The sequence below is a fragment of the Bradyrhizobium acaciae genome, from assembly GCF_020889785.1.
GTDB lineage: Bacteria > Pseudomonadota > Alphaproteobacteria > Rhizobiales > Xanthobacteraceae > Bradyrhizobium > Bradyrhizobium acaciae.
Map to the genome: position 1 here is coordinate 1 of NZ_JACMYK010000053.1, position 46,011 is coordinate 46,011.

At 64.6% G+C, this 46,011-nt stretch carries 36 protein-coding genes and 3 pseudogenes; 16 read left to right on the forward strand and 23 right to left on the reverse strand.

The window, feature by feature from the left end:
* Positions 1–320: 320 nt before the first annotated feature.
* Complete coding sequence (locus H8A92_RS20530) at positions 321–608, reverse strand: hypothetical protein (protein ID WP_050626238.1); 288 nt, start codon at positions 606–608, stop codon at positions 321–323.
* 159 nt (positions 609–767) lie between these two features.
* Between H8A92_RS20530 and H8A92_RS20535 the strand changes: the two genes are divergently transcribed.
* From H8A92_RS20535 to H8A92_RS20545, 3 genes are all read left to right on the forward strand, one after another.
* Positions 768–2,189 carry a CoA transferase gene (locus H8A92_RS20535; RefSeq protein WP_229197442.1) on the forward strand — a complete coding sequence of 474 codons (1,422 nt, stop codon included), beginning with the start codon at positions 768–770 and terminating at the stop codon, positions 2,187–2,189.
* Between the two features lie 151 nt (positions 2,190–2,340).
* Positions 2,341–3,588: an efflux RND transporter periplasmic adaptor subunit gene (locus tag H8A92_RS20540; RefSeq protein WP_229197443.1), complete on the forward strand. Its 1,248-nt coding sequence runs from the start codon at positions 2,341–2,343 to the stop codon at positions 3,586–3,588.
* Between the two features lie 88 nt (positions 3,589–3,676).
* Complete coding sequence (locus tag H8A92_RS20545) at positions 3,677–6,811, forward strand: efflux RND transporter permease subunit (protein WP_229197444.1); 3,135 nt, start codon at positions 3,677–3,679, stop codon at positions 6,809–6,811.
* Here the strand turns inward: H8A92_RS20545 and H8A92_RS20550 are convergent.
* Positions 6,804–7,772, reverse strand: a complete 969-nt coding sequence (locus tag H8A92_RS20550) for an amidohydrolase family protein (protein ID WP_229197445.1) — start codon at positions 7,770–7,772, stop codon at positions 6,804–6,806. The genes H8A92_RS20545 and H8A92_RS20550 overlap by 8 nt on opposite strands.
* Before the next feature lie 138 nt (positions 7,773–7,910).
* Positions 7,911–9,328: pseudogene (locus H8A92_RS20555) on the reverse strand (TolC family outer membrane protein).
* Positions 9,329–9,566: 238 nt separating this feature from the next.
* Here H8A92_RS20555 and H8A92_RS20560 point away from each other — a divergent pair.
* On the forward strand, positions 9,567–11,429 hold the full coding sequence (locus H8A92_RS20560; RefSeq protein ID WP_229197446.1) for an acetyl-CoA hydrolase/transferase C-terminal domain-containing protein: 1,863 nt from the start codon (positions 9,567–9,569) through the stop codon (positions 11,427–11,429).
* On the opposite strand, the gene H8A92_RS20565 is transcribed toward H8A92_RS20560, so the two are convergent.
* Positions 11,426–12,205 carry an enoyl-CoA hydratase gene (locus H8A92_RS20565; protein ID WP_212018820.1) on the reverse strand — a complete coding sequence of 260 codons (780 nt, stop codon included), beginning with the start codon at positions 12,203–12,205 and terminating at the stop codon, positions 11,426–11,428. The genes H8A92_RS20560 and H8A92_RS20565 overlap by 4 nt on opposite strands.
* A 127-nt stretch (positions 12,206–12,332) precedes the next feature.
* A complete protein-coding gene (locus H8A92_RS20570; RefSeq protein WP_229197447.1) occupies positions 12,333–12,737 on the reverse strand; it encodes a hypothetical protein in 405 nt (134 codons plus the stop codon).
* On the opposite strand from H8A92_RS20570, the gene H8A92_RS20575 reads away from it, so the two are divergent.
* The 3 genes from H8A92_RS20575 to H8A92_RS20585 are packed head-to-tail and all read left to right on the forward strand — an operon-like array spanning position 12,712 to position 14,532.
* Entirely contained in the window at positions 12,712–13,305 is a 594-nt protein-coding gene (locus H8A92_RS20575; protein WP_229197448.1) for a hypothetical protein, read from the forward strand. The two genes, H8A92_RS20570 and H8A92_RS20575, sit on opposite strands and share 26 nt — an antisense overlap.
* Positions 13,306–13,345: 40 nt before the next feature.
* The gene (locus H8A92_RS20580) at positions 13,346–13,891 is read left to right on the forward strand and encodes a sigma-70 family RNA polymerase sigma factor (RefSeq protein WP_163160496.1); all 546 of its coding nucleotides are present in this window, start codon (positions 13,346–13,348) and stop codon (positions 13,889–13,891) included.
* A 2-nt stretch (positions 13,892–13,893) separates the two neighbouring features.
* Positions 13,894–14,532: an NrsF family protein gene (locus H8A92_RS20585; protein ID WP_229197449.1), complete on the forward strand. Its 639-nt coding sequence runs from the start codon at positions 13,894–13,896 to the stop codon at positions 14,530–14,532.
* Here the strand turns inward: H8A92_RS20585 and H8A92_RS20590 are convergent.
* Positions 14,529–15,635, reverse strand: a complete 1,107-nt coding sequence (locus tag H8A92_RS20590; RefSeq protein ID WP_229197450.1) for a DUF2336 domain-containing protein — start codon at positions 15,633–15,635, stop codon at positions 14,529–14,531. The genes H8A92_RS20585 and H8A92_RS20590 overlap by 4 nt on opposite strands.
* A 60-nt stretch (positions 15,636–15,695) precedes the next feature.
* A complete protein-coding gene (locus H8A92_RS20595) occupies positions 15,696–16,844 on the reverse strand; it encodes a GGDEF domain-containing protein (RefSeq protein WP_229197451.1) in 1,149 nt (382 codons plus the stop codon).
* A 417-nt stretch (positions 16,845–17,261) separates the two neighbouring features.
* Here H8A92_RS20595 and H8A92_RS20600 point away from each other — a divergent pair, with 417 nt between their 5' ends.
* The 4 genes from H8A92_RS20600 (at position 17,262) to H8A92_RS20615 (ending at position 21,347) form a co-directional block, all read left to right on the forward strand.
* Positions 17,262–17,831: a sigma-70 family RNA polymerase sigma factor gene (locus H8A92_RS20600; RefSeq protein WP_163160500.1), complete on the forward strand. Its 570-nt coding sequence runs from the start codon at positions 17,262–17,264 to the stop codon at positions 17,829–17,831.
* Positions 17,831–18,583, forward strand: a complete 753-nt coding sequence (locus tag H8A92_RS20605) for a hypothetical protein (protein ID WP_229197452.1) — start codon at positions 17,831–17,833, stop codon at positions 18,581–18,583. The genes H8A92_RS20600 and H8A92_RS20605 overlap by 1 nt, the downstream gene beginning before the upstream one ends.
* Before the next feature lie 37 nt (positions 18,584–18,620).
* A complete protein-coding gene (locus tag H8A92_RS20610) occupies positions 18,621–20,309 on the forward strand; it encodes a S8 family serine peptidase (RefSeq protein ID WP_229197453.1) in 1,689 nt (562 codons plus the stop codon).
* A gap of 540 nt (positions 20,310–20,849) precedes the next feature.
* Positions 20,850–21,347, forward strand: a complete 498-nt coding sequence (locus tag H8A92_RS20615; RefSeq protein WP_229197454.1) for a TIGR03809 family protein — start codon at positions 20,850–20,852, stop codon at positions 21,345–21,347.
* A 60-nt stretch (positions 21,348–21,407) separates the two neighbouring features.
* Here the strand turns inward: H8A92_RS20615 and H8A92_RS20620 are convergent, their stop codons facing one another.
* The 5 genes and pseudogenes from H8A92_RS20620 to meaB all read right to left on the reverse strand — a co-directional run bounded on the left by H8A92_RS20620 (position 21,408) and on the right by meaB (position 29,566).
* A complete protein-coding gene (locus H8A92_RS20620; protein WP_229197455.1) occupies positions 21,408–22,778 on the reverse strand; it encodes a TIGR03808 family TAT-translocated repetitive protein in 1,371 nt (456 codons plus the stop codon).
* A 366-nt stretch (positions 22,779–23,144) separates the two neighbouring features.
* Complete coding sequence (mgtA, locus tag H8A92_RS20625) at positions 23,145–25,781, reverse strand: magnesium-translocating P-type ATPase (protein WP_229197456.1); 2,637 nt, start codon at positions 25,779–25,781, stop codon at positions 23,145–23,147.
* A gap of 465 nt (positions 25,782–26,246) precedes the next feature.
* The gene (locus tag H8A92_RS20630; RefSeq protein WP_229197457.1) at positions 26,247–27,686 is read right to left on the reverse strand and encodes an FAD-binding oxidoreductase; all 1,440 of its coding nucleotides are present in this window, start codon (positions 27,684–27,686) and stop codon (positions 26,247–26,249) included.
* 249 nt (positions 27,687–27,935) lie between these two features.
* Positions 27,936–28,577: pseudogene (locus H8A92_RS20635) on the reverse strand (pyroglutamyl-peptidase I); the annotation flags it as partial.
* Positions 28,574–29,566 (reverse strand): methylmalonyl Co-A mutase-associated GTPase MeaB, encoded by a 993-nt coding sequence (gene meaB / locus H8A92_RS20640; RefSeq protein ID WP_229197458.1) that lies wholly within the window; start codon positions 29,564–29,566, stop codon positions 28,574–28,576. The pseudogene H8A92_RS20635 and the gene meaB, both read right to left, overlap by 4 nt.
* Before the next feature lie 157 nt (positions 29,567–29,723).
* Between meaB and H8A92_RS20645 the strand changes: the two genes are divergently transcribed.
* Positions 29,724–30,194, forward strand: coding sequence for an SRPBCC family protein (locus H8A92_RS20645; protein WP_229197459.1), 471 nt, complete (start codon positions 29,724–29,726; stop codon positions 30,192–30,194).
* A 15-nt stretch (positions 30,195–30,209) separates the two neighbouring features.
* On the opposite strand, the gene H8A92_RS20650 is transcribed toward H8A92_RS20645, so the two are convergent.
* The 9 genes from H8A92_RS20650 to H8A92_RS20690 all read right to left on the reverse strand — a co-directional run bounded on the left by H8A92_RS20650 (position 30,210) and on the right by H8A92_RS20690 (position 38,312).
* The gene (locus H8A92_RS20650; RefSeq protein WP_229197460.1) at positions 30,210–30,977 is read right to left on the reverse strand and encodes an RsiV family protein; all 768 of its coding nucleotides are present in this window, start codon (positions 30,975–30,977) and stop codon (positions 30,210–30,212) included.
* Positions 30,978–31,050: 73 nt separating this feature from the next.
* The gene (gene scpA / locus H8A92_RS20655) at positions 31,051–33,207 is read right to left on the reverse strand and encodes a methylmalonyl-CoA mutase (protein ID WP_229197461.1); all 2,157 of its coding nucleotides are present in this window, start codon (positions 33,205–33,207) and stop codon (positions 31,051–31,053) included.
* Between the two features lie 12 nt (positions 33,208–33,219).
* The gene (locus H8A92_RS20660; RefSeq protein WP_229197462.1) at positions 33,220–33,690 is read right to left on the reverse strand and encodes a GFA family protein; all 471 of its coding nucleotides are present in this window, start codon (positions 33,688–33,690) and stop codon (positions 33,220–33,222) included.
* On the reverse strand, positions 33,687–35,561 hold the full coding sequence (locus tag H8A92_RS20665) for a methylmalonyl-CoA mutase family protein (RefSeq protein WP_229197463.1): 1,875 nt from the start codon (positions 35,559–35,561) through the stop codon (positions 33,687–33,689). Before H8A92_RS20665 ends, H8A92_RS20660 begins: the two co-directional genes overlap by 4 nt.
* Positions 35,562–35,666: 105 nt before the next feature.
* Complete coding sequence (folK, locus tag H8A92_RS20670) at positions 35,667–36,158, reverse strand: 2-amino-4-hydroxy-6-hydroxymethyldihydropteridine diphosphokinase (protein WP_229197464.1); 492 nt, start codon at positions 36,156–36,158, stop codon at positions 35,667–35,669.
* The gene (gene folB / locus H8A92_RS20675; protein WP_050403309.1) at positions 36,151–36,531 is read right to left on the reverse strand and encodes a dihydroneopterin aldolase; all 381 of its coding nucleotides are present in this window, start codon (positions 36,529–36,531) and stop codon (positions 36,151–36,153) included. Before folB ends, folK begins: the two co-directional genes overlap by 8 nt.
* On the reverse strand, positions 36,528–37,382 hold the full coding sequence (gene folP, locus H8A92_RS20680) for a dihydropteroate synthase (RefSeq protein WP_420831345.1): 855 nt from the start codon (positions 37,380–37,382) through the stop codon (positions 36,528–36,530). Before folP ends, folB begins: the two co-directional genes overlap by 4 nt.
* A 101-nt stretch (positions 37,383–37,483) precedes the next feature.
* A complete protein-coding gene (locus tag H8A92_RS20685) occupies positions 37,484–37,891 on the reverse strand; it encodes a DUF4332 domain-containing protein (protein WP_229197466.1) in 408 nt (135 codons plus the stop codon).
* Between the two features lie 55 nt (positions 37,892–37,946).
* Complete coding sequence (locus tag H8A92_RS20690) at positions 37,947–38,312, reverse strand: hypothetical protein (protein ID WP_016841849.1); 366 nt, start codon at positions 38,310–38,312, stop codon at positions 37,947–37,949.
* A gap of 374 nt (positions 38,313–38,686) precedes the next feature.
* Between H8A92_RS20690 and H8A92_RS20695 the strand changes: the two genes are divergently transcribed.
* The 3 genes from H8A92_RS20695 (at position 38,687) to H8A92_RS20705 (ending at position 42,549) form a co-directional block, all read left to right on the forward strand.
* Positions 38,687–40,306 carry a helicase HerA-like domain-containing protein gene (locus H8A92_RS20695; RefSeq protein ID WP_229197467.1) on the forward strand — a complete coding sequence of 540 codons (1,620 nt, stop codon included), beginning with the start codon at positions 38,687–38,689 and terminating at the stop codon, positions 40,304–40,306.
* A gap of 94 nt (positions 40,307–40,400) precedes the next feature.
* A complete protein-coding gene (locus tag H8A92_RS20700) occupies positions 40,401–41,801 on the forward strand; it encodes a M20/M25/M40 family metallo-hydrolase (protein ID WP_229197468.1) in 1,401 nt (466 codons plus the stop codon).
* A 220-nt stretch (positions 41,802–42,021) separates the two neighbouring features.
* The gene (locus tag H8A92_RS20705) at positions 42,022–42,549 is read left to right on the forward strand and encodes an REP-associated tyrosine transposase (protein ID WP_229197469.1); all 528 of its coding nucleotides are present in this window, start codon (positions 42,022–42,024) and stop codon (positions 42,547–42,549) included.
* A gap of 152 nt (positions 42,550–42,701) precedes the next feature.
* Here the strand turns inward: H8A92_RS20705 and H8A92_RS20710 are convergent, their stop codons facing one another.
* Positions 42,702–43,481 (reverse strand): class II aldolase/adducin family protein, encoded by a 780-nt coding sequence (locus tag H8A92_RS20710; RefSeq protein WP_163157393.1) that lies wholly within the window; start codon positions 43,479–43,481, stop codon positions 42,702–42,704.
* Between the two features lie 169 nt (positions 43,482–43,650).
* A complete protein-coding gene (locus H8A92_RS20715) occupies positions 43,651–45,300 on the reverse strand; it encodes a glycosyltransferase family 39 protein (protein WP_229197470.1) in 1,650 nt (549 codons plus the stop codon).
* A 341-nt stretch (positions 45,301–45,641) separates the two neighbouring features.
* Between H8A92_RS20715 and H8A92_RS20720 the strand changes: the two are divergent.
* Positions 45,642–46,011: pseudogene (locus H8A92_RS20720) on the forward strand (hypothetical protein); the annotation flags it as partial.

Genomic DNA, 46,011 nt, shown 5'->3' on the forward strand with positions numbered 1-46,011 from the left:
TGCGCCCTCTGCAAGAGAGGGCGGAACGAAATCCAAAAGCTCGGACAATCATGTCGCGAGAATGCGCGTGTATGATTCAACGGCCGCGCAACGGTTCTCGGTGTCGTCCTGGCGAAAGCCAGGACCCATTACCCCAAATGCGCATTGTTGCGCGACGCTGGGGCCACGATCTCATTCACAGTCAATTGCGGTGGTTATGGGTCCTGGCTTTCGCCAGGACGACGTGTGGAGAGAGCCGTGAACTCGCCGTGCTCCCGACAGCAATGGAAACAGTCGCGCCATTGCCAGAAACGGCAGATGAATCCTTGCGCAGCTGCGCGCTATTCCACCGCCGCACCCACCGGCGGTCCGCCCGGTGGGCGGTGCAGGAAGGTGATCGATGCATAGGCGCCGACCCAGGAGCCTGCCGCAGCGAAGGCGACATAGAGCCAGTTCTCGGTGTAGCTGATCACCGCATAGGACGAGAGCACGTACCAGACGCTGCTCCAGGTGGCTGCCGGCACGCGTTTGCGCGCGACGACCGCCGACGTGAACATCACATAGACCGCGTCGGTCGCCGCGGTCGCGAGGAAGACGCCGCCGGCGGTGAGGGGATCGATGGCAGCCATTGCAGCTCCTGTTCGGGTCGGGAGAAGGCATGATGATCCGGAAAGTGTGCAGCGATTTTCCGAAAAGATCATGCCCAAACGAGGTATGAAGGTTGAGGTCGGGGCATTGCCTTTCTGTCATCATGCTCGGGCATAGAACAATCGCAAACAGGAATGTGCATGCAAGCCGTCCGTGACATCCTTGCCGACATCTGGACCGGCGCCGGCGGCACACCGTCCGCGCTCGATGGCGTCACGCTGAGCGGCAGCGAGCCGCAGCTGCCGTCGTCGTTTCGGGTCGCAGCCGCAGCGCAGGCTCCGATCGCCGCAGCCGGCCTTGCGGCGGCCGAGATCTGGAAAGCCCGCAGCGGCGAGCAGCAGGATGTCGCGGTCGATATCCGCCATGCGGTGGTCGAATGCCGCAGCGAGCGCTATTTGCGCGTCGACGACAGGCCGCCGCCACCGGCCTGGGACAAGATCGCCGGCGTCTACCGTACGCGCGACGACCGCTTCGTCCGCCTCCACACCAATTTCCCGCATCACCGCGACGCCGTCTGCAAAGTGCTCGGCTGCAACGCCGAGCGAGACGACGTCCAGGCGGCGCTGCTGCAATGGGACGGCGAGGCGTTCGAGACGGCGGCCTATGCCGCCGGCGGCGTCGTCGCCCTGATGCGCTCATATGACGAGTGGTCAGCGACGCCGCACGCCAAGGAACTGGCAAAACTGCCGCTGATCTCGATCGAGAAGATCAGCGAGGCCGCGCCAAAGCCGTGGCCCGCGGGGAAGCGGCCGCTGGCCGGCATCCGTGTGCTCGACCTGTCGCGCGTGATTGCCGGTCCCGTTGCCGGCCGCACGCTCGCGGCCCATGGCGCCGATGTGCTGCTGATCTCCGGTCCCGATCTGCCGGCGATCCCATGGCTCACCATCGACACCGGCCGCGGCAAGCTGACGAGTTTCCTCGAATTACGCAGCGAGGAGGGGCGAGGCGTGATGCGTGGCCTCGTGGCGCAGGCCGATGTTCTCTCGCAGGGCTATCGCCCGCAGGCGATTGCGCGGCTCGGCTTCTCGCCTGAGGAAGCGGCCCGCATCAATCCCGGGATCGTCTATGTAACACTCTCGGCCTATGGCCATGCCGGACCCTGGGCGGAGCGCCGCGGCTTCGACTCGCTGGTGCAGACCACGACCGGCTTCAATCATGCCGAAGCGCAGGCAGCCGGCGTCGAAGGGCCGAAGGAGTTGCCGGCCCAGATGCTCGATCACGCCACCGGATATTTCATGGCGTTCGGCGCCATGATGGCCAAGGCCCGCCAGGCGCGCGAGGGCGGCAGTTGGCACGTCCGGGTGTCGCTGGCGCAGACCGGGCGCTGGCTGTGGAATCTCGGCCGCCTCGAAGGGGGCCTTGCCACCGAGGACCTGAAGGCGGATGCGGCGCTGCCCTTCATCGAGCGGCTTCCATCCGGCTTCGGCACGCTGAGCTCGGTCCGGCACGCCGCCGTCCTGTCGCGCACCCCGGCTCATTGGTCCCGCCCGGCAATGCCGCTCGGCAGCCACGCTCCGGAGTTTCCTGCTCCAGCGTTTCCTGCCCCGGAGTTTCCCGGATGAGACATTCAGCCGCCGTTCAGGCTATCCGAACTTTAACGACGCGCACCGCCGAAGTGCGATTTTTAGGTTGTCTGAAACGCCAATTCGGCACTATTAGCGCACCGCTGGGGTTGTCCCGCCGGAAGCTGCAACGATCGACCCCGCGGACCGCATGCTGAAAGAGTTTATCAAGCGATTGCAGAGCTTTAGCCGTCCACGCCTGCTCGTGGCCACGGCGGTGCTGGTGGTCGCCGGCGCAGGCGCCTATGGCTACACGCGGTTCGGGTCGGACAAGCAGGCACCGTCGGAAGTCTCCAGCCAATCCCGCAAGGGCGGCACGCGCTATGCGCCGTCGCCGGCCGAATGGGCCAGCCTGACCTTCCAGACCGTGGCCGAGCACACCTTCCGCTCCGAGCTGGTGACCGAGGGCAAGATCGGGATCGACGAGGACCGCTCCACCCCGGTCTACTCGCCCTATACCGGGCGCGTGACCCGCCTCCTGGTGCGGCCGGGCGATGTCGTGGTGAAGGGGCAGCCGCTGTTCGTGATCGAGGCGGCCGACACGGTGCAGGCGCAGAACGATTACGTCGCCGCGACGGCCGGCCTCAACAAGGCGCAGTCGGCGCTCGACCTGGCGCAGATCCAGGAGACCCGCGCCAAGGACCTGTCCGAAGGCAAGGCGATCCCGCTGAAGGATTATCAGACTGCGCAGGCCGCGCTGGTGCAGGCGCAGAACGATGCACGCTCGGCGCAGACGCTGCTGGAAGCCGCGCAGAACAAGCTGCACATCCTCGGCTTCGGCGATGATGCGATCACGACGCTGCAGCAGAAGGGCCGCCTCAATCCGGAGACGACGGTGTTCGCGCCGATCGGCGGCACCGTGGTCCAGCGCAAGGCCGGTCCCGGCCAGTATGTCTCGACCGGCGCCAGCGACCCGGTCTACGTGATCGGCGATCTCTCGACGGTCTGGCTGATCGCCTTCGTCCGCGAATCGGACGCCGACAATGTCGCGGTCGGGCAGGACCTCAACTTCAGCGTGATGGCGCTTCCAGGCAAGGTGCTGAACGCCCGGGTCAACTACGTCGCCGCCGCGATCGACGCGACCTCGCGCCGGCTGCTGGTCCGCGCCACCATCGACAACGCCGACATGCGGCTGAAGCCGGAGATGTTCGCCAACGTGACGCTGTATTCCAAGGGCGATCATCCCGCGGTCGGCGTGCCGAAGCAGGCCCTGATCTACGAGGGCGACCAGGTACGCGTCTGGGTCGCGAAGGCCGACGACAAGACGATCGAACTGCGCCAGATCAAGCCCGGCCTGATCAACGGCGATCTCGTCGAGGTCGCCGGCAATCTCAAGCCGGGCGAGCAGATCGTGACGAAGGGCAGCCTTTTCATCGACCGCGCCGCATCCGGGACCTGAGACGCATGATCCGGAGATGGGGAAACCGGCTTTCCGGATCGATCATGCTCAACAAGAAAAATCCTCACCGCTGAAAGTGCCGGTCTGAATGGATCGCCTCGTCGCCTTTGCCGTCAATCGCCGCTACTTGATGGTGGCCATGTTCGTCGCCGTCTTCATCGGCGGCATGCTTGCGTTCAGGCAGCTCAACATCGAAGCCTATCCCGATCCGACCCCGCCGATGGTCGACATCGTGACGCAGAGCCCGGGCCTCTCGGCCGAGGAGATCGAGCGCTACATCACGATCCCGATCGAGACCCAGGTCGCCGGCATCAAGAACCTGAAGACCATCCGTACCATCTCGCTGTACGGCCTCTCCGACGTCAAATTGCAGTTCTCGTTCGACTACACCTATGACGAGGCGCTCCAGCAGGTGCTCAATCGTCTGTCGCAACTCGCGCCGCTGCCCGGCAACGTGCAGCCCGGCATCTCCCCGACGAGTCCGATCGGCGAAATCTTCCGCTACCGGCTGAAGGGGCCACCGAACTACAGCGTGCTCGACCTCAAGACGTTGCAGGATTGGGTGCTGCAACGCCGCTTCCGCGCGGTGCCCGGCGTGATCGACGTCACCGGCTGGGGCGGCAAGACCAAGACCTACGAGATCCAGGTCGACTTCAACAAGCTGGTCGCCAACGGCCTGACGCTGCCGCAGGTGCTGCAGGCGGTGTCCAACGCCAACATCAATGTCGGCGGCAACACCGTGAACATCGGCTCGCAATCGGCCGTAGTGCGCGGCGTCGGCCTGATCCGCTCGATCGACGATCTCGCCAACACCATGATCTCGCAATCCGGCGGCAATCCGGTGCTGGTCAGGGACGTCGGCGCGGTCACGATCGGCGAGAAGCCGCGGCTCGGCATCGCCGGCATCGACAGTGACGACGACATCGTACAGGGCATCGTGCTGATGCGGCGCGGCGAGCAGAGTTCACCGACGATCTCGCGCGTCGAGCAGCTGGTCAACCAGATCAACAGTTCCTCGATCCTGCCGCCGGGCGTCAAGATCGAGCGCATCTACGACCGCAAGGACCTGATCGAGCTCACCACCCACACCGTGCTGCACAACATGGTGGTCGGCATCCTGCTGATCGTGCTGTTGCAGTGGATCTTCCTCGGCGATCTCCGCAGCGCGCTAATCGTCGGCGCGACGATCCCGTTCGCGCTGTTCTTCGCCGTGATCATCCTGGTGCTGCGCGGCGAGTCCGCCAACCTCCTGTCGGTCGGCGCGATCGATTTCGGCCTGATCGTCGATGCCACCGTGATCATGGTGGAGGCGATCTTCCGCCGGCTGTCGCAGACCACGGCGCTGTCGGATGACGAGCGAAGCCACATCTCCGAGGACACGGTGATGGGGATGAAGAGCCACGCGATCCTGTCGGCGGCCGCCGACGTGTCGCGCTCGATCTTCTTCGCCGCGACCATCATCGTCGCCGCGTTCCTGCCGCTGTTCACGCTGGGTGGCGTCGAGGGCAACATCTTCGGGCCGATGGCGCGGACCTATGCCTATGCGTTGGCGGGCGGATTGCTGGCGACCTTCACGATCACGCCGGCGCTGAGCGCGATCATCCTGCCGGCGCATATTCACGAGACCGAGACCTGGATCGTCAAGAAGCTCGACGCAATCTACCTGCCGGCGCTGAACTGGGCGATCGGCAACCGCAAGGTCGTGATGGCCGGCGCGGCCGGCCTCGTGGTCATGACCATCATCTTCGTGCGCTTCCTCGGCCTCGAATTCCTGCCCAAGCTGGAAGAGGGCAATCTGTGGATCCGCGCCACGCTGCCGCCGACGATCTCGCTGCAGGAGGGCAACGCCTATGTCAACGAGATGCGGAGGCTGATCCGCAGCCGTCCCGAGGTGGTGTCGGTGGTGTCGCAGCACGGCCGCCCCGACGACGGCACGGACGCTGCCGGATTCTTCAATGCCGAATTCTTCGCGCCGCTGAAGCCGGCCGGCGAATGGCCCGACACCCACGACAAGGATGTGCTGACCGCGCAATTGCTGGCGCAGTTGCAGGACAAATTCCCCGGCGTCGAATTCAACTTCTCGCAATATCTCCAGGACAACGTCTCGGAAGCTGTGTCTGGCGTGAAGGGCGAGAACTCGATCAAGCTCTATGGCAACGATTTGCAGGCGCTGACTGATACCGCCAACAAGATCAAATCGGTGCTGGCCACCGTGCAGGGCGTCACCGACCTTGCGGTGTTCACCTCGCTCGGCCAGCCGACGATCCAGATCGACGTCGATCGCGTACGTGCTGCGCGCTACGGCCTGTCGCCGGGCGACATCAACGCCACGATCAAGGTTGCGGTGGGTGGCGACACCGCGGGCGATCTCTATGAACCCGGCAGCGACCGGCACTTCCCGATCATCGTCCGCCTTGCGCCGGAATATCGCAAGAGCGCGGAGGCGATCCAGAACCTGCGGATCGGAGCAACCAATCCCAATGGCGGGGTCACGCAGATACCGCTCTCCGAAGTGGCCTCGATCAAGCTGATCTCGGGCGCGGCCTACATCTACCGCGAGCAGCAGGAGCGCTATCTGCCGATCAAGTTCTCGGTGCGTGACCGCGATCTCGGCAGCGCGATCCTGGAGGCGCAGCAGAAGGTCAACGAGCAGGTCCAGTTGCCGCCCGGCTCGCGTCTCGAATGGGTCGGCGAATTCGGCAATCTGCAGGACGCGATCAAGCGGCTGTCGATCGTGGTGCCGATCAGCCTCGTGCTGATCGCGGTGCTGCTGTTCTTAAATTTCGGCTCGATGGTCGACACCATGCTCGCGATGAGTGTGATCCCGATGGCGATCTTCGGCGGCGTGCTCGGGCTTCTGATCTCCGGGATTCCGTTCAGCGTATCGGCGGCCATCGGCTTCATCGCGCTGTTCGGCATCGCTGTGATGGACGGCATCATCATCCTGTCGCAGTTCAACCAGCTGATCGACGAAGGCTACGACCGGATGCGTGCGGTGATCCGCACCGGCGAGTTGCAGCTTCGCCCGGTGCTGATGACCTGCGTCGTCGCCGGCATCGGCCTGCTGCCGGCGGCGGTGTCGGAGGGCATTGGCTCACAGGTGCAGAAGCCGCTCGCCATCGTCGTCGTCACCGGCATGATGCTGGCGCCGCTGGTGATCCTGATCACGCTGCCGGTGCTGATCTCCTATTTCTCGCGCCGGCCGAAGGACAGCGTTAGGTAAAGCCGTACAGCCGCGCCGGATTGTCGACCAGGATGGCCTTGCGAATTGCGGCGTCCGGCGCCCAGACCGGAAGCTGGTTGAGGAGGCGGCCGTCGTCGATCTGATACAGCGGCGTCACGTCGGTGACCTTCTTGCCTTGGGGCGTCACCGAATCCGGGTGCGGCCAGTCGGTGCCCCAGACGATGCGCTCGGCATTGGCCGCGATCAGCGCCTGCGCCAGCGACGTTGCGTCGGCATAGTCGGGCGCGAGCCTGGAGGCGCGGTAGGCGCCGGAAATCTTGACGTAGGCCTTGCCGGATTTGACCAGCGCGAGCAGGTCGTCGAACCCCGGCTGACCTGTCCCGAGCGCGGCCTCGGCGCCGCCGAAATGGTCGAACACGACAGGCACCGGCGCGGTGGCGACCAGGTCCTTGATCGCGGAGATCATGGCGAGGCTGGTGAACAGCTGCACATGCCAGCCGCGTGCCTTCATCCGTTCGATCGCGGCCGAGAAGCGCTGCCGTCCGACATTGGGATCGTTGACGCCGCCGGTCGCAAGGTTGAGGCGGATGCCGCGGAAGCCGGCCTTCTGCATGGCATCGAGATCGCTCTCGCTGGTCTTGTCGTCGATCACGGCGACGCCGCGCGCCGTCGGCCCGCGGGCCATCATGCCGAACAGGGTCGACGAATTGTCGGGGCCGTAGACGCTCGGCGTCACGATCACCACGCGCTCGACATGCAGCGCCTGGTGCAGCGCGCTCATTTCCTCCGGCGAGGCCGGCTCCGGCGTGTAGACGCGGCCGGCAAAGAACGGGAACTTGGCAGGGTCGCCATGGATGTGGGTGTGGCAGTCACACGCACCGGCAGGCACGTCGAAATTGACCGCGGTCGATGGTTGCGCTGCCTTGGAAAATGCGTTGCTGCTGGTCATGGTCGCTCCGGCTGCGATGGAAGCCAGCATCATATCGCGTCGCGTCAGCATTGGACGTCTCCCTGCGTGCTCGGCTGTTATGCGCGCACTCCGCGCTCCGGCATTATCGGTCGCCGGCGGGCCGGGAGGTTATCGGCGGCGAGAGCGGGCGGGAAGGGTCGGTTCGCGGTGCGAACGGTTCCACAAGACCTATTGTCCCGACGGCGTGCGCAGGCCGTGCCAGGCGTCGCGGACCTGATGGTAGTGCACCTCGGGCAGGTAGTCCGGCGTCTTGAGATTGAGCGTCTTGACGTCGAGGCGCCCGACCGCACTGAGCAGCGTGTAGGAGGCGACGACGCGGTCGCGCTGCGCCCCGATCAGCCGCGCCCGCGCCGTGATCAAATCCTGCTGGGCGTTGAGCACGTCGACCGTGGTGCGCTGGCCGCCGGCGGCTTCCTTCTGGACGCCGGCCAGCGCAACCTCCGCGGCCTTCACCTCCGACTCGGAGGCCGACACCGCGATCTTGGCGCCCTCATTGGCGACCCAGGCGCTGACCACGGCGGTCTTGGCCTGATTGCGCACCTGATCCAGCACGAGCCGGCTCTGCGCCGCCACTTCCTTGGCCTGCCGGGTCTGCGATGCCGCGGTGCCGCCGTCGTAGATCGGCTGGGTGACTTGGCCGATCACCGAAGCCTGATCGGTGCCGAAGGTGCCGAGCGTCGGGTCGCTGTCGCGGCTGCGGCTGACGCTGCCCTGCACGCTGACGTTCGGCATCAGGCTGCTCTCGGCGACCCGGATCGAGGTCGAGGCGACGTCGACGTCGAATCCTGCCGCGGTCACGGCGGGATGCTCGCGCAGCGCAAGCGCGATCGAATCCTCACGGCTGCGCGGCAGCAGCCGGTCAGTGGTCTCGCCGGCCGCAATTGGGAGGGTGCGTTGCCGACCACCTGTGCATAGGTGGCCTGGCTGATCGCGAAGTTGACCTCGGCGGCATTGAGGTCGGCGAGGCCGCGGTTGAGCCGGGCCTCGGCCTGGGCGGTATCGGTCGGCGTGACGTCGCCGGCATTGAGGCGGCGCTGGGTGATCGCCCGGGTCTCCTTCAGGAAGGCGACGTTGGAGCGCTGCGCCTCGACCAGGGTCTGGTTGGCCAGCACGTTGGTATAGGCGGTGACGGCGTCGAGCAGCACGCCTTGGCCGACATTGCGCAGGGCTTCGCGGCCGGACTGCACCTGCAACTCGGCGACGCGGACGCTGTTGGCGGTCTTGAAGCCGTTGAACAGGGTCTGGGTCACCGTGACGCCGATCTGCCACGGCTTCAGCGTCGCGGTCTGGATGACGTTGCCCGGCAGCAGGTCGCGCACCGCCTGAAGGCCGACCGAAAGACCGGCGCTGACCTGGGGGCGGTAGCCGGCCAGCGCCTGCGGCACGTTCTCGTCGGTGGCGCGCTGGCGCGCCCGTTCGGCGTTGAGCTGCGGATTGGTCTGATAAGCCTTGACGAGGGCTTCGGGCAGGCTTTCGGCGCGGGCGGCGGGACAGCTCAGCAGCGCGCATGCCAAGGCGCCAAGGCCGATGCCCGACAAAAGCACGCGCCTCGCTACCTCGCCAATATCAGCGGCACGCTCAACCATGTGATCCCGCAAACCGAAACCCCGGCAGTCCGCCTCCGACGCCGTCGACACATCTACCTGTTTACGGGGCGTCGCGGCCACAGGCAAACCGCCGCCCGACATCTGCACATCATTTCGGTTCTTGTCTGTTGCCGGTACGTCACAGGCGAACGCAACTGTCATATGAAGTATAAGTTCGCACCGCCGGCCGCCGATTCAGTGAGGCCGGTTATCCACTGTCTCCTCCGGTCCATTGCTGATGCCCATATTCTTCTCCGACCCCGAGGCGATCGCGGAGCACATCGTTCGTGACGTTGGAACCGAACTCGTGGTCGGGCTGCCGCTTGGCCTCGGCAAGGCCAACCACATCGTCAACGCGCTCTATGCGCGGGCGGTTGCCGACCGCTCCATCAATCTGACGCTGTTCTCGGCGCTGACGCTGGAAAAGCCGCGGCCGAAGAACCTGATCGAGCAGCGCTTCATCGGCCCGGTGATCGATCGCCTGTTCGGCCGCTATCCGGATCTGGCCTATGCGGATGCGCTGCATCACGGCGCGCTTCCGCCCAACATCAAGGTGATCGAATTCTTCTTCCTCGCGGGGCAGTGGCTGTATCAGCCGTTCGCTCAGCAGAATTACATATCCGCCAACTACACCCATGCGGCCTCATATCTGTTGTCGCGCGGATTGAATGTGGTTCCTCAGCTGGTCGCCAAGCGTGTCGTCGACGGCGTGCCGCGCTACAGCCTGAGCTGCAACACCGACACGACGCTCGACGTGCTGCGCGCCCGTGTGCAGGGGCGGGCGTCGTTCAAGCTGATCGGCCAGGTCAATTCCGAGCTGCCGTTCATGCCCGGCGCCGGCGATCTGCCGGCGGATGAATTCGCCGCGGTGCTCGACAGTCCCGATACCGACTTCCCGCTGTTCGCACCGCCCTCCGAGCCGATCAGTGACAACAAATATGCGATCGGATTGCATGCCGCGGGTCTGGTCCGCGACGGCGGCACGTTGCAGATCGGGATCGGGCAGGTCGGCGATGCGCTGGCACGAGGGCTGGTGGTCCGGCATCGCGACAATGTGCAGTTCCACGGCATCATGAAGCGCCTTGCGCCGGGGACCGAACAACTCGCAGCGGCCGAGACCGGGCCGTTCGAGAAGGGGCTCTACGGCGTCAGCGAGATGCTGTTCGAGGCGTTCCTTGGGCTGATCGATGCCGGCATCCTGAAGCGCGACATCGACGGCGTGATCCTGCACGGCGCATTCTTCCTGGGGCCGCAATCCTTCTACCGCGCACTGCGCGAGATGGTGCCCGAGCAGCTGGCGCGAATCCAGATGATGCCGGTGTCCTTCACCAACGAGATCTTCGGCGACGAGGACGGCAAGCGCCGGGCCCGCGTCGATGCGCGCTTCGTCAACAACGCGATGATGGCGACGCTGCTGGGGGCTGCGATCTCCGACGGGCTCGAGAACGGCCAGGTCGTGAGCGGCGTCGGCGGCCAGTACAATTTCGTGGCACAGGCCTTCGCGCTCGAGGGCGCGCGTTCGGTGCTGGCGCTGGAGGCGACCCACCAGTCCGGCAGGCAGCCGCAATCAAACATCCGCTGGTCCTACGGTCACGAGACCATTCCGCGGCACCTGCGCGATATCTTCGTCACCGAATATGGAGTGGCCGATACGCGCGGGAAATCCGATGCGGACGTCGTCGCCGCGATGTTGCAGGTGTCGGACTCCCGCTTTCAAGGCGAGCTGATGCGGCAGGCCAAGGACGCCGGCAAGCTGCCGCGCGGCCATGAGATTCCCGCGGCTCATCGCGAAAACTTTCCGGAACGCATCAGCGATGCACTGAAGCCCGCGCGCGACGCAGGGCTGCTGCCGTCATTTCCGTTCGGCAGCGACTTCACCGACGTCGAGCAGCGGCTGATTCCGGCCTTGCAGATCTTGCAGCAGGCACAGCGTACGCCGCTGCAACTCGCCGGCCTGCTGTGGCAGGGGATGCGGCATCCGCCTGATGCCGCCGACCGCGAATGCCTGGCGCGGCTCGGCCTCGACAAGCCGACGCATGTCGCCGAGCGCGCCTATCGCGCGTTCGTCACCGCGGCATTGCAACGGAGCCGAACGGGTTAGCGGTTCTTGTTGACCGGCTTGCGCTTCTCGATGAAGGCCGCCATGCCCTCGGAGCGATCCTCGAGCGCGAAGGTCGAGTGGAACAGGTTGCGCTCGACATTCATGCCTTCCGCAAGCGGCGTCTCGAACGCGCGGTTGACGGCTTCCTTGGCCATCGCGGCGGCCGGACGCGACATTGAGGCGATCTTCTCGGCCGCGGCGAGTGCCTCTTCCATCAGCTTGTCGGCCGGAACGATCCGCGACACCAGACCCGCGCGCTCGGCCTCCGCCACATCCATCATCCGTCCGGTGAGGCAAAGGTCCATGGCTTTCGACTTGCCGATCGCGCGGGTCAGGCGCTGAGTGCCGCCGATGCCCGGGATGGTGCCGAGGGTGATTTCCGGCTGGCCGAACTTGGCGGTATCGGCGGCGATGATGATGTCGCACATCATCGCAAGCTCGCAGCCGCCGCCGAGCGCGTAGCCCGCAACGGCCGCAATGGTCGGCTTGCGGCAACGGGCGACGCGGTCGCCGCCGATGGCGGTAAAATCGCTGTTGAACATGTCGATGAAGCCCTTCGGCTGCATCTCCTTGATGTCGGCGCCGGCGGCAAAGGCCTTCTCGCTGCCGGTGATCAGGATACAGCCGATCTTGTCGTCGGCCTCGAGATCGTCGACCGCCGCGGCGATCTCGCGGAACACGCCGAACGACAGTGCATTCAGCATTTTCGGCCGGTTCAGCGTGATGACGCCGACCGGTCCTTTGCTTTCGACGATGATGAATTCGAACGTAGCCATGACGCAAACCCCGTGCCTGATTTGCCGGGCAATGTGCCCGCTGACGGGATGCGCTTCAAGTGGCTGAAGCGAGGCTCTGGGCCGCGGTGCGGCGCACTCCGCGCCGCACGCCGTGAGCGCGCCCCGGCTAGGCCATGAACATGCGCGCGGCGGAAGCCACCGTGAGCAAGGCGCCGAAGCCGATGAAGATCTTTCCGATCAGCGAGGTCTGGTCCAGGCTCGCGCTGTCGCTGCTCGCCAGAACCGGGGCCGGCTTGGGTGCAGCCACGGCGACGGTCGACGGCTGCGCCGGGGGCGTCTCCTGCTGGGCGGTTTGCGCCTGAACCGGTTGCGGCGGTTCCGCCGGCTGCTCCTGCTGCAGGGCCCGGTCGACGTCGTTGAGCTGGTCGGACGCGACCACGCTGCCGTCGGACTGCTGGTCAGCGGGCTTGTCGGCCGCGGCGATCAGCGCATTGGCCTTGACCGGCGTCGCCGTCGCATTGTCGTCGCCGGAGGTCAGTTCTGCGTTGGCATTTGCGACCGTGGCGGGCATGCCCGCCGCCGTCACGCTGCCTGCATCGCTACCGGCGGCCTTCTTGCTCTCGGATTTTTCGGCGGTCTTGTCCGCCGTCTTGGACGAATGTTGGCGCGCATGGCGCCGGCCATGCCGCGAACTCTGCCGCGCGGACTTGTCGGTCGTCGCGCTGTCGGATTTCGCCGCTGATGAGTCCGTACCGGCCGCATGCGCCGGCAATGGAGCTGTGAGACCCACGAGAAGCCCGGTCAGCCCTGTCGCAACCATCAAGGCCAAGCGCCCGCTGGCTTTGATCTTCATTCTGATGATCTCCCCATTTCGCCCGTCCCAAACGCGAAATGAGACCCCCGTGCGTGTCCACACCGGGGCAAAAAAAGGGAATCTTCGGGCATCAGGGGGCGAAAGCTGGGCAATTTCGTCCCAGTCGGTCGTCGACGGCAGCAGTCCCGATGCTTGTCGGACCGATCGGTGTTATGAGCCGTGGCGTCTGGAAACCCGCCGGAGCGATTCTTTGTGGCTGATGCTCGGCGCGGTCTTGCCGGAGGATGGTTATCACGAATTCGTGATGTCTTGGCTTGCCGCGTAACGAACTGAAAGATCGGCCGAATTGCAATTCAGGAGCCTGCGTGCGCGAACGTGAGGATGAATGGACCGACCTGATGCGGTCGGCCATTTCAGGCGATGACGCGGCGTACCATCGCCTGCTCAAGGCCGTCACGCCGGTACTCCGTGCTGCGGCGCGACGCGGCTTGGCGCGCGCGGGACAGCCGGTCGATCAGTCCGAGGACATCGTGCAGGACATCTTGTTGGCAGTGCATTTGAAACGACAGACCTGGGACGCGAACGCCCCGTTCGCGCCGTGGCTGTTCGCGATCGCGCGCAACAAGCTGATCGACGCGCTGCGCCGTCGCGGCAAGCGCATCTTCGTCAACATCGACGACTTCGCCGAGACATTGCCCGGCGAAACGCCGGAGCCGACGGCGTCTCCCGGCGAGGTCACCGCCCAGTTGCAGGCGTTGCCGGCGCGGCAGCGCGACGTACTGCAATCGATTGCGGTCGACAGCGCCTCGATCAAGGATACCGCGGCGAAATTCTCGATGACCGAGGGCGCGGTGCGGGTCGCCCTGCATCGCGGGCTTGCGAGCCTCACCGCGAAATTACGGGACCGATGAGCATGGATACCGATCAACTCATTCGGACCCTTACAGCCGACAACGCTTATCGTGCGCGTCCGATCGGTCTTGCGCTGATGCTGGCACTGCTGGCCGCGGCGCCGATCTCTCTGCTGATCTTCTTCGCCGAGCTCGGTGTGCGGCCCGACGTGATGACCGCGATGCACAATCCGTTCTTCGACCTGAAGTTCGCGGTGACGCTGGCACTCGCCGCCTCGGCGATCGCGGTCAGTCTGCATTTGTCGCGGCCGGAGGCCTCGCTGCGCGGCTTCGGCTGGTGGCTGCTGATTCCCGCCGGCATCCTCGTTGCCGCGATCAGCGGCGAGATGATGATGCCGCAGCGGACGCCGATGATGACGCGCCTGATCGGCAAGAACTCGATGGCGTGCATATCCGCAATCCCAGCGATGTCGCTGCCGTTGCTGATTGGTGCGCTCTACGGGCTGCGACAGGGCGCGCCGGCGCGGCCGGCGGTTGCGGGCGCGGTGGCCGGCCTGCTCTCGGCAGGGCTCGCTGCAACCGTCTACGCCTCGCATTGCACCGATGACTCGCCGCTGTTCGTCGCCACCTGGTACACGCTGGCGACCGCGATCGTCGCGAGCGTCGGCGCCCTGATGGGGAAGCGGGCGCTACGTTATTAGGCCGCCGGCGCCGACTGCTGCATGCGATGGAAGCGCAGCACCTGCTGCGCGGTCGAAGGCCGCAGCCGCTCATAGGTGTCCTTGCAGGCCTGCAGATCGGTTGGCTCGGCGCCCGAGATGTCGTCGCGCAGGTTGATGATCGATCGCACCGTGGACCATGACAGGCCTGAAACCTTGGCCAGGATCATCACGCCCTCGGCGCGGGTTTCGATCATCATGTTCTCGGCCACGCTGACCGAGACGTTGGCGAGCGCGGCAAGCGAGGCGTTGGTTTCGTCGAACTTGCCGGCCTCGGCGAAGGCTGCGAGCTGGAATTCGTCGAGCCGGCCGTCCTGGTAGAGCGATTTGACCAGCGCATGCGCAATCGTGGTATCCGACGTCACGGCGGCGGGCGCCGAGCGCGCGCGTCGCGTGGCTTCCTTCACCGCAATCGGAATCTCCTTGGCCTGCTGCGGATTGGCGGCCTCGAGCCGCTGCCTGACCGTGTCCGAGGCCTTGGCGACGAGCTTGAGATAGAGATGCCGCGGGATGTTCGGGCGCAGGCCGACGCAGGTCGACAGATTGTCGTCGCCCTCGGCGCGGCTGACCAGTCGGGTGAAGCCGCGCTCGGTGAATTCCGCGCCGGGATTGTTGACCGCGCTCTGGATCACCTCGTCATTGCCCCGCAACACCAGCACGTCGGTGACGGCGCCGCTCAGCGTCTTCCGGTTGGAAATCGCGAGCAGGTGCGCCTGGCTCTTGCTGCGCGCCGTCTCGATCAGGGTGTCGTCGTCGAGCCGCGGCGACAGCGTCAGCACGGGGCCTGCGACCTCGATCAGGTCGTCGAATGCCAGGGTGCGGATGGTCTGCGGCGGCGCGGTATCGATCGGGGCGAGGCGGTCGGCGAGCAGGGCCTTGGCCGAGTTTTCGATGTGCTCGAGCAGGCACTGGAACACGTCGTCGAACAGCACGATCTGCTGGTCCGAATAATTCACCGAGCCGTTGATGAACAGGTCCGTCACGCGCCGCAGCGTCTCGACACGGCGTGCGACGGTGCCGTGGGCGAGGGTCGTCTGCAACTCGTCGAGCAGACTTTCGGGGGCGGTCGCGGGCTTCGAACTCATGACTCTGTCCTGGAGCGATGGCGACGGATTCTCCGCCGCCGAATAGGGAAATGAAAAGGTTCAGGCGCTGGCGATGCGGTTGCGTCCCCTCGCCTTGGCTGCGTAAAGCGCGCTATCGGCGCGGGCGAGTAATGTGTCGGAGTTTTCGTGCGGCTTCAGCGTCGTGACGCCCGCGGAGATCGTCACCCGCATACCCGGCGAGAACGCGCTCCAGTCGAGATCGGCGATGATGGCGCGCAGCCGCTCGAGCGCGCGCATGGCCTGATCCTGCGACAGATTAGGCAGCACCAGCAGGAATTCCTCGCCGCCGTATCGGCCGAAGCGGTCGATGCTGCGGAGATTGGCGAACATGCCGATGGCGAACGTGCGCAGCGCCTCGTCGCCGGTCGGATGGCCGTAGACGTCGTTGATGCGCTTGAAATGGTCGAGGTCGATCAGCGCGACTGCGCAGGAGCTGCCATTGCGGGCGCAGCGCGCGATCTCGTCCTCGAGCGTGCGCATGATGCTGCGGCGATTGGAGGTGCCGGTCAGCTCGTCGAGCTCGGCGAGCTCCTCGATGCGCCGATAAGCTTCCTTCAGCTTCACGCCGCTCTGATACAGCGATTGCTGCATCGAGCTCGAGAAGATGCCGAGATACATGCAGCGCCCGATCGTCAGCGCGAACACCAGCATGGTGGCGAGGCGGTCGATCTTCGTGCCGGTCGGCATCCCGATCGCCTTGTCGGTTCCGAGGAACAGCGCGGTCAGGCCCAGCACCATAATGGTCCAGACGATTGCGGTCTGGCGGGCCGAGGTGCGCAACGCACCGAAGCCGAACACCACGAACAGATTGCAGAGGAACAGCACGCCGACTTCCGGCGCGATGTAGGTGAACACCAGCAGGTTCACCATGTTGACGGCCGATTGCGGCGCGACCAGATAATGGTCGCGGAAGCGCTCGTGAAAGCCGCGCTCCGAGAGCAGCACATAGACGGCGACCAAAGCGAGCCCGGTCAGGGCATAGCCCGCCGCCACCGAAACGGAGGTCGTGCCGGCATGCGCGTAGATCAGCAGCACGACGGCATCGAGCACGAAACAGGCGGCGATCATCGATTGGATCTGGCGGCGCTGCCGGGCCCGGCGCGCCAGGCGCTCGGCCGTCAGCCTGGGACGGCCGCTTTCCGATGCGCCCGCGATCGGACTGGGAAGTGACGACGCAGCGCTGCCCATGGTCCCGCCATTGGTGAAATCCGGCGAAAATCTAAGTGGGAAAGCCTTTAGGTTTGGTATCTTTCGGAACCGAATCTGCTCCGGTGTAATCCGGTCATCACCCTTGTTTCGTAAAGGGAATCCGTTCGCCGAAGCTGGTCGGGAGCGATCGTGCCGGGGCCTGCGCCGGCATCGACTTCGCGACGGTGCTGGCTTGCCGGCAAAGCCTTGGTATGGTCGCGCCGGATGGTGCCTGTCCGCGAGAGTATTCACTATTATGATACCGTTTTCCGATTCGCCGACGATTTTTCCTCATGGAAATCGTCGACTGTGTCATAGATCACACATGCGGTCTGGACATTGCCGTAATGTGAAGAATCTTGGCTCTCGCGTCGAACCACGCACCACCCCCCTCAGACCAACTTTGCGAGACGGCCATTGAGCGCGACACAGGCGGCTTCAGACGACGTTCTGATCGCTCGGATCGCTCAAGGCGACCGGCTCGCCATGCAGGTGCTGTACGGACGGCATCATGTCAGGGTGTACCGCTTCGGGCTTCGGCTTGTGCGGGACGAACAGGTGGCGGAGGATCTCATCAGCGAGGTCTTCCTGGACGTGTGGCGTCAGGCGGGCAAGTTCGAGGGACGATCCGCCGTTTCAACCTGGCTTCTGGCGATTACCCGGTTCAAGGCGTTGTCTTCGCTGCGGCGAAGGAAAGACGCCGAACTGGACGATGAGGCCGCGAACGCGATCGAGGACACGTCCGACGATCCGGAAACGGTGGTGCAGAAGAAGGACACCGGTGACACGCTGCGCAAGTGCCTGACGGGACTATCGGCGGAACACCGGGAAATTGTCGATCTTGTCTACTATCACGAGAAATCCGTGGAAGACGTCGCAGAGATCGTCGGGATTCCGGAGAACACCGTGAAGACGCGCCTGTTCTACGCGCGCAAGAAACTTGCCGAGTTGCTGAAGGCAGCCGGTGTCGAGCGAGGTTGGCCATGATGGCTGCGAGCAACAAGAAGGTGCAGGGTCAAGAACCTGACGATATCGAGATGCTGCTGCCCTGGCATGCGGCCGGCACGCTGAACGCGCGTGACGTGCGCCGTGTCGAGGACGCGCTCGCGAGCGATCCGGAGCTGGCCCGGCAGTATGCCGTCATCCGCGAGGAATATGCCGAGACCATCGGCCTCAACGAGAGCCTCGGTGCGCCGTCGGCGCGCGCCATGCAGAAGCTGTTTGCCGCGATCGATGCCGAGCCGGAGCGCAAGCCGTCGGCGGGTGCGCGGATGTCGGGCAGGATCTCGGAGTTCTTTTCGAAATTGTCGCCGCGGACGCTGGCCTGGTCGTCCAGCCTCGGTGCGCTCGTGGTGCTGTTGCAGGCCGGCGTGATCGGCGCGGTACTGATGCGCAGCCAGCCGGCATCGTTCCAGACCGCTTCGCTCGATGTTGCCGAACAACGCAGCGCGCCAAGCGCGGCCGTCGCACCATCCCACCCGGCACCCAGCGCGCCGATCACCCGTGACCTCGGCGCCAGCGTCGCGGCAGCGCCGACGCGGCTGTTGGTTCGCTTCACACCGGATGCCAGGATCGCCGACATCACGTCGCTGCTGGACAATTACCAGGGCGCGATCGTCGACGGTAAGGGCGGAATGTTCCGGTTGCAGTTCCGCGCGATGGACAAGGACAGTGTCGCGACGCTGATTGCCCGTTTGCAGAAAGAGAAGATCGTCAGCCTGGCGGTCGAAACGCCTTAAGCGGCGGCTGACGGTTCTGCGCCGAATTGAGGTCACGATGACCGCTGACGGCCGGACAAGATCGACGAACGGAGCGGCCGTCGCGGCCGCGTTCTTCTTGCTGCTCAGTGTTGCCGGCTCCGCCCACGCCCAGAATTTCATGCGAACGCCGATCGGCGGCGGGCCACAGCTCTCGTTCGGGCCGCGGGCCAATCCCGGTATGGACAGGGGTGGTGGAAATGCCGCCGGCGGGTTCGGTGGCGCCGTTGGACGCATGCCGGTGTCGGCAGACCACGGTCCGGCGACCTCGTGGACCGACGATGGGCCGCGATCGAGACTGCCGCCATCAGGTGCACGCTATGCGCCTCGCGTCTCGGCCGACTGCGACGACGGCTATCGCGGCCAGTGCTCCGAGCGGCCGGTCGCGGTCAACGGCGGCGGCAAGGGCGCCGCGAAGAAGGGCAGGGCCGGCAGTGGCGGCAGCACTCGTGCGCAGGATGCGTCGGGCGCGCGAACCGTCCCGAACGAGCTCGTCGCCGAGATCGATGGCGCGTTGACGGAGGCCCAGACCGACGCGCTCGCGCGCCGCCATGGCCTGACCCGGATCGCCTCGCAGAACATCCCTCTGCTGGGGGCGACGATCGGCCTGTTCCGCATCGTCGGCAATCGTTCCACCGACGCGGTGAGCCGAGAGTTTGCAAGCGACGGCAGCGTCCGCTCCGTGCAGCCGAACTACCGTTACGCGCTGCAGGACCAGAGGGCGGCATCGGGCGGGAGCGATCCGGCGCAATATCCGGCGGCGCAGCTTCACCTGGCGGCGGCGCACAGACTGGCGCGCGGGATGAATGTCACCATTGCCGTCATCGATTCCGGTGTCGACAGCGCCCATCCTGAACTGGCGAACACGGTCGCGGATACGTTCGACGCGCTCGGCAGCAAGGAAGGCCCGCATGCGCACGGCACCGCCGTTGCCGGTGCGATCGCGGCGCGCGTCCGGCTGACGGGGAGCGCGCCGGAAGTGCGCATCCTGGCGATCCGCGCCTTCGGTGCGGCCGCTGCTGGCGCCGAGAGCACCTGCTATGTGCTGCTCAGGAGCCTCGACTACGCGGTGGCGCACGGCGCGCAGATCGTGAACATGAGCTTTGCCGGACCGAAGGACGCCTTGATCGCGCGTGCCGTAGCCGCCGCAGCGGCGAGGGACGTCGTGCTGGTCGCTGCGGCCGGCAATGGCGGCCCGACATCGCCGCCGCTGTATCCGGCCGCCCTTCCCGACGTGATCGCGGTGAGCGGCATCGATGCCGGCGACCGGCTGATGGCGGCCTCGAACCGCGGCAGCTATGTCGCGCTGGCGACGCCCGGCGCCGACATCCTGGTGCCGGTGCCTGACGGCAGATACCAGGTGATGTCGGGCACCTCGTTTTCGGCCGCGTTCGTCAGCGGCATCGCGGCCCTGGTGCTGGAGCGCAATCCGGCATTGAAGCCCGCCGAGGTGCGCAGGATCCTGACCGGCACGGCCCGCGATCTCGGGACACCAGGTCGTGATGATCTGTTCGGGGCGGGCGAGGCGGATGCGCTCGGCGCAGTGATGGCCGCGACCAGTGCTCCCGTCGCTTCCGCCGTGGACAAACCGTCGCAGCCTGCACAGGACGCGGACAGCAATAACACTTCCGTGAGCCGCGCGGCGGATGAACCCGTACCGTCGATCGCATCGGACGATTCCACCGCTAATCGCCGTGCCGCGCAGTGATTTTCGCTGCCGAACGCCCACGATGGTGCGATGGAACCGCGCGGCGCAAAGGTTAAAAAAATCGCCGACGATTTGAACGTCCGCCTTCCTCTCACGACTTATGTGTGTGGGAGCGGTTTATCCCTCCCCGGCTATATCAGGCGCGAGCGCCCATCCACCCCAAGCGCCCATATGGCTTTGACCCGTCCGGTTGTCCCCCCGGACGGGTCTTTGCTTTCTGGGGCACCCTTGCATTGGCCGAACGCCGCCGACGCGGCGTGGCGCGGTCGCGATGTCGGGCGCGGGGCAACGGGACTGTTTGCTGTGGATCATACGGCTGTGCGGCGCACGAACGCGATGCGCATCGCCACCATGCAAGTCGATGACTTGATGATGGTTCAGGCAAGAAACTCCGTAGTAGAGCGGACTTCTTTCATCGCCCGTTCGCGATTAAGAATTTAGTTAGACTTTATTTACCTTTTCCACAGAATATCGGTGTCACGTCCAGTTGATTCGGTTCGGTTGCGTCTGCGTCCGTTTCTTTCCCTGCGGGCAAATTGAATGACACATCGGACCGACGTGGCCAGAGGCCAGGAGATCGTTGCACGCTGGTGCAACCTCGCCGAGCAAAGGCTGGAACACCTTACCGAACTGTTCGAGACCGGACGCTGGCGCCGCTATCACAGCGAGCAGGCCTTTCTCGAGAACATCCGGGAAGCCCGGGCCGCGGTCGAGATCTGGCAGGAATTGCTGACGCGCGAGGCTGCGCTCGACAATTCGCCGATCGATCTGGCCTGGCTCGGCCGCGGCAAATCGATCCTGCCGCCGCGCCGCTTCTCGCCGACGCCGGAGCGCCGGCCGGAGGCCGCGACGCTGGCGGAAGCCGCGATGACCGCGGTCGCCGCTGCGCTGGAGACGGCGGCCGAGGTGCTGGAGGAGCCCCCCACCGTGGCCGACGCGCCTCCGCTGGAGATGCCGCCGCCGCCAGTCATGCGGCCGCCGGTGCTCGATCTCGATACCATCCAGCGGCGCTATCCGCTGCTGCGCAACGCGCTGTAGAGTATGATCCGGAAAAGTGTGAAGCGGTTTTCCGGAAAGATCATGCTGAAACAATCCGCGCTAACGCCGAACCGCATTAGCGCCGACAACGAGCTGGGCATATTGCTGGGCGCCGCCCGCTGACAGATCCGACGTGATCGGGCGGGCGTGGTCGAGCCCGACCACCGCGCCGCGCGGGGTTTCCGAGATCATGTTGTTGTTGATCAGCGCGGAGCCTGCGCCCGGCACCACCGAGACGCCGATGCCGACGAGAGCCTTGCGGACCACATTGCCCGTGATTGCAACGTCGCGCAGGTACTGGCCCCAACCGGCGACGATGCCGAAGGTCGGCGCATTCTCGATCACATTGCCGGTGACGGCGCTGTCGGCCTCGACATAGATGCCGATGCCGGCGCCGTCGTTCGGGTCGGTGCCGACAGGGCGCTTCGGCAGCAGATTGCGGATGATGTTGCCCTGGACCACCGCGATGCGGCCGCCCTCGTTGAAATTACACACGGAGACGCCGATCGCCGCGCCGTCGACGGTATTGTTGGCGATCAAAGCGGCCTCGAACGAGAACTCCGAGTAGAGCGCGACCTCGCGGACATTGCTGACGCTGTTGTCCGTGACGTGGATGTTGGAGGCCGAGTTGCCGCGCACCGCCGAGAAGTCGCAATTGCTGATGCGGTTGCCGCGCACGATCACGTTGCCGGCGCGAAAGGCGTTGATGGCGTTGCCGTACTGCCCGGAGCCGCCTGGGCCGGCCTTGATGTCCTCGATGCGGTTGTCGGCGACGATCGAGCCGTCGTCGCCGATCGCGGTGCGCAGGATCTCGATGCCGTTGTCGTTGGTGCCCTTGATGGTGTTGCGTGCCACCATCAGGCCGAGCGCGTCGAACGACACCAGCGCCGTGCTCGCGATGTCGGTGAAGATGTTGTTGCTGACATCGCCCGACATCTGCTCGAACCAGATGCCGCTGCCGCCGCTGCCGATGATCTGGCAATCGGTGATGCGGATGTCGCGGCCGGACAGGCAATGCACGAGGCCGCGCCGCGCCGGCAGCGGAACCTTGCCGCCGTCGAAGCTGAGACCCATCAGCACGACGCCGCCGGCGCCTTCGCCTTCCAGCATCGAGGCGCCGCCGTTGAACACCAGCCGGCTGGCGCCGCGCACCCCGATCAGCTGGCTGCCCGGCGCAAGCCGCAACAGGCCGGTGCGATAGACGCCGGGCGGGAACGCCAGCGGCACCTGCGCACGCGCGGCATCATCGATCGCGCGCTGCAAATTGCGGGTCTGATCGTCAGGGCTGCCGGGGCGAACGCCATATTGCGTGACGTCGCGGCCGAGCGAGCCGGTCGATGCCGCGGCGCGCGCGGCATCCGGCGACATCGCAAGCGCGCCGGCTGCGCCGGCGGCGGTTACTCCGATCAAGTGGCGGCGATTGACGTCCATGGGCATGGCCCTCGCCAAAGCGCTTTCAAGCGAAGCGGGTACCGGTTCGCGTGAAGAAAACGCGTCAAAACAGGTGCGAGCGGTGACGTTCGCGGGTCGAGTGGTAGCGCGAAATGCGGCGCCGCATGGTGAATGCGCCGACGCAGCGGGGCGATTGTTGGCGGTAGGGTTAATCCCGGGTGCAGCCGACTGGAAGCCTCATGCGCAGGGCATGACAATAGAGAGGATATGCAACCGCGTTCTCGCGGCGTGAATCGCCCGAGCTTTGCGTTCATTTGACCCTCTCGAGAACGGAGGGCGCAGGGAAAGCCGGGGGCCGATCGGGCCTCGACGCATCAGCGAAAGTGTCTCGCGGCGAAGAACCGGCTAGAGTCCCCATCTCCTCGTGAACCAAACCTTCACGAAGTGTGTGATCGTAGCGTAAGTTACGAGCATCGTTGCAACCAGCGGCCAGTAGCCCCACGGCAGAGGCACGAAGCCCAGCGCCGATCCGGCCCAGGTGAAGGGCAGCGTCATCCCGATTGTGCAGATAATCACCGTCGTCGCAATGAGCGCCGGACTTGCATGGCTCTCGATAAAGGGAATTCTCGCCGTCCTGATGATGTGTATGATCAGCGTCTGCGTCAGCAGCGACTCCACAAACCAGCCGGTCTGGAACAGGGACGGATTGTTCCAGGCATCAAAGACAAAGAGCATCATTCCGTAAGTTGCGTAGTCGAATATCGAGCTGATAGGGCCGATGAAGATCATGAACTTGAAGATGTTGCCGATGTCCCACGTCCGCGGTGATGCCAAATACTCCTCGTCGACATTGTCCGTCGGAATGGTCGTCTGCGAAAAATCGTATAGCAGGTTGTTGGTGAGCACCTGGATCGGGATCATCGGCAGGAAAGGCAGGAAAATGCTTGCCCCGAGCACGCTGAACATGTTCCCAAAGTTCGAGCTCGCGCCCATCTTGATGTACTTGGTGATGTTGGCGAAGACTTTTCGACCCTCGGTGACACCCTCCTGAAGGACGAGCAGGCTCTTTTCGAGCAGGATAATGTCCGCGGATTCCTTTGCGATATCGACCGCTGTGTCCACGGAAATCCCGACATCCGCGGCTTTGAGAGCCGGACTGTCGTTAATCCCGTCGCCCAGAAATCCGACCACATGTCCCTTGGCGTGGAGGGCCCGCACCACTCTTTCCTTCTGCTCAGGGTTCAGCTTGGCAAAGACCGTGGTATGGCCAGCGACTTCCGCGAGTTCGGCATCGCTCATCTGCGCGATCCTGCTACCCAGCAGAATTTCGCCGGTTTCCAATTGAACCTCACGGCAGATCTTGCGCGTGATGATTTCGTTGTCGCCCGTCAGAACCTTCACCTGAACGCCTTTCCGGGCCAACGTCGCGATCGCTTCCCTGGCGCTCTCCTTCGGCGGATCGAGGAAGGCGATGTAGCCGAGTAACGTCAAATCCGCCTCGTCCCGTACCGAATAGGCTGTCTTCGAAGGCTCCATCTCCCTATAAGCCACGGCGACGACGCGAAACCCGTCGGAGTTGAGCGCGACAGTCTGCTCCTTGGCGCCCTCGAAATGGGTCGGGTCGAGGCGGCCGACCTCGCCCTTAAGGCAATAGCTCGAACACGCGGCGAAGATCTCCTCGACCGCGCCCTTGCAGATCAGGAGATGCTTTCCGTCGTTGCGCGCGACCACCACCGACAGCCGGCGGCGTGTGAAGTCGAACGGGATCTCGTCAACCTTCGAATATCCTTCCTCGACGCGGAACGCCTGATCGAGTTCGGCGTGCGCGAGCACCGCCTTGTCCAGAAGGTTTCGCAGTCCCGACTGGAAGTGGCTGTTCAGGATGGCGTACATGAGCACATCATCGGAATCGTTTCCGTCGATATCAATGTGCCGCTTAAGGATGATCCGGTCCTGGGTTAATGTGCCGGTCTTGTCGGTGCACAGCACGTCCATCGCGCCGAAATTCTGGATGGCGTTGAGGCGCTTGACGATCACCTTCTTGCGCGACATGGCAATTGCGCCTTTGGCGAGATTGACCGTCACAATCATCGGCAACATTTCCGGCGTGAGCCCGACCGCCACGGCCACCGCGAACAGCAGCGCCTCTAGCCAATCATGCTTCGTGAAGCCGTTGATCAAGAAAACGGTAGGCACCATCACAAGGATGAAGCGGATCATCAGCCAGGTGAACCTGTTGATGCCCTGGTCAAAGGCTGTTGGAACGCGCCGGCCTGCGATCTCGTGAGCCAGCTGCCCGAAAAAGGTGCGCCGACCGGTTCGCAAGATAATCCCGGTACCATAGCCGGACACGACATTCGCTCCCATGAAGCAGATATTCGGCAGGTCAAATGAGTCTTCGCACTCCGCAGTTCCTGGCTGGGCGTGCTTCTCGGCCGGCATGGATTCACCGGTCAGGACGGATTGATTGACGAACAGGTCCTTGGCTTCGAGCAGACGCAGATCGGCCGGGATCATGTCTCCGGCGGAAAGTCGCACCACATCGCCGGGTACGAGATGATCAACGGGAAGCTCGGAGAACGGATCATCCGACTGTCCTGGCCTGCGCCTGACACTCGCGGTGGTATGAACCATGGCACGCAGCTGAGCTGCGGCCTCGTTGGACCGGTGCTCCTGGATAAATGCCGTTGTAATCGCCAGGACCACCATCGTCGCGATCACGATGGCAGCACGTGCATCTCCCAAAAAATAGGAGACCGCCGCCAGTGTCAGCAGCAATCCGTTTAAGGGATTGCGCGCACGATTCCAGATCTCTTCGGGAATTGTCGGCTTGCACTCCCGCGCAACGAGGTTGGGCCCAAATTTCTTGATCCGTGCTGCCGCCTCTGCGTCGATGAGCCCTTCCGGCGTCGATCCCATTCTGGCGCAGGCTTCATGAGGCTGAAGCCGGCTGATCGCGGCGAGCATGCCGTCGCATGCGCCTTCGACTTCTTCATCGACGAGGCTGTAGGTCTGCTTGGTCGGCTTCGAGAAGAAGTTCATGGGAGATCAAGTCAGAATTCAACGGGAACCGTTGCTATTAAAGCGATATTTGGCAGCGCAACCTTGCGCCAAATCAAAGATTGCGGTCACGAGCGGCTCGACGCAGACTCGAACATTCCGTTTCTGAACGGCACAGCGCGTTTGCGTTCTGCACGCCGACTGGGTGGAGGCAAATGGCTTACGTTCGGCCAATTCGATGCTGACGACCCGTGTCGGACGTAGGGGACGGCGGCTCTATCGAGACGACCCCTGTAAAGCCAATGACATCAACCATCCGCATCGTATAACGCAGGGCAGGAACTATCGGTTACGCGCCGGTGTTGAGCATTGGCAGACCTCAAACGATGCCCTGATGCGCCGTCGTAGGGTAGAGCGAAGCGAAACCAATCACCCAAAGATCGAAATGGTCGGGCAACAGCGAGGGGTTCGCCAGAGCTCAGCGGCGGTTTGCTACCTTGTCTGTCGTCAGGCCGCCGGTCGCTGCGCGGATGGCTGGACGTTCTGGTTCAAGCGGAACAGGTTGCCGGGATCGTATTTTGACTTCAGTGCCGTGAGACGCGGGTAGTTCGCGCCGTATGCATTGGACACGCGATCGGTTTCGTCCTCGGGCATGAAGTTGACGTAGACGCCGCCGGTTGCGTACGGCGCGGTTTCGGCAAAAAGCGTCCGCGCCCAGTCGATCGAGCGTTGCTTGTCGCTGGATTGGCGCCAACGCGTATGAACATTCATCGCAAAATTCGCGCTGCGATGAGGGTAAGCCGTTGCGTCGGGCGCCATACGGCTGGCCGCTCCGCCGAGCTGCCCAATGAAGATTTCGCACTCTTCGGTCGGAAGCCGCGCAACCTGACTAACGAGGACATCCAGGAGGCCGTCGCCGAGATCGGCAAAATTGTGCGACTTCCAATAATTGCAGGCCCCCGGGGTCAGCAACGGGTCGAAGGCACGCTGCCAGGCGGTGAAGGGCTGCATGCCGACCACATCCGCAATCGGCGTTCCCAGCCCGCGCAGTGGAGCCAAAGCACGATTTCCGTCGCGCTCATCGCCGACATAACAGACCGCGAAGACGAGAATTTCCTTGCCGTGAATGTCGGCCGGAAGGAAGGGAAGCGGCGGAGCCTTTCTGAGGACCACCCATTGCGTGAGTTCGTCGGGGGCCTTGGCTGCGATCTGGCGATAGCCGGCGAGCAGTTCTCTTGCCCGGGCAAAAGGATGGACAATCAGGCCGGCGAGGACCATGGGTCCGACCGGGTGCAAGCGAAATTCGAACGAGCTCACGACACCGAAATTGCCGCCACCTCCGCGTAGCGCCCAAAACAGGTCGGGGTTCTCGTCTGCGCTCGCCTGCAAGAGCTTGCCGTCAGCCGTTACCACGTCGGCCGAGATGAGGTTATCGACAGCCAGTCCGAACTTGCGGCTGAGCCATCCAAATCCGCCGCCAAGCGTGAGGCCGGCCACGCCGGTCGTCGAATTGATGCCGAGCGGAGTAGCCAGTCCGAAGGCTTGCGCCTCCCCGTCGAAGTCGCCGAGGGTCGCGCCGGGTTCCACGCGCGCGGTCCGGCTGGCGGGATCAATCCGCACGCCGCGCATGAGCGAGAGGTCCAGCAACAGACCTCCTTCGCAAACGGCATTCCCGGCAATGTTGTGGCCACCGGCGCGCACGGCGAGCAAGATGCCGCGCTCGCGCGCAAAAGTGACGGCATGCATGACGTCTGCAGCACCTCTGCAGCGGACCACCATGCTTGGGTGGCGGTCTATCATCGCATTCCAGATCGAGCGGGCTTCATCGTAGCCCGCTTCCTGGGGCAGACAAACAACCCCTCGCAATGTCTGTCGCAAGGTATCGAGAGTGTCATTACCAAGCACAATCGCCCCGCCCTGTAGCGAGGCCAGCCGGATCTCGGTCATGGTATCTCCTCCAATGGCGCGGAGATGAGGTCCGGCAGGCGTCGGCCCGCATCCCTGGACAAAATCAGTCAAAAGTTCCGGACAATTTCAACCGACGATCGTCAAACGATCGCGTCCACGGCCGTCAGCTATGTGTGGCCGTCTGACGGTACCCTTCGGCCTGTCGAAGGCCGGTTTCTGCTCAACGTGAGTCCGCTCAGCGAAGGAAAGGTTCACGGCCAAGGCTTTCTTTGGCAGGCTTTGTGACCGGCGCACGGCCTGCCGGGTCAATTTCACCAACTCCAGCAGCATGGCCTCACCGGCATCGACGAGCGCTTCAAGCGTGATGGATGATTTGCCCGGTGCCGCCGTTCCGTCATGCGCGAGCGGCGGAACGTGGACGAATTGTGCGAGGTGCACCCCCTTGTCGCCGTTAATCGCCTCGATCGCGCGCCAGCTCAGATAGTTGCAGAGATAGCTGCCGGCATCGCGCGATGGGCGTGCATCGATGCCCGTCATCAGCGCGGCCCGCAGCAGCTTTTCGCTGTGCGGCCCGAACGGCTGCGCATCGGCGCCGTCCTCGATCGATGCCTTGCGCGCATGCTGGCGGCCGGCATCGGGAAAGCGCGTCGTCACCGCGTTGCGGGCGCGGCTTTCGATCCGCAGATGCGCGCTGCGGCCGGCGAGGCCGAACATCAACAGCGCTTGCGGGCGATGCTTTGCGATCAGTTCCGGCAATTCGCGGTCGAGGGCAGCATACGTGACGTCGAAGATGTGGCTCGACAGCGTGACGTCGTCGAAGGCGGGGCGGCGCAACGCGGTCAGCCGCTTCACCAACGGCATGGTCGGGTTGAACGGCGCACCCGGAAACGGCCCGAAGCCGGTGAGGAGGATGCGCAGCTTCGCGCTCAATGCAGCAGCTCCGCGATCTGCTCGGCGGCGACCGCGGGCGAGATGCGGCCGCCGGCGACCTCGGCTTCGGTCTTCTTCACTTTGGCGCGGATCGCAGCGTCCGAGCGCAGCCGCGCCATCATCCGGCTCTCCAGCATCGACCACATCCACTTCACCTGCTGCTCCCTGCGGCGGCCTGCGAACTCGCCTGAGGCGGTCATCGCGGTGCGGTGGTCGAGGATCTTCTGCCAGAGCCGGTCGAGCCCGGTGCCGGTCAGTGCGGAATAGGTCTCGACCGGCGGATGCCAGTGCTCGGAGCGCGGGCTGAGGATGTGCAGCGCGCTGCGATAGTCGGCGGCGGCGAGGTTGGCGCGCTTGAGGTTGTCGCCATCGGCCTTGTTGATCGCGATCATGTCGGCGAGCTCGACGAGGCCCTTCTTGATGCCCTGCAGCTCGTCGCCGGCACCCGGCAGCATCAGTGCCAGGAAGAAGTCGGTCATGTCGCAGACCGCGGTCTCGGACTGGCCGATGCCGACGGTCTCGACCAGCACGACGTCGAAGCCGGCGGCCTCGCACAGCAGCATCGCCTCGCGGGTTTTCGCCGCGACGCCGCCGAGCGTGCCCGAAGAGGGCGAGGGGCGGATGAAGGCCTGGTCGGAGACGGCGAGCCGCGCCATCCGCGTCTTGTCACCGAGGATCGAGCCGCCGGTGCGCGCCGAGGAGGGGTCGACCGCCAGCACCGCGACCTTGTGGCCGCGCTCGATCAGGAACATGCCGAGCGCATCGATGGTGGTCGACTTGCCGACGCCGGGCGAGCCGGTGATGCCGACCCGCACCGCCTTGCCGGTATCGGGCAATAGTGCCTGCACCAGCTCGCGCGCGGCGGCCTGGTGATCGCCGCGCCGGCTCTCGACCAGCGTGATCGCCCGTGCCAGCGCGGCGCGGTGACCGGAGCGAAGGTCACGGGCGAGGGCGCGGATGTCGGGAGAGGCGGGCTTCGAGGCGGTCATGGTCCTGCTTTACAACGGCTGCCGGTTGCAGGCGAGGGCGGAGTCCGCGCTCATCCCAGATCAGTCACGAGATCGGAAATCGGGTGGGCGGGCCTGACGCCATACGGTTGATCAGGCACGTGCCGCATCACTGCGGATCAACATTTCGGAGCCTGCCATGACCCGAGCCTATTACAGCACCGTTCTCGACCATCCGCTTGATACCGTGTGGTCGTTGATCCGTGACTTCAACAATTATCCCGCCTACATCGAGGGTGTCAGCGAAAGCGTGATCGAGGACGACAGGCGCGGCGATGAGGTCGGCGCGATCAGGCGCTTCTGTTATCTCGGGCTTTGGGTCAGGCAGCGCCTCGCCGGTCACTCGGACACCCGGCATTCGCTGACCTATGCCAGCATCGAGCCACTGCCGTTTCTGGCGGATACCGGTTCGGACGTGCGGCAGCCGACCCACTACGAGGGCACGATGCATTTGCTGCCGGTCGTCGAGGGCGATCGCACCTTCATCGAATGGTCGGTCAAGCTCGATACCGCGCCCGGCGATGCCGATCGCTGGCACGCTCAGTTCCAGGCCTGGATTCCGGACTGGACCGGCTCTTTGGTCCGGGCGCTGGCGCGTCAGCCAGGCTGAGGTCTGCTGAGGCAGCTATTGCTGCTGATCGTCTTCGTCCGCCTTCGGCCGCGCACCGGCGAAGATCTCTGCGCCTTCCAGCGTCAGATACGGCTTCAGCGTCTCCCACGGCACGAAGATCACGTACTGGCCTTCGGCATAGGGGCCGACGGCGTAGGGCGGATAGTGGAAGGTGAGGCCGGAGCTCTTGCCTGACACGGTCGACGGCGCCAGCGCCACGGCGCCGATCTTGAGCAGGGTCGGCTTCAGTTCCTTGTACCATTCGGCGGTCGCGGTCTCGCCGGCACCGCGCCGCTTCTTCTCGGCGTTGAGCGCGGCAATGACGGCCTTGCGTAGCGCCGTGAGGGTCGGGCCGTTATCCGTCGTCTCGGTGAAGAAGGGGCGGATGCTGATGCGCGTTTTTGCGGCTGAATCCCACAGGATGGTGTTGACGTCGGTGTTCGGATGCGCACCGTGGGTGTCCATGTAATCGTCGCGCTGCACGCTGACATAGCGGCTGTCGACGACGGAGCGCACCGAATATTTGCGCTCGAACGAATAGCCGCCGCGATCCCTGAAGAGATCGGGTTCATCCTTGCGCGCCGCCGCAGCCTCTGCCGCGTTCTTGTCGATCCATTTCTTACCCTCAGTGAGGCAATCGAAGGATAATGCCTGATCGGCCTTGATCCCGGCGTCGACGAAGACGCTAGCTTCGATAGCGCTATTCTTGATGGTGAGGTCGGCTGTTGGCTTGACGCGTACCGTCGTGACAGCTGTGGCCGGCGATGTGGCGAACACGAGCATGAGGCAGAAACAGCGAACGACCGTGAATGCAGTGCAGGACAGGGTAACCCCCAAAAAAGCAGGCGCGGGAGCGTTACTCCGCCGCCGCGCTGTGGCCGAGCCGGGCGTTGAGCTTGTGGATCAGCTCCTCGGCGGCGTCGGAGATCACGGTGCCGGGCGGGAAGATCGCCTCGGCGCCCGCGGCATAGAGCGCGTCGTAATCCTGCGGCGGCACCACGCCGCCGATGATGATCATGATGTCCTCGCGGCCGTGCTTCTTCAGCGCGGCTTTCAGTTCCGGCACCGCGGTGAGATGCGCCGCGGCGAGCGAGGAGACGCCGAGAATGTGGACGTCGTTCTCGACCGCCTGCCGCGCGGCCTCGTCGGCGGTCGCGAACAGCGGCCCGATATCGACGTCGAAGCCGACATCGGCGAACGCGGATGCGATCACCTTCTGGCCGCGGTCATGGCCGTCCTGGCCGATTTTTGCCACCAGGATGCGCGGACGGCGGCCCTCAGCCTCCTCGAACGCGTCGATCAGCGCCTGCACCTTTTCGACCTTGTTGGACATGGCCGCTGCCTCTCGCTTGTAGACGCCGGTGATGGACTTGATCTCGGCGCGGTGGCGGCCGAACACCTTTTCCATGGCGTCCGAAATCTCGCCGACGGTGGCCTTTGCGCGCGCAGCATCAATGGCCAGCGCCAGTAGATTGCCGTTGCCTTCACCGGCCGAGCGGGTCAGCGCAGCCAGCGCCGCATCGACGTCCTTCTGGTTGCGCTCCTTCTTCAGTCGCGCCAGCTTGTCGATCTGCAAGCGCCGCACGGTGGAGTTCTCGACCTTGAGCACGTCGATCGGCTTTTCGTTCTCCGGCTTGAATTTGTTGACGCCGATCACGGCTTGGCGACCGGCATCGATCCGCGCCTGGGTCTTGGCGGACGCTTCCTCGATCCTGAGCTTCGGCACACCGGCCTCGATCGCCTTGGCCATGCCGCCGAGTTCCTCGACCTCCTGGATGTGGCCCCAGGCCTTCTTCGCAAGATCATGGGTCAGCCGCTCGACATAATAGGAGCCGCCCCAGGGATCGATGATACGGTTGGTGCCGCTCTCCTGCTGCAGGAACAATTGGGTGTTGCGGGCGATGCGCGCCGAGAAATCGGTCGGCAGCGCTAAGGCCTCGTCGAGCGCGTTGGTGTGCAGTGACTGGGTGTGGCCTTGGGTGGCCGCCATCGCCTCGATCGTGGTGCGCATCACATTGTTGAACACGTCCTGCGCGGTCAGCGACCAGCCCGAGGTCTGGCAGTGCGTGCGCAGACTGAGCGAGCGTGGGTCCTTCGGATTGAACTGCTTCAGCAGCTTGGCCCACAGCAGCCGCGCGGCGCGCATCTTGGCGACTTCCATGAAGAAGTTCATGCCGATCGCCCAGAAGAAGGAGAGGCGGGGGGCGAAACGATCGACGTCGAGGCCGGCGGCCAAGCCCGCGCGCAGATATTCGACGCCGTCGGCCAGCGTATAGGCGAGTTCGAGGTCCTGCGTCGCGCCGGCTTCCTGCATGTGGTAGCCGGAGATCGAGATCGAATTGTATTTCGGCATCCGCTGCGAGGTGTAGGCGAAGATATCGGAGATGATCCGCATCGAGGGCGCCGGCGGATAGATGTAGGTGTTGCGCACCATGAACTCTTTCAGAATGTCGTTCTGAATGGTGCCCGACAGCTTCTCCGGCGGCACGCCCTGCTCCTCGGCGGCGGCGACGAACAGCGCGAGGATCGGCAGCACCGCGCCGTTCATGGTCATCGACACGCTCATCTGGTCGAGCGGGATGCCGGCGAACAGCGTGCGCATGTCGTAGATGGAATCGATTGCGACGCCGGCCATGCCGACGTCGCCGGAGACGCGCGGATGATCCGAGTCGTAGCCGCGGTGGGTGGCGAGGTCGAACGCGACCGACAGGCCCTTCTGTCCGGCCGCGAGGTTGCGGCGGTAGAACGCGTTGGAGTCCTCTGCCGTCGAGAACCCGGCATATTGCCGGATCGTCCAGGGCTGGTTGACATACATGGTCGGGTAGGGGCCGCGCAGATAGGGCGCGATGCCGGGCCAGGTCTCGAGGAAATCGATGCCTTCGAGGTCGGCCTCGCTGTAGGCCGATTTCACCGGAATGCCTTCGGGCGTCAGCCACGGCTCGGCGCTCGCAGCCGGCATCGCCGTGGCAACGGGCTGGAAGGCGACATCGGCGAAATTGGGAATGCGGGTCATTCCTTGGATTCCTTAGTCATGGTCCGGATGCTGATGGCTGACGATGGTCGCCATCTTGTCCGGTCCGTAATTCTGCATCGTGGTCTGGCTCGGCAGGTTGGCGATGCCGACCACCCAGCCTTGGCGGGACTCGGTTCCGAATTGCTGGGTCGGGATCACCCGATCGGGCCGGTCGAAGGCGCCGGTCATGATCTCGATGCGGGGACCGTCGATCCGGCGGAAGCTGAGCGGCGTGCCGCAGGCGGCGCAGAAGTCGCGCTCGGCGATCGAGGATGATTTGAACGACGCCGGCTTACCCCGGGTCCAGGCGAAATCCTCCTTGTTGATGTCGGCGAAAGAGGCGAACGGCGCACCGGAGGCCTTTTGGCACATCCGGCAGTGACAAATGCTGACGCGGTTCGGCGCCGCCGACACCGCAAAGCGCACGGCGCCGCACTGGCAACCGCCGGTCAGAACGGGTTTCGCTGGTGCCTCTGCCGTCATGCCTGCTCCATCCGCCGATAGGCGTCGCGCAATGTCGCCAGCGCATCACCGCCGGCGAAGACGAACTCACCAATGCCGGCCGCCCGCAGCGCCGCTTCCTGGTCGCCGGGCCGTCCTGCCAGATAGATATGCCTTGCTCCGGCGCCGTGAAGGGCCCTGGCGGCCTCGGCGGCGCTGGCGGCATAGACCTTGTCGGAGGAACAAATGCACGCCATCGCAGCGCCCGAGGCCTTGAAGGCTGCGGCAAGCGCCGCCGCGTCGGCAAAGCCCTCGTTGTCGATGGCCTCGATCCCGCCGGTCTCGAAAAAGCTCTTTGCGAATGTGGCACGGGCGGTGAAATCCGCCGGCGTGCCGAGATTGGCGAGGAAGATTTTCGGTCGCGCGCCACGGGCCTTGAGCGTGGCATCCGACTTGTCGCGCAACGCCTCGAACGGTTCGGCGAGCCGCATCGGCGCGAGGGCGTCGAACCTGACCTTGGTATTGGCGGTCGACATCGGCGCTGACGGCTTCACATCCAGCACCGCGAGGACGTCTTCGTGCAGGTTCGGGAATTCGCTGGCGCCGGTCAGCACGTCGCGGCGTTTGGCGACATTGGTTTCGCGTTGCGCCCGCGTCGCGGCGACTTTCTTTTGTAGCAGCCCCTGCTCGAGGGCAGCGAAGATACCGCCGGCCTTCTCGATCTCCTGGAACAAGGTCCACGCTGCCTCGCAGAGCTGCGAGGTCAACGTCTCGATGCCGCCGGCACCCGCCGCGGGGTCGGAGACCTTGGCGAGGTTGGACTCATCGAGCAGCACGAGTTGGGTGTTGCGCGCCACGCGCCGCGCGAAATCGTCCGGCAGACCGAGCGCCAGCGTGTGCGGCAGCACGGTGATCGCATTGGCGCCGCCGAGCCCGGCCGCAAAGGTTGCGATCGTCGCGCGCAGCATGTTCACGTTGGGGTCGCGCTGGGTCAGCATCCGCCAGGCGGTCTGCGCGTTGACGAAGATCGGCTTCGGGGTGAGGCCGCAGGCTTGCTCGACCCGCGCCCACAAGCGCCGCAACGCGCGGAATTTCGCCATCGTCAGGAACTGGTCGGCATCGGCGCTGAGCCGGAACGAGACGCCTGTGCGTGCCGCATCGAGATCGAGACCCGATGCTTCCAGCATGCGCAGATAAGCGAGGCCGAGCGCGAGCGTGAAGGCGAGTTCCTGCACCTCGGAGCCGCCGGCGTCATGCACTGGCCGGCCATCGGCCAGCACGAACGGCCCCTTGAAGCCGCGCTTGATGAGGCCGTTGACCACCTGGCCGAACGGCTTTTCGTAGTTGGGCCAGGCGATGGCCGCAGGGCCGCGCACGGCCATGGTGCTGAGCGCCTGGTAATTGAAATGCAGGTCGAGCTTGGCCGGATCGAGCTTGCGGGCCTCGACCATGTCGGCAAACGTCTCGCCGGCGTTCTCGCGGCCGATCACCGGGTTGAGCGCGATCATGATGCCGGCATCGAGATGGATGCCGCCACAGGCCCGCGCCAGCGTCTTCTTGCTGGCGTCGGCGAGGCCGAAGCCGCGCGTGCCCGGACCACCGGCGAACTCGAATTCGAGGCCGGTCGCGCCGTTCTCGAGATCTTGCAGCGCCTGCGCATTGGCGGCTGCGGCATCAGGATGGTCGACCCGCTGCAGGATGTGCCAGGGAGTCGCGGCGGCTCGGCCGGGAAGCGGGCTTGCGTTGGTGGCGCGGCGGTAGATCGGATCGATCTTGAGACCATCATAGGTCTTGCCGACGAGCTTCTCGAACGGGGCGCCCTTCAGCACGCCGTCGACCAGCTTGCGCCAGTCGTCATAGGTCGCTGCTGCAAAATCCGAAGCCAGAGGCAAATCGTCTGTCGAGGTCGTCATCCGCCCAAATCGTCCTTCACCGGCCCCGCGAGGGGCCCCTTGATTTGGTCGGAAATTGCCACGGGCGGGCGGCCAAGCCAAACTTTTGTTTGCGGTCGCTCGGCTTTAATCGAGGTCCGCAAGGCGGAAAATACCGTCGGTCGTGAGCCCTGCCAGCGCATCGGCGACGCGGCGCCCGGCGATGATGCGGTCGGGAACGATCTCGGCCAGCGGCACCAGCACGAAGGCGCGCTCGAACAAACGCGGGTGCGGCAGCGTCAGTTCCGGCTTGTTGAGTGTGATGTTGTCATAGGCGATCAGATCGAGGTCGAGGGTGCGTGGGCCCCAGCGCTGCTCGTTCTTGCGGTCGCGGCCGAATTTGGTTTCGATCTTGTGCAGGGTGAACAGCAGCGCATGCGGATCGAGGCTGGTGTCGATCTCGATGCAGGCATTGATGAAGCTGTCCTGCTGCTGCCCGCCCCAGGGCGGCGTCGAATAATCCGACGAGCGCGCCACGAGCGCCGCCTGCGTCATACCGCAGATATTGGCGATCGCCTTGCGAAACGTGGTGCGGACGTCGCCGACATTGCCGCCGAGTGCGATCAGGACGTCAGCCATGTGGAAGCGGATGCCGCGAGCGGGTCAGCACCACGCCGACATCGTCGAAGATCGCGGCGATCGGGGCATGCGGCTTGTGCACGGTGACCTTGACCGCCCTGACGCGCGGGAAGGAGGCCAGGATGTCCTCCGCCACCGCGCCGGCGGCGCGTTCCAGCAGCTTGTAATTGGTGTTCTTGAAAGCCGAGGTCGCGGTCGCCACCACGTTGGAATAGGACACGGTGTCGGAGAGGCGGTCGGTGCGCGAGGATTCCGAAAGGTCGGTATAGAGCTCGAGGTCGATGACGAAGCGCTGACCGACTTCGGTCTCATGTTCCATCACGCCATGGCGGGCATGGATGACGATCCCGGTGATGAAGATCGTGTCGGTCATTGCTGTCCCTCGATTGCTGCGGCCAGCCGCAGCGCCTGAACGGTTTCCGCGACGTCATGCGCGCGGATGATGCGGGCGCCGTTCTGCGCGGCGATCAGGTGCGCCGCGATCGAGCCGCCGATCCGCTGCTGCGGCTCCGACGGCACGACCGTGCTGATGAAGCGCTTGCGCGAGGCGCCGACCAGCACCGGCAGGCGAAACGCGTCGAGCTCTGACAGTCGCGCCAGCGTCATCATGCTCTGCTCCTGGGTCTTGCCGAAGCCGATGCCGGGATCGAGCACGATCTTGTCGGGCGAAATGCCGGCGCTCGCCGCGATCGCGAGCGAGCGTTCAAAGAAGCCGGCGATGTCCTGCATGATGTCGATCGCGGGATCGGCACTCTCGCGATTGTGCATGATGATCACGGGCACGCCGCGCGCGGCGACGACGGCCGCCATGCCGGCATCGCGCTGCAGGCCCCAGACGTCGTTGGCGATCGCCGCGCCCTGGTCGAGCGCCCAGGCCACGACCTCTGATTTCATGCTGTCGATCGAGACCGGCACGCCGAGGGCGATCACCTCGGCGAGCACCGGCTTCAGCCGCGCCATTTCCGCCTCGGCTGTGACCGGCTGTGAACCGTAGGGACGGGTCGATTCCGCGCCGATGTCGATGATGTCGGCGCCGTCGGCGATCAGCTTGCGGGCCTGGGCCAGCGCCGGTTCGGGTGCGATGAACCGGCCGCCGTCGGAGAACGAGTCCGGCGTCACGTTCAGGATACCCATCACCGCCGGATAAGGCCTCGACAGCAGCGCCGGCAGCACCGCTGATACGGCCGGGCCGGTCGCCGCCGATGCTATGGGCCTGGTTGCCATCATGCGGTGGCTTTGCGCTGACCGCAGCGGCAAGTCAAGGTGTGGCGATGATGGCGGGTGCCGGCGGCCGCTCGTGCGGTTAAGACTGGCTAATAGGTGAGCTAATAGGTGATTTTGGGAGGCAGCTTGCGTGCCTCTTCAATCAGCAGCTCGACTGATTTCTCCGACGGCATCACGCGGACGAGCTTACGCCGCACATTGGCGTCCTTCATGCTCTGCGCCAGCCGCGACGGGTTGCGGTGGGCGAGTTCGCGCACGGTGGTGACGCCGGCGGCGCGGACCAGGCCGACCTTTGCCTTGCCCATGCCGGGAATCCGCATGTAGTCGGAGATGTTGGCCCATTCGAGCAGTTGCTGTTCACTGATCCCGGTCTTGGCGGCGAGCGCCTTTCGTCCCTTGACGGTGCGGGCGGCTTCAAGCAGCGAGTCGGTCGTGCGGATACCCTGCGATTTCAGTTTGGTGGCACAATAGGCGGACAGGCCTTCGATCTCGGAGAGGGGGTATGTCATGATACTCGTATGCAGGTAGAAGGGAGCGCACGTGCAGGAGCGTGGGGAGTGTGCTTCAGGCAAACTGGCTGAGGCCCGGCGTCCCCGAGATGATCTCGCCCATTTGATCCGCTCCGATTTTGTCGCGGCCGAACCTGAAAAGTTCACGCGCAACGTTCTGAATTTCACTCATGCTCAATCCGAGTGCCATCAGCCGGGTGCCGACAGCCATCAGGCCGCCGCCCATCAACCGCGATAGACCACCGCTGTTGTTGGAGGCGGCGATTGCCGCTTCGGCGCCGGGGATTTGGTCGATCAGAGCCTGGACTTTGTCGGAAGGTCCCTCGTTTCGGAGGAAACCCAGAACGATGCCGATGGTTTTTTCAGCGACAGCGCCATCGATGCCGGCCTTCGCGGCCAGCTGTCCAACCAATTCGTCCATCTTGCCCCGCCTCAACCGGACTTTGCCGGATCGTTCTTCTGGATTTATCTTGAGCGCCTGTGTCACGAAATACAAGCGATCCGCGCATTTCAGTTCGTATTCTTTTTCGATCGCGCTGGGACTGTGGCCTCGCTGCAAGAGTGAGCGGCGGATTCACACCATCTTGTCGCAATGCGCAATGCCTTTCGTCACTTTGCCGGGAATAAAATATGAGGAACTGCTGGCGCGACATTATACGTCGGCATCCGCTGACGGTTTCAATCGACCGGCAAGATGCAATATGATGGCGTAGGTTCGTGCGTCGAGCCGGGTTCGATGTATCGAACCGGGTTCAATGATTGAAGCGATCCAAATTTGCGCGAAGAGGCGAAGCGATGGCGACCTCCGACAACAAGTTGGCCGATACGGACGAGAAGATTTTTATCGGCAAGGGCGAGCAGGCGGCTTGGCTGACGCTGGCGCTGGCCAACCGGCATGGGCTCGTCACCGGCGCAACCGGAACCGGCAAGACCGTCTCGCTGCAAGTCATGGCCGAAGGATTTGCGCGCGCCGGCGTTCCGGTGTTCGCAGCCGATATCAAGGGCGATCTGTCCGGTATCTCCGAAGTCGGCGAGGCCAAGGATTTTATTGTGAAGCGCGCCCAGGAAATGGGCCTGACCTTCCAGCCGGACCAGTTCTCGACCGTGTTCTGGGACGTGTTCGGCGAGCAGGGGCATCCGGTGCGCGCCACCATCACCGAGATGGGACCGCTGCTGCTCGCGCGGATGCTCGATCTGAACGACGTGCAGGAGGGCGTGCTCAATGTCGCCTTCCGGGTCGCCGATGAAAATGGCCTCGCGCTGATCGACATGAAGGATCTGCGCGCCCTGCTGGATGCGATCGCCCCCGACGGCGGCAAGAAGGGCGCCGATGAGGGGGAAGATCCGCTGGCGTCGATCCGTAAGGCCGCCCAGAGCTACGGCAACGTGTCCAAGGCGACGGTCGGAACGATTCAGCGTCAGCTGCTGGTGCTCGAGAACCAGGGCGGCGCGAAATTTTTCGGCGAGCCGGCGTTGACGCTGAAGGATTTCATGCGGACCGACCGCGACGGGCGCGGCATGGTTAACATCCTCGTCGCCGACAAGCTGATGCTGAGCCCGCGGCTTTACGCCACGTTCCTGCTCTGGATGCTGTCGGAACTATTCGAGGAATTGCCGGAGGCCGGCGACCTGCCGAAGCCGAAGCTGGTGTTCTTCTTCGACGAGGCGCATCTGTTGTTCAACGACGCGCCGAAGGCGCTGATGGACAAGATCGAGCAGGTGGTGCGGCTGATCCGCTCCAAGGGCGTCGGCGTCTATTTCGTCACGCAGAATCCGATCGACGTGCCGGACAAGGTGCTGGCACAGCTCGGCAACCGGGTGCAGCACGCGCTGCGCGCCTTCACGCCGCGCGACCAGAAGGCGGTCGCCGCGGCCGCGCAGACGTTCCGGCCCAATCCGAAGCTCGACACCGCGCGGGTGATCATGGAGCTTGCCAAGGGCGAGGCACTGGTGTCGTTCCTCGAAGGCGGCGGCACGCCGTCGATGGTCGAGCGCGTCATGGTGCGGCCGCCGTCGGCGCGGATCGGGCCGATCACGCCGGAGGAACGCAAGGCGATCATGGATGCGAGCCCGGTGAAGGGCAAATACGACACCGCGATCGACGCTGAGTCCGCCTACGAGATTATCCAGAAGCGTCTCGCCGGCAGCGCCGCGTCGGCGGAAGGCTCAGGCAGCGAGGGGGGCGGCATCCTCGGCGAGATCGGCGCCATCGCTGCCGCGATCTTCGGCACCAATGTCAAGCGCGGCCGGCTCTCGACCGGGCAGGTGATCGCACGGAACGTCACGCGCTCGGTGACCGACAAGGTGGTCGGCGGCGTGGTCGCGGATCTCGGCAAATCGGTCGGCGGTTCGGTTGGCGGTTCGATCGGTCGCGCGCTGGTGCGCGGCGCGCTTGGCGGGATCTTGCGCAGGTAGCGTCGCGACAGTCCCATGGAATGGGCAACCGGCTTTGCCTCGGGCGGTCGGCGCGCTACAACTTGGCGCAATGTCCAACCAATGGGATATAAGCATGTCCAACGCCAAGCTGCAGCCCGTCCTCGACCGCATCGATGCCGATTTCGACAACAGCCTGGAGCGGCTGTTCACGCTCTTGCGCATCAAATCGATCTCGGCCGATCCGGCCTTTGCCAATGACTGCAAGGCGGCTGCCGATCATCTTGCCAGGGATATCGCAACCCTCGGCTTCAAGACCGAGGTGCGGCCGACCGCGGGCCATCCGGCCGTGGTGGGCAAATTGAACGGCTCGACCGACGGGCGACCGCATGTGCTGTTCTACGGGCACTACGACGTGCAGCCGGTCGATCCCTTGAATCTCTGGCACCGTCCGCCGTTCGAGCCTGTGGTGACCGACCATGCCGACGGGCGCAAGATCATCGTCGCGCGCGGCGCCGAGGACGACAAGGGTCAGTTGATGACCTTCGTCGAGGCCTGCCGCGCCTGGAAGACGGTGACGGGATCGCTGCCGGTCGACATCACCATCATCATCGAAGGCGAGGAAGAGATCGGCTCGAAGAATTTCGTGCCGTTCCTCGAGGCCAACAAGGCCGAGCTCAAGGCCGACTTCGCACTGGTCTGCGATACCGGCATGTGGGATCCGAACACGCCGGCGATCACGACCTCGCTGCGTGGCCTGGTCTATGACGAGGTCAAGATCAAGGCCGCCAATCGCGACCTGCACTCCGGCGTGTTCGGCGGCGGCGCGCAGAACCCGATCCGCGTGCTGACGCGGATCCTCGGCGGCCTGCATGACGAGAACGGCCACATCACCATCCCCGGTTTCTATGACGGTGTGAAGGATCTGCCGCCGGACATTCTGGCGCAGTGGAAGCAGCTCAATCTGACGCCGGAAAGCTTCCTCAAGCCGATCGGCCTTTCGGTGCCGGCCGGCGAAAAGGATCGGCTCCTGATCGAGCAGGTCTCCTCGCGCCCGACCTGCGACATCAACGGCATCATCGGCGGCTATACCGGCGAGGGTTCGAAGACGGTGATTGCGGCCGAGGCGTCGGCGAAGGTCTCGTTCCGCCTGGTCGAGGGACAGAATCCCGAGAAGATCCGAGACGCGTTCCGCGACTATGTGAAGGCGCGCCTGCCGGCGGATTGCAAGGCCGAGTTCACCGATCATTCCAGCGCGCCGGCGATCGCGCTCGACTGGAACATGAAGCCGCTCGCGGCCGCCCGCCGCGCGCTGACCGACGAGTGGGGCAAGGAGGCGCTTCTGGTCGGCTCCGGCGCCTCGATCCCGATCGTCGCCGACTTCAAACGCACCCTCGGCCTCGACAGCGTGCTGGTCGGCTTCGGGCTCGACGACGACAACATCCATTCGCCGAACGAGAAGTACGATCTCAAGAGCTACCACAAGGGCATCCGCTCCTGGGCGCGGATCCTGGCGGCGTTCGCCGAGGCCAAGTAGGGCGACGGCGCTTACTTGAGGTGTAGGATGGGTAGAGCGCAGCGAAACCCATCACTTCGCAAGTATCGCCAATGATGATGACCTATCGCGGGCGGCCATGATGCCGCTCCATGATGGGTTTCGCTACGCTCTACCTATCCTACGGACTTCCCGCAGTTTGATCGAAGTGTAGGATGGGTAGAGCGTAGCGATACCCATCGCTTTTTCCAGGCGATTAGTCATGGTCACCTATCGTCGCAATTTCATCGCTGGGGGCAGCTTCTTCTTCACCGTCAATTTGGAGGACCGGCGGCTGCGATTGCTGACCGAGCATATCGATCACTTGCGTGCGGCCTTCCGAGTGACACGCGAACGGCATCCATTTACGACGGAGGTCCTGCCAGATCACCTCCATGTTGTCTGGAGCTTGCCGGAAGGTGATGCCGACTATGCGACACGTTGGAGGCAAATCAAATCGGCGTTTTCAAGAAGCCTTCCGGCCGGTGAGGTTATTTCGGATAGCCGGGTTGCCAAGGCGGAGCGTGGTATCTGGCAGCGGCGGTACTGGGAACACACGATCCGGGACGAGGACGATTTCTCTCGCCACATCGATTACGTCCACATCAATCCTTTCAAGCATGGTCTTGTGGCGCGCGTGAAGGATTGGCCGTACTCGTCGTTCCATCGCATGGTCGAGTTGGGCGTGTATCCGGACGATTGGGCTGGCGACGGAGCGAAACTGGACGGGACGTTTGGCGAGCGGTCTTGATGCCGATCCATGATGGGTTTCGCTGCGCTCTACCTATCCTACGGAGCTCCGGCAGCCCCGCACGTAAAAACGCCGCCCGGAATTGGGCGGCGTTTTGATTCTGAACGTGCAGAGGGTGTTGGCGGATAGCCTACCCGAAGATTGTGAAATTTTCAATCACGGTAGCCGGGATTGACCCGGTCGAGCTTGCGCAGCAGCGGCGGCCAGACCAGCTGGGTCGAGCGCAGCTCGGCGCGGTCCGGGTTGGAAAGCAGCTCGGTGTTCTTGTCGATCGCCTGCTGCTCGACCGGATAGGCGATCGGTCCGAGCGCACGGGTCGCCACCTGCATCGAGCAGGCGCGCTCCAGATGGTACATCCGCTCGAAGGCGGAGGCGACCGAGCGGCCGACCGTCAGCGTGCCGTGATTGCGCAACAGCATGTGGTTCTTGGTCCCGAGATCGCGTTGCAGGCGCGGGCGCTCGTCATGATCGAGCGCGATGCCCTCATAGTCGTGATAGGCGAGGTCGTGGGTGACGAGCTGCGCGGTCTGGTTCAGCGGCAGCAGCCCGTCCGGGCCGCTCGACACCGCGGTGCCATCGACCGTGTGCAGATGGAGCACGCAGCCGGCATCCTCGCGCACCTCGTGGATCGCCGAGTGGATGGTGAAGCCGGCCGGGTTGATGCTGTAGTCGCTCTGCGAAAGCTGGTTGCCGTCGAGGTCGACCTTGACCAGGCTCGACGCGGTGATCTCGTCGAACATCAGTCCGTAGGGGTTGATCAGGAAGTGATGCTCGGGCCCCGGCACGCGGGCCGAGATATGGGTGTCGACCAGATCGTCCCAGCCATAGAGCGCGACCAGCCGGTAGCAGGCCGCGAGGTTGATCCGCTGCTCCCACTCCGCCGCACTCATGTTCGACGGCACTTCCTTCAGGCGCGCTTCCGCTGGCGACATGGCCGATTGCTCCGTTGACGGCTGTTTCCTGCGCCGAACCTAGCGTCGGCGCCGGATCGCGGCAAGGCAGCGTAACGGCGTGACAGTCATGTCAGCATGCGACGGCTGGCCCACGAACCGGAAGGTCATGCTCCGGAAGTGGGCAGGCGCGCAACAGACGTGCTTTGGGCTACGGCGCCGGGATCGCCAGCAGGCTCGAGATGCTGCGGCCACGGATGTCGTAGACGCGGGCGAACACGACGTCGTCGCGCTTGATCTCGACCATGACAGGCGCGGCCAGGCCCTTGCAGTAGAACTCGCCGAGCGTCATCGCGAAGTCGGCCGCATTGCTGTCCCAGCCGATCGTGAAGTCGGGCCCGAGCGCGACCTGTGCGGGGCGCTGCGGTCCGCAAACCGCGACCTTCCACTTGCGGTGCTGCGGCGGCACTTCCTGCCGTTCCGCCAGCTGCTCGCGCAGCCCGTCGGATGCCTGCTTCAGCGCCAGGCCCCAATAGTCCAGCATGAAGAAATTGTCGGCGGTCCGCACCGTGCCTGCGATGTGGTTGAAATGCGTATACTGATACGGATGCAGCCGGATCATTTCGCTGAGCGGGAGCAGCAGGCCGAATGCGAACACGGCGAGCGCCGCAGGCTGCCAGGCGCGGCGATTGTCGCCGAGCCAGTCCATGCCGCGGGCGAATGCGACGCCGCCGAGCACCGCCATCGGCGGGATCACGAAGATGAAGTGGCGGATGCCGTTGTAGAGCGCCGGCCGCTTCACCATCGCGATCACCAGCGGCAGCGTCGCCGCCAGCGTCAGCATCAGCATGATCGACTTGCGCTTGGCGGTCACATCCTTGCGCGACAGCGACATCAAGGTGGCGACGACGGCTGCAGTCAGCAGCACCAGCAGCACTTCGGGAAGCTGCAAGGCGAACAGCGTCGGCAAATAGGACCACGGCATGTCCGGGACCGACACCAGCGCGCCGTCGAACATCTCCTTCCACGGCTTCTCGAAGAAGTGCGAGAAATAGGTCACCGCTTCCAGCGGATGGCCGGGCTCCATGATCGACCACGGCCAGATCAGGCCCATCACGAGATAGCCGAGAGCGAGCCCCGGCAGCAGCACATAGACGACATGGGCAAAGCGGTGTGTCGCCTCGCGCGCACCCTGCTTGCGGTACTCCTCGATCCACAGCGGGATGAAGCCGACCACTGCGTAGATCAATGCGAGCCCGCCCAGCACGCGACAGCCGATCGACAGGCCGGCCCCTAAGCCCACGATCAGGATCGTGCGCGGCGAGGGCGCCGGATATTCCTCGACCAGGCGGACGAGGCCCATGATCAGGACCACCATCGCGACGGCGAACGGTGCATCCTTCGGATTCATGAACATGTGGCCGTAGAAGGTCGGGCACAGCGCCAGCAGCAGCAGCGCCGCCAGTCCCGCCAGCGGGCCTCCGACGCGGCGCGCCAGGCGCCAGGTTACGGCAAGACCGATCACGCCGACGACCGCGCCGAGCAGGCGGCGCGTCTCGAACAGTTCCAGAGGAATGATCTTGTGCAGCAGGGCCGCAGCCATATCGAAGCCGCCGCCGTACATATAGAGGTTGGCGAACGACAGCGCGCCGGTGTCCTTGAACCCGGACCCGTACATGCGCAGCAGGAGGTCGGCGTATTCAGCGTGGGTGTAGTCGTCCCAGCCCAGACCGTAATCGCGGAAAGTGAGGCCGGCGACCACGGCCACCACGCCGAGGACGAGGAAAGCGAGATCGTCGCAGGTCTTCTCCACCGAGCGCCGCGCAGGCGCCTCGAGGGCAGACGTCGTAATCGATGACATAGCTAGTGATACCGGCGTGCCTGTGGCCCAGTTTGGCGCTTTAGGGCCTCATTCCCCGGCATCCATAGCGCAGTTCCGTTTCTGAGTAATTGGGAATTGTGGCGTAATTTCCCAGATGCGCTGCAATAAATTGGCAGCAATTCGTAGCCAGTAAATCTACGGGAGCAGGGCGCCGGCGCAGCCGGTATTCGCCCGGGACCGAGCGCGTCCCGCTCGGTTAAGCGGGATTTTAGGGAACTCCGTCTACAATTGGCGGTTGGCGGTGTGGGCAATATGACGGTATCGTGGCGTTCGAGGCCCGCGCCGATTTTCGGTCGGGTCTCCCGGGGGTTAGTTCGATGATGGTTGGTCTGTTGGTCGTCGGCGCGGGCCTGGTTGTGGCGGGCTTGGCGGCGGTCGGCTTGGGTATCCCCTACAAGGAATTCAGCGTCGGAAGCACGTTGATCGCAACCGGCGTGACCAGCGCATGCACCGGCGCCATCGTGCTGGCGCTTGCCGCAGTCGTTCGGGAACTCCAGGTCATCGCCGCGCGGCTCGAGCCCGCTGGCGCGGGCACCCGGTCGGAGTTTCCCCCGCTGCCCGCAACTTCCCCGCGCAATGGCTCCGACGAGACGGCTTTCCCGCCGCCGCGTGAGCCCAAGGTCGCTGCTCCCCCTGCGGCCCCGGCATCTGCACCCGCGGCGCCGCCGCCCTGGCACGACGAAATCGCCG

Bases quoted from the DNA above. Each gene is read 5' to 3' on its own strand.
- H8A92_RS20645 (WP_229197459.1), top strand. From the start codon at position 29,724: ATGACCCGAGCCTATTACAGCACCGTTCTCGACCATCCGCTTGATACC.
- H8A92_RS20540 (WP_229197443.1), top strand. From the start codon at position 2,341: ATGCTGAAAGAGTTTATCAAGCGATTGCAGAGCTTTAGCCGTCCACGC.
- H8A92_RS20685 (WP_229197466.1), bottom strand. From the start codon at position 37,891: ATGACATACCCCCTCTCCGAGATCGAAGGCCTGTCCGCCTATTGTGCC.
- H8A92_RS20715 (WP_229197470.1), bottom strand. From the start codon at position 45,300: ATGTCATCGATTACGACGTCTGCCCTCGAGGCGCCTGCGCGGCGCTCG.
- H8A92_RS20595 (WP_229197451.1), bottom strand. From the start codon at position 16,844: ATGGGCAGCGCTGCGTCGTCACTTCCCAGTCCGATCGCGGGCGCATCG.
- folK (WP_229197464.1), bottom strand. From the start codon at position 36,158: ATGGCTGACGTCCTGATCGCACTCGGCGGCAATGTCGGCGACGTCCGC.
- H8A92_RS20620 (WP_229197455.1), bottom strand. From the start codon at position 22,778: ATGGACGTCAATCGCCGCCACTTGATCGGAGTAACCGCCGCCGGCGCA.
- H8A92_RS20535 (WP_229197442.1), top strand. From the start codon at position 768: ATGCAAGCCGTCCGTGACATCCTTGCCGACATCTGGACCGGCGCCGGC.
- H8A92_RS20650 (WP_229197460.1), bottom strand. From the start codon at position 30,977: ATGCTCGTGTTCGCCACATCGCCGGCCACAGCTGTCACGACGGTACGC.
- scpA (WP_229197461.1), bottom strand. From the start codon at position 33,207: ATGACCCGCATTCCCAATTTCGCCGATGTCGCCTTCCAGCCCGTTGCC.
- H8A92_RS20630 (WP_229197457.1), bottom strand. From the start codon at position 27,686: ATGACCGAGATCCGGCTGGCCTCGCTACAGGGCGGGGCGATTGTGCTT.
- folB (WP_050403309.1), bottom strand. From the start codon at position 36,531: ATGACCGACACGATCTTCATCACCGGGATCGTCATCCATGCCCGCCAT.
- H8A92_RS20560 (WP_229197446.1), top strand. From the start codon at position 9,567: ATGCCCATATTCTTCTCCGACCCCGAGGCGATCGCGGAGCACATCGTT.
- H8A92_RS20700 (WP_229197468.1), top strand. From the start codon at position 40,401: ATGTCCAACGCCAAGCTGCAGCCCGTCCTCGACCGCATCGATGCCGAT.
- H8A92_RS20530 (WP_050626238.1), bottom strand. From the start codon at position 608: ATGGCTGCCATCGATCCCCTCACCGCCGGCGGCGTCTTCCTCGCGACC.
- H8A92_RS20550 (WP_229197445.1), bottom strand. From the start codon at position 7,772: ATGCTGACGCGACGCGATATGATGCTGGCTTCCATCGCAGCCGGAGCG.
- H8A92_RS20565 (WP_212018820.1), bottom strand. From the start codon at position 12,205: ATGGCTACGTTCGAATTCATCATCGTCGAAAGCAAAGGACCGGTCGGC.
- mgtA (WP_229197456.1), bottom strand. From the start codon at position 25,781: ATGAACTTCTTCTCGAAGCCGACCAAGCAGACCTACAGCCTCGTCGAT.
- H8A92_RS20660 (WP_229197462.1), bottom strand. From the start codon at position 33,690: ATGACGGCAGAGGCACCAGCGAAACCCGTTCTGACCGGCGGTTGCCAG.
- H8A92_RS20615 (WP_229197454.1), top strand. From the start codon at position 20,850: ATGACACATCGGACCGACGTGGCCAGAGGCCAGGAGATCGTTGCACGC.
- H8A92_RS20605 (WP_229197452.1), top strand. From the start codon at position 17,831: ATGGCTGCGAGCAACAAGAAGGTGCAGGGTCAAGAACCTGACGATATC.
- H8A92_RS20690 (WP_016841849.1), bottom strand. From the start codon at position 38,312: ATGGACGAATTGGTTGGACAGCTGGCCGCGAAGGCCGGCATCGATGGC.
- H8A92_RS20570 (WP_229197447.1), bottom strand. From the start codon at position 12,737: ATGCCCGCCACGGTCGCAAATGCCAACGCAGAACTGACCTCCGGCGAC.
- H8A92_RS20610 (WP_229197453.1), top strand. From the start codon at position 18,621: ATGACCGCTGACGGCCGGACAAGATCGACGAACGGAGCGGCCGTCGCG.
- H8A92_RS20710 (WP_163157393.1), bottom strand. From the start codon at position 43,481: ATGTCGCCAGCGGAAGCGCGCCTGAAGGAAGTGCCGTCGAACATGAGT.
- H8A92_RS20705 (WP_229197469.1), top strand. From the start codon at position 42,022: ATGGTCACCTATCGTCGCAATTTCATCGCTGGGGGCAGCTTCTTCTTC.
- meaB (WP_229197458.1), bottom strand. From the start codon at position 29,566: ATGACCGCCTCGAAGCCCGCCTCTCCCGACATCCGCGCCCTCGCCCGT.
- H8A92_RS20585 (WP_229197449.1), top strand. From the start codon at position 13,894: ATGGATACCGATCAACTCATTCGGACCCTTACAGCCGACAACGCTTAT.
- H8A92_RS20545 (WP_229197444.1), top strand. From the start codon at position 3,677: ATGGATCGCCTCGTCGCCTTTGCCGTCAATCGCCGCTACTTGATGGTG.
- H8A92_RS20695 (WP_229197467.1), top strand. From the start codon at position 38,687: ATGGCGACCTCCGACAACAAGTTGGCCGATACGGACGAGAAGATTTTT.
- H8A92_RS20590 (WP_229197450.1), bottom strand. From the start codon at position 15,635: ATGAGTTCGAAGCCCGCGACCGCCCCCGAAAGTCTGCTCGACGAGTTG.
- folP (WP_420831345.1), bottom strand. From the start codon at position 37,382: ATGGCAACCAGGCCCATAGCATCGGCGGCGACCGGCCCGGCCGTATCA.
- H8A92_RS20665 (WP_229197463.1), bottom strand. From the start codon at position 35,561: ATGACGACCTCGACAGACGATTTGCCTCTGGCTTCGGATTTTGCAGCA.